At 50.7% G+C, this 57,671-nt stretch carries 55 protein-coding genes, 1 pseudogene and 1 riboswitch (2 of these 57 cut by a window edge); of the genes and pseudogenes, 15 read left to right on the top strand and 41 right to left on the bottom strand.

Translation table 11 applies throughout. From position 1 onward, the window contains the following. From pknB to skT53_RS00500, 13 genes are all read right to left on the bottom strand, one after another. On the bottom strand, positions 1-998 hold the 5' portion of the coding sequence (gene pknB / locus skT53_RS00560; RefSeq protein ID WP_200759287.1) for a Stk1 family PASTA domain-containing Ser/Thr kinase. Its footprint begins 967 nt before the window's first position; the window shows 998 of its 1,965 coding nt (coding positions 1-998); the start codon lies at positions 996-998; its stop codon lies beyond the left edge, outside the window. Continuing rightward, positions 995-1,777, bottom strand: a complete 783-nt coding sequence (locus skT53_RS00555; protein ID WP_226375297.1) for a Stp1/IreP family PP2C-type Ser/Thr phosphatase — start codon at positions 1,775-1,777, stop codon at positions 995-997. Before skT53_RS00555 ends, pknB begins: the two co-directional genes overlap by 4 nt. A 2-nt stretch (positions 1,778-1,779) precedes the next feature. Beyond that, positions 1,780-2,853: a dual-specificity RNA methyltransferase RlmN gene (gene rlmN / locus skT53_RS00550; RefSeq protein WP_226375296.1), complete on the bottom strand. Its 1,074-nt coding sequence runs from the start codon at positions 2,851-2,853 to the stop codon at positions 1,780-1,782. 12 nt (positions 2,854-2,865) lie between these two features. Beyond that, positions 2,866-4,236, bottom strand: coding sequence for a 16S rRNA (cytosine(967)-C(5))-methyltransferase RsmB (gene rsmB / locus skT53_RS00545; RefSeq protein WP_226375295.1), 1,371 nt, complete (start codon positions 4,234-4,236; stop codon positions 2,866-2,868). Next, complete coding sequence (gene fmt, locus skT53_RS00540; RefSeq protein WP_200759286.1) at positions 4,217-5,164, bottom strand: methionyl-tRNA formyltransferase; 948 nt, start codon at positions 5,162-5,164, stop codon at positions 4,217-4,219. Before fmt ends, rsmB begins: the two co-directional genes overlap by 20 nt. 17 nt (positions 5,165-5,181) lie before the next feature. Continuing rightward, on the bottom strand, positions 5,182-5,646 hold the full coding sequence (gene def, locus skT53_RS00535; protein ID WP_200759285.1) for a peptide deformylase: 465 nt from the start codon (positions 5,644-5,646) through the stop codon (positions 5,182-5,184). 50 nt (positions 5,647-5,696) lie between these two features. Further along, positions 5,697-8,177, bottom strand: a complete 2,481-nt coding sequence (priA, locus tag skT53_RS00530; protein WP_200759284.1) for a primosomal protein N' — start codon at positions 8,175-8,177, stop codon at positions 5,697-5,699. Beyond that, positions 8,174-9,373, bottom strand: coding sequence for a bifunctional phosphopantothenoylcysteine decarboxylase/phosphopantothenate--cysteine ligase CoaBC (gene coaBC, locus skT53_RS00525; protein WP_200759283.1), 1,200 nt, complete (start codon positions 9,371-9,373; stop codon positions 8,174-8,176). Before coaBC ends, priA begins: the two co-directional genes overlap by 4 nt. Before the next feature lie 246 nt (positions 9,374-9,619). Further along, positions 9,620-9,826 (bottom strand): DNA-directed RNA polymerase subunit omega, encoded by a 207-nt coding sequence (gene rpoZ / locus skT53_RS00520; protein ID WP_200759282.1) that lies wholly within the window; start codon positions 9,824-9,826, stop codon positions 9,620-9,622. Continuing rightward, positions 9,807-10,442 carry a guanylate kinase gene (gmk, locus tag skT53_RS00515; protein ID WP_200759281.1) on the bottom strand — a complete coding sequence of 212 codons (636 nt, stop codon included), beginning with the start codon at positions 10,440-10,442 and terminating at the stop codon, positions 9,807-9,809. Before gmk ends, rpoZ begins: the two co-directional genes overlap by 20 nt. 10 nt (positions 10,443-10,452) lie before the next feature. After that, complete coding sequence (gene remA / locus skT53_RS00510; protein ID WP_200759280.1) at positions 10,453-10,719, bottom strand: extracellular matrix/biofilm regulator RemA; 267 nt, start codon at positions 10,717-10,719, stop codon at positions 10,453-10,455. A 31-nt stretch (positions 10,720-10,750) separates the two neighbouring features. After that, entirely contained in the window at positions 10,751-11,632 is an 882-nt protein-coding gene (locus tag skT53_RS00505) for a YicC/YloC family endoribonuclease (protein ID WP_200759279.1), read from the bottom strand. A gap of 401 nt (positions 11,633-12,033) precedes the next feature. After that, entirely contained in the window at positions 12,034-12,702 is a 669-nt protein-coding gene (locus skT53_RS00500; protein ID WP_200759278.1) for an alpha/beta fold hydrolase, read from the bottom strand. An 86-nt stretch (positions 12,703-12,788) separates the two neighbouring features. On the opposite strand from skT53_RS00500, the gene skT53_RS00495 reads away from it, so the two are divergent. Then, positions 12,789-12,962 carry a hypothetical protein gene (locus tag skT53_RS00495; protein ID WP_200759277.1) on the top strand — a complete coding sequence of 58 codons (174 nt, stop codon included), beginning with the start codon at positions 12,789-12,791 and terminating at the stop codon, positions 12,960-12,962. A gap of 1,375 nt (positions 12,963-14,337) precedes the next feature. Here skT53_RS00495 and skT53_RS00490 read toward each other — a convergent pair. Next, a complete protein-coding gene (locus skT53_RS00490; protein WP_200759276.1) occupies positions 14,338-17,067 on the bottom strand; it encodes a calcium-translocating P-type ATPase, SERCA-type in 2,730 nt (909 codons plus the stop codon). Between the two features lie 157 nt (positions 17,068-17,224). On the opposite strand from skT53_RS00490, the gene ppnP reads away from it, so the two are divergent. The 4 genes and pseudogenes from ppnP to skT53_RS00465 all read left to right on the top strand — a co-directional run. Then, positions 17,225-17,542: a pyrimidine/purine nucleoside phosphorylase gene (gene ppnP, locus skT53_RS00485; protein ID WP_200759275.1), complete on the top strand. Its 318-nt coding sequence runs from the start codon at positions 17,225-17,227 to the stop codon at positions 17,540-17,542. Positions 17,543-18,006: 464 nt separating this feature from the next. Next, positions 18,007-18,636, top strand: a complete 630-nt coding sequence (locus tag skT53_RS00475; protein ID WP_200758894.1) for an IS607 family transposase — start codon at positions 18,007-18,009, stop codon at positions 18,634-18,636. Next, positions 18,620-19,786 carry an RNA-guided endonuclease InsQ/TnpB family protein gene (locus skT53_RS00470; protein ID WP_200759273.1) on the top strand — a complete coding sequence of 389 codons (1,167 nt, stop codon included), beginning with the start codon at positions 18,620-18,622 and terminating at the stop codon, positions 19,784-19,786. The genes skT53_RS00475 and skT53_RS00470 overlap by 17 nt, the downstream gene beginning before the upstream one ends. Before the next feature lie 9 nt (positions 19,787-19,795). Further along, positions 19,796-20,273 (top strand): annotated as a pseudogene (locus skT53_RS00465) (spore germination protein); the annotation flags it as partial. Between the two features lie 51 nt (positions 20,274-20,324). Here skT53_RS00465 and skT53_RS00460 read toward each other — a convergent pair. From skT53_RS00460 to skT53_RS00450, 3 genes are all read right to left on the bottom strand, one after another. Further along, the gene (locus skT53_RS00460; RefSeq protein WP_200759272.1) at positions 20,325-20,552 is read right to left on the bottom strand and encodes a hypothetical protein; all 228 of its coding nucleotides are present in this window, start codon (positions 20,550-20,552) and stop codon (positions 20,325-20,327) included. Positions 20,553-20,585: 33 nt separating this feature from the next. Further along, positions 20,586-20,870, bottom strand: coding sequence for a hypothetical protein (locus skT53_RS00455; RefSeq protein ID WP_200759271.1), 285 nt, complete (start codon positions 20,868-20,870; stop codon positions 20,586-20,588). Positions 20,871-20,981: 111 nt separating this feature from the next. Further along, entirely contained in the window at positions 20,982-22,247 is a 1,266-nt protein-coding gene (locus skT53_RS00450) for an MFS transporter (RefSeq protein ID WP_200759270.1), read from the bottom strand. A 694-nt stretch (positions 22,248-22,941) separates the two neighbouring features. Between skT53_RS00450 and skT53_RS00445 the strand changes: the two genes are divergently transcribed. Further along, the gene (locus skT53_RS00445) at positions 22,942-24,714 is read left to right on the top strand and encodes an Rqc2 family fibronectin-binding protein (protein ID WP_200759269.1); all 1,773 of its coding nucleotides are present in this window, start codon (positions 22,942-22,944) and stop codon (positions 24,712-24,714) included. Positions 24,715-24,764: 50 nt separating this feature from the next. On the opposite strand, the gene skT53_RS00440 is transcribed toward skT53_RS00445, so the two are convergent. After that, positions 24,765-24,998: a hypothetical protein gene (locus tag skT53_RS00440; protein ID WP_200759268.1), complete on the bottom strand. Its 234-nt coding sequence runs from the start codon at positions 24,996-24,998 to the stop codon at positions 24,765-24,767. 153 nt (positions 24,999-25,151) lie between these two features. On the opposite strand from skT53_RS00440, the gene skT53_RS00435 reads away from it, so the two are divergent. From skT53_RS00435 to skT53_RS00420, 4 genes are all read left to right on the top strand, one after another. After that, positions 25,152-26,180 (top strand): ABC transporter ATP-binding protein, encoded by a 1,029-nt coding sequence (locus tag skT53_RS00435; RefSeq protein WP_200759267.1) that lies wholly within the window; start codon positions 25,152-25,154, stop codon positions 26,178-26,180. Continuing rightward, positions 26,158-26,958, top strand: coding sequence for an ABC transporter permease (locus skT53_RS00430; protein ID WP_200759266.1), 801 nt, complete (start codon positions 26,158-26,160; stop codon positions 26,956-26,958). Before skT53_RS00435 ends, skT53_RS00430 begins: the two co-directional genes overlap by 23 nt. A gap of 2 nt (positions 26,959-26,960) precedes the next feature. After that, positions 26,961-27,764, top strand: a complete 804-nt coding sequence (locus skT53_RS00425) for an ABC transporter permease (protein ID WP_200759265.1) — start codon at positions 26,961-26,963, stop codon at positions 27,762-27,764. A 458-nt stretch (positions 27,765-28,222) separates the two neighbouring features. Then, positions 28,223-29,935, top strand: a complete 1,713-nt coding sequence (locus skT53_RS00420; RefSeq protein ID WP_200759264.1) for a methyl-accepting chemotaxis protein — start codon at positions 28,223-28,225, stop codon at positions 29,933-29,935. Between the two features lie 128 nt (positions 29,936-30,063). On the opposite strand, the gene skT53_RS00415 is transcribed toward skT53_RS00420, so the two are convergent. The 7 genes from skT53_RS00415 to pdhA all read right to left on the bottom strand — a co-directional run bounded on the left by skT53_RS00415 (position 30,064) and on the right by pdhA (position 36,113). Continuing rightward, positions 30,064-30,309 carry a hypothetical protein gene (locus tag skT53_RS00415; RefSeq protein WP_200759263.1) on the bottom strand — a complete coding sequence of 82 codons (246 nt, stop codon included), beginning with the start codon at positions 30,307-30,309 and terminating at the stop codon, positions 30,064-30,066. Beyond that, complete coding sequence (locus skT53_RS00410) at positions 30,287-30,487, bottom strand: hypothetical protein (protein WP_200761061.1); 201 nt, start codon at positions 30,485-30,487, stop codon at positions 30,287-30,289. The genes skT53_RS00415 and skT53_RS00410 overlap by 23 nt, the downstream gene beginning before the upstream one ends. Before the next feature lie 234 nt (positions 30,488-30,721). Then, positions 30,722-30,976 carry a hypothetical protein gene (locus skT53_RS00405; protein ID WP_226375294.1) on the bottom strand — a complete coding sequence of 85 codons (255 nt, stop codon included), beginning with the start codon at positions 30,974-30,976 and terminating at the stop codon, positions 30,722-30,724. 211 nt (positions 30,977-31,187) lie between these two features. Further along, on the bottom strand, positions 31,188-32,600 hold the full coding sequence (gene lpdA / locus skT53_RS00400; protein WP_200759262.1) for a dihydrolipoyl dehydrogenase: 1,413 nt from the start codon (positions 32,598-32,600) through the stop codon (positions 31,188-31,190). Positions 32,601-32,602: 2 nt separating this feature from the next. Continuing rightward, positions 32,603-34,015, bottom strand: a complete 1,413-nt coding sequence (locus skT53_RS00395) for a dihydrolipoamide acetyltransferase family protein (protein WP_200759261.1) — start codon at positions 34,013-34,015, stop codon at positions 32,603-32,605. A 25-nt stretch (positions 34,016-34,040) separates the two neighbouring features. Continuing rightward, positions 34,041-35,021, bottom strand: coding sequence for an alpha-ketoacid dehydrogenase subunit beta (locus skT53_RS00390; RefSeq protein ID WP_200759260.1), 981 nt, complete (start codon positions 35,019-35,021; stop codon positions 34,041-34,043). 3 nt (positions 35,022-35,024) lie between these two features. Further along, complete coding sequence (pdhA, locus tag skT53_RS00385) at positions 35,025-36,113, bottom strand: pyruvate dehydrogenase (acetyl-transferring) E1 component subunit alpha (RefSeq protein WP_200759259.1); 1,089 nt, start codon at positions 36,111-36,113, stop codon at positions 35,025-35,027. A gap of 165 nt (positions 36,114-36,278) precedes the next feature. Here pdhA and skT53_RS00380 point away from each other — a divergent pair, with 165 nt between their 5' ends. The 3 genes from skT53_RS00380 (at position 36,279) to skT53_RS00370 (ending at position 38,298) form a co-directional block, all read left to right on the top strand. Then, entirely contained in the window at positions 36,279-37,025 is a 747-nt protein-coding gene (locus skT53_RS00380) for an alpha/beta hydrolase (protein ID WP_200759258.1), read from the top strand. Between the two features lie 221 nt (positions 37,026-37,246). Continuing rightward, positions 37,247-37,954 carry an AzlC family ABC transporter permease gene (locus skT53_RS00375; RefSeq protein WP_200759257.1) on the top strand — a complete coding sequence of 236 codons (708 nt, stop codon included), beginning with the start codon at positions 37,247-37,249 and terminating at the stop codon, positions 37,952-37,954. 41 nt (positions 37,955-37,995) lie between these two features. Further along, positions 37,996-38,298, top strand: a complete 303-nt coding sequence (locus skT53_RS00370) for an AzlD domain-containing protein (protein ID WP_200759256.1) — start codon at positions 37,996-37,998, stop codon at positions 38,296-38,298. On the opposite strand, the gene skT53_RS00365 is transcribed toward skT53_RS00370, so the two are convergent. Both skT53_RS00365 and skT53_RS00360 read right to left on the bottom strand, forming a co-directional pair. Continuing rightward, a complete protein-coding gene (locus skT53_RS00365; protein WP_200759255.1) occupies positions 38,291-39,919 on the bottom strand; it encodes a hypothetical protein in 1,629 nt (542 codons plus the stop codon). The genes skT53_RS00370 and skT53_RS00365 overlap by 8 nt on opposite strands. A gap of 74 nt (positions 39,920-39,993) precedes the next feature. Further along, positions 39,994-41,571, bottom strand: a complete 1,578-nt coding sequence (locus skT53_RS00360; protein ID WP_200759254.1) for a DUF2254 family protein — start codon at positions 41,569-41,571, stop codon at positions 39,994-39,996. Positions 41,572-41,726: 155 nt separating this feature from the next. Between skT53_RS00360 and skT53_RS00355 the strand changes: the two genes are divergently transcribed. Beyond that, positions 41,727-43,694 (top strand): S8 family peptidase, encoded by a 1,968-nt coding sequence (locus skT53_RS00355; RefSeq protein WP_200759253.1) that lies wholly within the window; start codon positions 41,727-41,729, stop codon positions 43,692-43,694. Positions 43,695-43,838: 144 nt separating this feature from the next. Here skT53_RS00355 and skT53_RS00350 read toward each other — a convergent pair whose 3' ends face one another. Continuing rightward, complete coding sequence (locus skT53_RS00350; protein WP_200759252.1) at positions 43,839-44,126, bottom strand: hypothetical protein; 288 nt, start codon at positions 44,124-44,126, stop codon at positions 43,839-43,841. Positions 44,127-44,691: 565 nt separating this feature from the next. Between skT53_RS00350 and skT53_RS19055 the strand changes: the two genes are divergently transcribed. After that, on the top strand, positions 44,692-44,829 hold the full coding sequence (locus skT53_RS19055; protein WP_404828943.1) for an IS3 family transposase: 138 nt from the start codon (positions 44,692-44,694) through the stop codon (positions 44,827-44,829). A 75-nt stretch (positions 44,830-44,904) separates the two neighbouring features. Here skT53_RS19055 and skT53_RS18330 read toward each other — a convergent pair whose 3' ends face one another. The 13 genes from skT53_RS18330 to radC form a co-directional block, all read right to left on the bottom strand. Further along, complete coding sequence (locus tag skT53_RS18330) at positions 44,905-45,786, bottom strand: C40 family peptidase (RefSeq protein ID WP_226375293.1); 882 nt, start codon at positions 45,784-45,786, stop codon at positions 44,905-44,907. Continuing rightward, positions 45,787-45,913, bottom strand: a riboswitch (cyclic di-AMP (ydaO/yuaA leader). Between the two features lie 72 nt (positions 45,914-45,985). Then, positions 45,986-46,795 (bottom strand): alpha/beta hydrolase, encoded by an 810-nt coding sequence (locus skT53_RS00340; RefSeq protein ID WP_200759251.1) that lies wholly within the window; start codon positions 46,793-46,795, stop codon positions 45,986-45,988. Positions 46,796-47,300: 505 nt separating this feature from the next. Next, positions 47,301-47,987: a Crp/Fnr family transcriptional regulator gene (locus skT53_RS00335; RefSeq protein ID WP_200759250.1), complete on the bottom strand. Its 687-nt coding sequence runs from the start codon at positions 47,985-47,987 to the stop codon at positions 47,301-47,303. 244 nt (positions 47,988-48,231) lie between these two features. After that, the gene (locus skT53_RS00330; protein ID WP_200759249.1) at positions 48,232-49,089 is read right to left on the bottom strand and encodes a M50 family metallopeptidase; all 858 of its coding nucleotides are present in this window, start codon (positions 49,087-49,089) and stop codon (positions 48,232-48,234) included. Positions 49,090-49,109: 20 nt separating this feature from the next. Beyond that, positions 49,110-49,946, bottom strand: a complete 837-nt coding sequence (locus tag skT53_RS00325; RefSeq protein WP_200759248.1) for a M23 family metallopeptidase — start codon at positions 49,944-49,946, stop codon at positions 49,110-49,112. A 67-nt stretch (positions 49,947-50,013) separates the two neighbouring features. Beyond that, positions 50,014-51,162: a rod shape-determining protein RodA gene (gene rodA / locus skT53_RS00320; protein WP_200759247.1), complete on the bottom strand. Its 1,149-nt coding sequence runs from the start codon at positions 51,160-51,162 to the stop codon at positions 50,014-50,016. A gap of 85 nt (positions 51,163-51,247) precedes the next feature. Next, complete coding sequence (gene minD, locus skT53_RS00315) at positions 51,248-52,045, bottom strand: septum site-determining protein MinD (protein WP_200759246.1); 798 nt, start codon at positions 52,043-52,045, stop codon at positions 51,248-51,250. A 14-nt stretch (positions 52,046-52,059) separates the two neighbouring features. Further along, the gene (locus skT53_RS00310) at positions 52,060-52,734 is read right to left on the bottom strand and encodes a septum site-determining protein MinC (RefSeq protein ID WP_200759245.1); all 675 of its coding nucleotides are present in this window, start codon (positions 52,732-52,734) and stop codon (positions 52,060-52,062) included. 60 nt (positions 52,735-52,794) lie between these two features. Then, on the bottom strand, positions 52,795-54,648 hold the full coding sequence (gene mrdA / locus skT53_RS00305; RefSeq protein WP_200759244.1) for a penicillin-binding protein 2: 1,854 nt from the start codon (positions 54,646-54,648) through the stop codon (positions 52,795-52,797). A 21-nt stretch (positions 54,649-54,669) separates the two neighbouring features. Next, on the bottom strand, positions 54,670-55,179 hold the full coding sequence (gene mreD / locus skT53_RS00300) for a rod shape-determining protein MreD (protein WP_200759243.1): 510 nt from the start codon (positions 55,177-55,179) through the stop codon (positions 54,670-54,672). Positions 55,180-55,196: 17 nt separating this feature from the next. Continuing rightward, positions 55,197-56,051 carry a rod shape-determining protein MreC gene (mreC, locus tag skT53_RS00295; RefSeq protein WP_200759242.1) on the bottom strand — a complete coding sequence of 285 codons (855 nt, stop codon included), beginning with the start codon at positions 56,049-56,051 and terminating at the stop codon, positions 55,197-55,199. Positions 56,052-56,091: 40 nt separating this feature from the next. Continuing rightward, positions 56,092-57,126, bottom strand: a complete 1,035-nt coding sequence (locus skT53_RS00290; protein ID WP_200759241.1) for a rod shape-determining protein — start codon at positions 57,124-57,126, stop codon at positions 56,092-56,094. 49 nt (positions 57,127-57,175) lie between these two features. After that, a protein-coding gene (radC, locus tag skT53_RS00285; protein ID WP_264175986.1) for a RadC family protein crosses the window boundary here: on the bottom strand, positions 57,176-57,671 show its 3' portion. The gene runs 203 nt beyond the window's last position; only the last 496 of its 699 coding nucleotides appear in the window; the start codon falls outside the window, past its right edge — the gene reads right to left on this strand; the stop codon is at positions 57,176-57,178.

Raw genomic sequence — 57,671 nt, 5'->3', positions numbered from 1 at the left:
ATTCCCAGGACCCGCAGCCATTTTCGCCATCCGACCGGTTTTGCCTCCTCCTGCTTGGCAAACAGGTCCTCTTTGTTAGGCGGGCTGTTGGGCGAGCGTTCCTGTAAAGCAGCCGCCGGCAGTTGGATGGTGGGCTGCGTGTAAGCCGTAACGTCCGGCACAATAAACTTTCCAACGTTCGGTTGTTGCAGCGACTGCTCCAGATCGCGGTACATTTCTCTCGCGGATTGGTAACGGATATCCGGATCCTTGGCCAATGCTTTTAGTATAATATTTTCAACGCTTTGCGGAATTTTCGGATTGAGCTGCCGCGGTTCAATAAAATGTTCCTGCAGATGTTTCAGCGCGACCGATATGGGCGTTTCGCCGGAAAAAGGCAGTTCGCCCGTAACCATTTCATATAAAACTACACCCAGCGAATAGATGTCCGATTTTAGATCGATAATAGCGCCTCTCGCCTGTTCTGGCGAAAAATAATGGACCGATCCCAGTACAGAGCCGTTATGCGTAATTGTGTTGGACGTGATCGCCCGCGCAATTCCAAAATCTGTAACTTTCACATGTCCATCTTTGCCGATCATAATATTGTGCGGTTTGATGTCCCTGTGCACAATTTGATGGTCATGCGCATGCTGCAGGGCGGAACAGATCTGTTTGGCGATGTCGACCGCCTCTGCGATCGGCAGCGGCGCCCGTTCCTGAATAATTTCTTTCAATGTTTTCCCGTTGATGTACTCCATTACAATAAAATAGGTTTCCTCTTCGACCCCAACATCGTATATATTGACGACGTTCGGATGTGACAAACTGGCGGCCGATTGAGCCTCCCGGCGGAACCGTCTGACAAATTCCTCATCTGAGACAAACTGCGAGCGTAAAATTTTGACCGATACATAACGGTTCAGAATGGTATCCAAGGCCCGATACACAATGGCCGTTCCGCCTCCGCCAATCCGTTCCAGTATCTCATACCGTTTGGCCAATTTTTTCCCGATCATTTTGTTTCACCTCCTTCCGCGATTCCCGTATTTTGCAGAGCCACAACGGTAATATTATCACTACCGCCTTCCTCCAGAGCCCGCTCAATCAGCCGATCAATCCGTGCCTGCAAGCTTTTCCTCTGACTCAGTACACGGGCTATTTCCTGATCGCTGACATGGTTGGTCAAACCGTCTGTACAAAGCAGCAAAATATCTCCCGCCTGCCAAGCGGTCACGATCAGGTCTACTTGCACGTTCGGGTCGGTACCCAATGCGCGCGTCAAAATGTTTTTCCTTGGGTGGGTTTCCGCTTCCTCATCTGTCAGCTGTCCGCTTTTTTTCAATTCATTGACCAGTGAATGATCATCTGTCAGTTGGCGGATTTCTTTGCCGCTGATCAAATACCCGCGACTGTCTCCAATATTCCCCAGTGTAATCGAGCGTGGACTGACGATACCGGCCACGATGGTTGTCCCCATTCCGGTATAGCCGCTGCTGCTGTTCCCTCTTTTGTAAATTTCCTCATTTGCCCGCAGAATGGATTCCACTACATAATCGTTCAATTCCGGTTCGACTTCTGCTTCCGATTTGCCGTCCAAATAGGCCACCAGCTGTTTGCCTGCCACCTCAACCGCAATAGAGGAAGCCACTTCACCCGCTGAGTGGCCCCCCATTCCGTCTGCTATGACAACTACCCGATAAGGTCGAAGATCGGTGAACAGCGCGAATTCATCCTCGTTTATCTGTCGAACCAATCCGATATGGCTTTTTGCCGCATACTCCATCTCTTTCTTCACCCCTAGGTTCTCCCCTGCTCCGCCCGCAGTTGGCCGCATGCAGCCGAAATGTCATGACCCATCTCACGTCTGACCGTCGCATTGACACCCAGTCGTTTCAACTCGGCTTGAAAAGCCCGAATCTGCTCTTTCGAAGTTCGCTGGTAATTTCGTTCCGGCACATAGTTGACCGGAATCAAGTTTACATGGCAAGGCAAATCCTGCAGCAATTCGGCCAAAGCCTTGGCATGCCGCAAATCATCATTGACGCCGCCGATCAATGCATATTCGAAAGACAGCCGTCTGCCTGTCTGCTGCCAGTAATATCGGCACGCTTCCATTAATTTTTCCAGGTTCCAGGCCCGGTTGACTGGCATCATCGAAGTCCGCAGCTCGTCAAAAGGGGAATGGAGGGAAATAGCCAGCGTGATTTGCCGTTTTTCATCCGCCAAACGCCGTATGGCGGGCACCAGTCCGCTTGTGGAAACGGTGATGTGTCGGCTGCCAATATTGACTGATTCGGGCGATGTGATAATATCGATAAATTTCATTGCCGCATCGTAATTTTCCATCGGTTCGCCGGAGCCCATCAAGACAACGGAGGAAACCCGCTCCCCCTCCTGATCCAGCATCCGTTGATAAAAAAGCAGCTGTTCCACAATTTCCCCTGCCGAAAGATTGCGTACCAGTCCGCCCAATGTGGAGGCACAGAATGTGCAGCCCATGCGGCACCCTACCTGCGTAGACACGCAGACAGAGTTGCCATAGTCATGGCGCATCAATACCGTTTCCACCGTGCTTCCGTCATGCAGTTCAAGCAGAATTTTGACCGTTCCGTCTTTTGAGGTTTGCCTCATCAATTCATGCGCGCTCGCCAGCACCGCCCGTTGTTTCAGCTGTTCACGGAATGCAGCCGGCAGATTGCTCATTTCGTCAATCGAAGCGACCCTTTTTTTGTACAACCAATCAAAAATCTGTTTGGCGCGAAACTTCGGCTGCGAAAGTTCGACCACAAACTGCTCCATCTCGTCCAACGTCATGCCATACAGTTCTGTTTTTGTTTCGGTTACCGTAATGAGTGATTCGATGATCGACACCCCCTTTGCTTCCTACATTTTTCTCATTCTGCATATGAAAAATCCGTCTGTACCGAAATGGTGCGGCAGCAGTTGCAACCACCCGTCCGGCTGACCGGCTTTTTGTACAACCGCTTCCGGCAGATATCGATCGAGCGGTTCAATTGAAAAATCGGATCGTTCTTCTAAAAGAGTTCGTACGATCTGCTGATTTTCCTTCCGTTCAATCGTACATGTTGAATAAACCAACACGCCCCCCGGTTTCACCGCATCCGCCGCATGGCGCAGAAGTGACAACTGCGTGGTATGTATCGCATCTACGTCCGACATGGTTTTCCGCCATTTAATGTCCGGCTTGCGCCGAATCACGCCAAAGCCGGAACAAGGGGCGTCCAACAGGACCGCATCAAACTGCTGCGCCCATTTGGCTGACAACTCTGCCGCATCGCCGACTTCCGTCCGGATCGACCGCAAGCCGAGCCGTTCCGCCGCATGTTGGACCAGCTTTGTTTTATGCTCGTGAATGTCGACCGCAACCACTTCTCCGTCATCATTCATGCATTCTGCCAGGTGGGTGGTTTTCCCGCCCGGCGCCGAACAGGCGTCCAGGATCCGCATACCCGGCTGCGGATTGACGCTAAGCGCGACGAGCATCGAGCTTTCATCCTGCACGGTGCATAGCCCCGCTTGAAACTCGGGCAGATGGGCGATGTCCACTCCTGTTTTCAGCACAATTCCATCGGGCGACACTTCCGAAAGCGCCGATTCAATCCCCCGCTTTTGCAGGGCGGTTTGCAGCGCTTCCCGATCGCCGCGCATGCGGTTGGCACGCAGCGACAAGTGAGGTCGGCCGTTGTTCGCTTCCAGAATCCGCGTGGTTTCCTCAAAGCCGTACTGTTCCACCCATTCGGCCAACAGCCATTCAGGGTGCGAGTACAAGAGGGAGAGGTGACGAGTCGGTTCTTTCTCGGCAGAAGGAAATTTTGCTGCGCCTGCCCGCAGAAGATTGCGCAGTACGGCATTCACGAATCCGGCCAGCCGCGAATTGCGTCGCTTGGCGATTTCGACCGCCTCATGAATGACGGCAAAATCGGGCACCCGATCCAGGTAGTCGATCTGATACACGCTCATTCGCAACAGGTTGCGCACCCAGCCGTCCAATTTTGCCAACGGTTGCTTCAAAAAAAAATGCAGTCGGTAATCGAGCGTATTTAAGCGCTGAATCGTGCCATATACGATTTCCGTCACCAGCGAGGCGTCTTTCGGATCCAGACGATGGTTCGCCAGTGCCGATTGCAGCGCCAGATTGCTGTATGCCGCCTGCTCCTCCACCGAAAGAAGAACGTCAAGCGCCAAATCTCTGGCTGTTTTGTTTTGCCTGCGGTTATTCGTTCGCGTCGCCAAATTGATAACCTGCCTCTATCGTTTGTCCTCGCAGCAATTCCTCTGCTTTCATTTTTCGTTTTCCTTCCGGCTGCAATTCACGAATAGCGACAATTCCTTTGCCCGTCTGCACCTCGATCGAATCTTTCGATGTCCGCAGCACCGTTCCCGGCTGTTTGCCGGATACGGTCGTTTCGTCCACCAGATCCACCCACCAGATTTTGACGATTTTCCCGTTGGATGTCGTAAAGGAAACCGGCCATGGATTCAGTCCGCGCACCTGGTTGTAGATGGCACGGGCCGATTTTGTCCAATCGATCCGTTCGTCGTCGCGTGAAATGTTGGGAGAATATGTGACAAGCGATTCATCCTGCTCCGTTTCGGTGATCGAACCGTCCGCGATTTTAGGAATTGTTTCGAGCAGCAGCTTTGCGCCTGCGCATGCCAGTTTGTCATGCAGGCTGCCGACCGTGTCCCGTTCATCAATCGGTATTGCGACTTGCGATAACATCGCCCCCGCGTCAAGCGCCTGCACCATTCGCATAATCGTAACACCTGACTGTTTGTCGCCATTTATAATCGCCCGATGTATGGGAGCGCCGCCGCGATGTTTCGGCAACAGGGAGGCATGTACATTGATGCTGCCGAATTTTGGCATGTCCAGCAGCCGCTGTGGCAATAATTGGCCGTAAGCGGCTGTGACCAACAAATCAGGCTGCAGTTCTTCCAATTGGGCCAGCGCCTCTTCCTGGCGGACTTTTTCCGGTTGGAAAACGGGTAATTCGTATTTCTGTGCAATCTCCTTAACGGGCGGCGGCATCAACTGCCTGCCTCTTCCTTTCGGACGATCCGGCTGCGTCACCACACCGACCACCTGATACCCGTTTGTCACAAGCGCTTCCAGGCTGGCAACGGCAAAATCGGGTGTTCCCATAAACAATATGCGCATCGGGTCCGTCCCTCCGATCATTTTTTGCTTTTTAAACGATTTAACGGATTGACATAATCAATGAATAGAATACCGTCCAAATGGTCAATCTCATGCTGAATGCAGCGGGCTAACAGCTCCTGCCCTTCGATCGTGATTTCTTCCCCGTGACGGTTCAACCCTTTCGCTACTACCCGGTTTGCTCTTGTCACTTCGGCAGTCAAACCGGGGATCGAGAGACACCCTTCCGGCCCTGTCTGTTCGCCCTCTTTCAGTACAATAACCGGATTGATCAGTTCAATCAGTCCTTCGCCTACGTCCATTACGATTACCCGCTTGGAAATTCCGACCTGCGGCGCAGCCAGTCCGACCCCTTCCGCATCGTACATCGTCTCCGCCATATCATCAAGCAATTTTAAAATGTTTTTTGTAATCTCCCGCACAGGCTTAGCCACTTCGCGCAAAACCGGATCGCCTTCCTGACGGATTATGCGAATCGCCATTCCAATACCCTCCCTGCTTTTTTAAAAATATAAAGTATCTCTCGCACCTGTCATAAAATGATCTGTGCGTTTACATCCACCGTAAGAAGTCCGGCTTCCTCCTTCATCCGTTTTGCATAAACCGGATAGATGGCGGAAAGCACCGGCTGCACTTTTGAATAATCGCTGCATTTGAGCGTCAAATGATATCGGTATTTCCCTTGCAATTTGGATAACGGTGCCGGACAGGCAGGCAACACATCCGCATGCGGCGACCGCAGCGAACCGCAAAGCTCCTTTTCCAGATTGCGGATCCATCGCTCCGCCGTTTCTTTTTTCTCATGCTGCGCCGTAAACACGATCTGTTTGCAAAGCGGGGGATTTCCCAACATCTGGCGGATTTTGATCTCCTGGCGGTAGAAATCCTCGTAATCTTGCTTCGCCGCACTTTGAATCGCATAATGTTCCGGCTGGTAGGTCTGAATCAGCACTCTGCCTTCTGTATCATGGCGTCCGGCCCGCCCCGCCACCTGCGTGAGCAGTTGAAACGTCCGTTCCGCCGAGCGAAAATCGGGCAGATGCAGCGAGGTGTCCGCACTCACCGCCCCCACCAGGGAAACCCTCGGAAAATCGAGTCCTTTCGCAATCATCTGCGTGCCCAACAGGATATCTGCCTGACCCTCCCGAAACTTTTGCAAAAGCTGCTCATGGCTGCCCTTTTTACCTGTGGTATCCACATCCATTCGAATCACACGCGCGTTTGGAAACAGCTTATTCAGTTCCTGTTCGACTCGTTGCGTACCGGTGCCAAAGTTTCGAATATGCGGACTGGAACAGGAGGGACACAACGTAACGCTCGATTCGGAATGGCCGCAGTAATGACAACGCAGCATTTCGAACTGGCCCGATTCGTGATAGGTCAACGATATGTCGCAATTCGGACAGCGGGCCACATAGCCGCAACTGCGGCAGAGGATAAACGTCGAATGCCCCCGCCGGTTGAGAAACAGAATGGTTTGTTCTTTCTTCTGCAACCGGTCATAAATCAAACGCTGCAACTCGCGTGAAAACATGGAGCGGTTGGCCGCCTTCAATTCCTCGCGCATATCGATAATTTGCACCTGCGGCAGCGCATTCTTGTTAAACCGGCTGGCAAGGACGATATGGCGTGCTTCTCCCCTATCAGCCGCATAGCGGGATTCCAGCGACGGTGTGGCAGAACCAAGCAAAAGCGTGGCACTGTGATGGAGCGCCCGCTGCCACGCCACTTCACGCGCGTGGTATTTCGGCTGGTCCTCCTGTTTGTATGACAATTCATGCTCTTCGTCAATCACAATCAAACCGATTTGTTCGAACGGGGCAAAGACGGCAGATCTGGCGCCTACTGCAATCGACACTTCGCCGCGCCGAATCCGTTTCCATTCATCATACCGCTCCCCTTGCGACAAACCGCTGTGCAGCACCGCCACCGCGTCCCCAAAACGAAGTTTGAACCGTTCTACCATCTGCGGTGTCAGAGCGATTTCAGGAACCAGCACAATGGCCTGCTTTCCCTGCTTGGTGCAAGCGGCGATCGACTGTAGGTAGATTTCAGTCTTGCCGCTTCCTGTAACTCCCTGCAACAGGATTTGGCAGGCCTTTCCCGATCGCATCGATTCGACGATGGAATCGAATGCGTTCGTCTGTTCCTCCGTCAAAACAAGCGGTTTTTCCAGTTCGCTGGAAAAACGGTCGGCATACGGGTCTCTCCGCTCTTCCACCTGCTCCAGACGGATCCATCCTTTGTTCGAAAGAGCGCGAATCACTGCATAAGTGGTTTGCGTCGCCCGCAGCACATCCCGGACGGCGGTGGGCCCATTCTGCCGGATCCACTGCAATACTTCCTTTTGTTTGAATGCGCGGGCCGGAATTTGTTCGATTGCCTGTACAAAATCGTTTTCGGACAGCGGACAGTCTGCCACTGTCACATAACGGGTTTGCACCGCTTGTGTGATTTCGTGTGATTCAATCACTCTGCCATCCTGAATCAAGCGTTGGACAACTGTTTTTAGATCCGGCCGCTCTTTCAGAAGCTGTTCCTTATATACAGGCGAATTTCCCGAAAGCAGCCGCAGCAATTCCTGCTTCTTTTCGAAAAATCGACTTTTCTCGTTCCCTCCGCTCTGTGCCGCCTCCGGCCCCCGCTTATCTGCCAGGCGCAGCCGAACGGCTGTTTTCGCCCGCATGCCTGCCGGTAAAAGCGCTTGAACTGCGGCCGCCTTGCCAGAAAGATACTGGTGAGACATCCACTCGGACAACTGCACCAGTTCTTCTGTCAGAGGCGGCTGTTCATCGAGCACATCAAGGATCTCCTTCAGTTTCTCCGCTTCCACATCCGCTTCGTCGGACAATCCGACCACATATCCTTCCACCCGGCGGTTTCCAAATGGAACGATCAAACGGGTACCAACCCCCACCCGAGCTGCCAACTCTGGTGGAATCCGGTAATCAAACGGGCGGTCAACATCTCTCGCATGGACATCGACAACCACTTCCGCAAACTTTGGATTCATAGACGTTCCCGCCGAATCGATAAAATTTCATCCAAAACGGCGTTGGCCACGCTCTGTTTGCTCATTATGGGAAGTTGGCGGACAGGACGGTCGCGGCGAACCAGCGACACAATGTTGGTGTCGACCGAAAATCCGGCGCCTTCCTGCGTCACATCGTTCGCCACAATCAGATCGGCGTTCTTTTTATGAAGTTTTTCCAAAGCGTTCGCTTCCGTATGATTCGTCTCCGCAGCAAAACCGACGATCACCTGGCGCTCCGTTTTTCGCCTGCCGATTTCCGCCAGTATGTCCGGATTGCGCACCAGTTCAATATGCATCTTATCTTCCGTTTTCTTGATCTTTTCATCTGCTTGTACAACAGGCCGGTAATCGGCGACAGCGGCTGCTTTAATCACAACCTCAATGCCCGGCAGCTCGGCAAGCACCGCTTCATACATATCGATTGCCGACTCCACCCGGATCAGCCTTACTTTCGGTGGCGGGGTTAATCCGACGGCCGCCGACACAAGCGTCACTTCCGCCCCTCGGCGGACTGCCTCTGCCGCCAGCTGATAGCCCATTTTTCCGCTCGAATCGTTGGTCAAATAGCGAACGGGGTCGATTCGTTCCCTTGTCCCACCGGCTGTCACAAGGATACGGATTCCTTTCATATCCTGCTGCTGCCAGAAGGCGCGAATGATTTCTACCAGTTCCTCCGGTTCCGGCAGCCGCCCTTTCCCGGTATAGCCGCAAGCAAGCAGCCCCTCGCCCGGTTCGGCCAACAGGTAGCCCCGCTCCCTCAGTTTTGTCAAATTTTCCTGTACGATCGGGTTGTTGTACATGTTCACATTCATCGCGGGAGCGAACAAAACGGGTGCCCGAGTTGCCAGAAGAGTGGTAGACAGCATGTCGTCCGCCAACCCATGCGCCGCTTTTCCGATAATGTTCGCTGTAGCAGGTGCCACAACGACCAGATCGGCCTTGTCTGCCAGCGCAATATGGCTGATTTCGGCCGGATTGGGTTCTGTGAATATATCCGTAATGACCGGTGTTTTGACAAGGCTCTGAAAGGTCAGCGGCGTAATGAATTTGGTTGCCGATTCGGTCAGGATCACATGGACATCCGCCCCCTCCTTGACCAGAGCGGAACACAGACTGGCCGCCTTAAAAGCGGCTATACCGCCGGATACTCCAACTAGAATCGTTTTCCCCTTCATCCATCTCCACTCCTTAGCGTGACTTGGCACCTATGGTGCCAAAGCACGACTTGTGCCCTTTGGGTGCTTAGCGTGACTTGGCACCTATGGTGCCAAAGCACGACTTGTGCCCTTTGGGTGCTTAGCGAGACCTGGCGGCTATACCGCCAAGGCGAGACCCTAAAATAAAAAAGGCTTCTATTCGAAGCACCTCTGGTAGAAGCATCGTCCATTGAGGAAGACAACAACCCATACAGGTTGTTTCCGTTACTTCATCCCGTCTTTCGTACGAACAAACCGGACTTTTTCCTGGTAAATTTCATTCAAGGCAATTGTCACTTCTTTATTTGTCGGCACATGCACCAAGGGCTCAGCGCCAGTCAGCAGTCGGCGCGCCCGTTTGGCTGCCGCCACTACCAAGAAATACTTGCTGTCCGCTTTGTCCATCAGTTCGTCAATTGAAGGATACAGCATCTGTTTGTCCCTCCTGAATCAAATTGTTGTAATATTCCCGGTTCCTTTTTACGGAACATAACTCCGCGATCACAATCGATCGTACGCGGTCCACCGCGTCGTCGACCTGGTCGTTTACCACCACATAATCATAATCATTGATATGTTTCATTTCGTCCGCAGCCGATCCGAAGCGGACTTTAAACGATTCTTCCGTTTCCGTGCCCCGTCCGAGAATGCGTTGCTTCAGTTCCTGCAATGATGGCGGGATCAGGAAAATAAACACCCCGTTCGGATATTTTTTCTTGACCTGCAAGGCACCCTGAATATCAATTTCCAGCAGGACGTTATAACCTGCCGCCAACTGTTCTTCCACATAACGAAGCGGAGTTCCGTAATAATTGCCGTAAACCTCAGCCCACTCCAGGAGTTCATCCTGTTGAATCATCTCTTCAAATTGCTCTCTCGATTTAAAAAAATAATTGACGCCCTCCTGCTCTCCCTCCCGCGGTTGCCGGGTCGTGCAGGAAACAGAATATCCAAGGCTTGACATGGTAGGCAAAAGCGCTTTGCACACCGTCCCTTTCCCCGCCCCGGACGGACCGGACAATACAACAAGCAGCCCTTTCTGTATCATAGAGCTCCCTCTATTCTTCATCGTCTTGCTGACTGTCTTTGGCCACCAGCCGGTGGGCTACCGTCTCCGGCTGTACAGCTGACAAAATCACATGATCGCTGTCCGTAATAATCACGGCTCGCGTCCGTCTGCCGTATGTAGCGTCAATCAGCATACCTCGTTCACGCGCTTCCTGGATAATTCGTTTGATAGGCGCCGACTCTGGGGAAACGATCGATATAATGCGATTTGCCGACACGATATTGCCAAATCCGATATTAATCAGCTTAATGCTCAAAGGAACTCCTCCCACATGGTAAATTCACGGTTTATTCCACATTTTGCACCTGTTCCCGAATCTGTTCCAGAATGCTTTTGGCTTCCACTACATATTGAGAAATCTGCAGATCATTTGCTTTGGAACCGACCGTATTGATCTCCCGGTTCATTTCCTGAACCAGAAAATCGAGTTTGCGTCCGACCGGTTCATCCGATTGAAGCGCCATCTGGAACTGCCCAATGTGACTTTTTAGACGGACCAGTTCTTCCTCAATGCTGACACGCTCTGCAAATAGGGTCACTTCTGTAGCCAATCGCGATTCGTCCAACCCCACCTGTCCGGAAATCCATTCCTGCAGTCTTTTCTCCAGGCGATCCCGATAATCCGCCACGACAAGCGGGCTTCTTTCCGTCAACCTCTTGACCAGCTCAGCCAGTTTGTCAAGCCGTTGCAAAAAATCGGCCGACAGCTGCTCCCCCTCCCGTTGCCTCATAGCGGTCAGGTTGCGAACCGCTTCCGCCACAGCGGCAACCAACACCTGCTGTGCAAGCTGTTCGTTGGCTTCGCGTTCTTTCATTTCGACTACACCGTCAAACTGAAGCAGCTGCGAAATCGACAAATCCGACTCAATCGACAGTTCCGCCGCCAATCTATCGGCAGCCGACTTGATTTCCCGTGCCAATGGCAAGTTGACCGAAACCTCCGGCACCCCCCCGGACAATCGTTCAAACGTTATGTACGTCTCAACCCGACCGCGGCGGATTTGTTCGGAAATTAACTTTTTGACCGATTCTTCAAAAAGAGAAAGATCTCTCGGCATGCGAATATTGATTTCTGCATACCGGTGGTTGACCGCTTTTATTTCAGCTGTTATCCGATACTCTTGCTGTATCGATTCGCCGCGACCATAGCCGGTCATGCTTTTAATCAATGAATACCCCTTCTTTCCGTGCTTACTATTTTACTCCAAATCGATGCTTTTAGACAAGTTTTTCTCCAATTTTCTTGAATTATCTCAATAAACGGGGCAATCTCTTTTTCAAATAAAAAGAACCCTCTCAAAGAGAGGATTCCAGCCTGTAGACAAAGTTCCGCAAGGAGCAGGCCTACAGGCTTTTTTATTGAATTTATTAGCAACGAGATATTACCCCCGTCGCCGGGATCGGTTCTTGCCGTTCAATTGAAAGTATCCACTAGCTGTTGTGGGCTCTTTTTTTTGCAAACCGCCAATTCCCTTTGGACTGGCGGTTTCCATCTATATACGTTCGTTTAACCAATTCAAGATCTGTTCATAAACAAGCCCCTTATTGTTTTCTTGCAGGAGTTGATGCTTCACACCAGGAATCGGAAGATATTTTTTATCTTCTGATGACCGTTAACAATCAGTTCAGTGTACCAGCAAACGGAATATTCATGTGTGGATAACGGATCCGGTTTTGGGGATAGATTACCGTTAAAGATGGATTTAAAACGGGGAATCGTTGCAACAATAGGACTCCACTTGTATAAGTCGAAGGTGTTACCCAAGACAGGAAATGAGCTGCATGATTGAGTGAATTTGGAATACGTAAACGCAACTTTAAAGCCGGTGCTGACAAAATCGCTCCCTGTATACAGTGTTGGCGTTCTTGGCCATAACGTATAACGATTGTCCCCCCAAGACTGTGCCCCAGCAAAAAAAACCGGATCTGCAGGATGGTTCCTTCTTATGTGTTCGATAAACTGATCCAGATCATTTAGATATTCCAAAAACGAACGCACATATCCGCGCTTTCCCGAAGACTTACCAAATCCTCGAAGGTCGAGTGCGTAGAAAGCGATCCCATGCTGTAAGCAATACATCCCCGAGTCAAAAAACTGCCCGGAATGCTGACCTGCTCCGTGAACCATTATCAGAATGAGCCGTGGTCTTAATGGGATGCATGAACGATAAAAAAGCTCTGTACCAGGATCAGGACGACATTGTTTGCCGACATCCCAAAGAAAACGTTCCTCGATCATAACAACGTCCGGCTCCTTCCCAAGGTGATGGATAAAACTCACCTTGTAAGTATGAGCAGCCGCAGGAGCTCTTAGTACCGATAAACATGCTAAAATTTTATCTTCATGGACTGTCTGTTTACCAGGAACGGCGTCTCCGCCTTCTGCTGGATACATTGGTAAACGCGAAAATCATTCCGGAAATCTTAATGGCGTTTACGTTTCTTTTGCTAACAGATTATGTCGTGGGCGACCAAGCAGCCACGGCCAGTGTTCGCTGATAACAAATGTAGAACTCTGTCGAAAATTGTAAGTTTCCACAATTTTCTGTGGAAAAGTTTGTATAATTGTGGAGAAGTGGAGGCATACAAAAGGTCCCGGCACGAAGCATTGTCAAAAACTCCCTGTACATAAATTTGTATTGAGCTTGTTCAGCATAGGTAACGTATTCACACTGGGATAATGGGATAGGCCGCTTAAACCACCCGACGGTGGTTTTTTATGCAAAAAAATCTGTCCATCATTCTTCCCCCCGCTCCTACACAGTCTTGTAGGGTCTGCCGCACAATTCTTGTTTCCTCGAGCTATTTACGGCCCGTTGGACGTATCGCATGCAATCTGGTATGTATCCCGTTTCTTCGGCACGGGGATCGCCGCCGCGATCCGACTATTACTCCTTGCGGTCAGGAACGTACTGGCGAGAAGAGGCGGCACCTTTCTCTTAACATAGTCGGTATGCTCTATATAATGTCCATAGGAATGTTCAACACCAGTACATACGCACATTTTTATGGTGACAAGCGCCCTCCTACGGATGTAAGCATAGTTTGCAATGTGCCTGTTAATCAGGTGATTATCCAGAAAGGGTGATTCACGAATGACAGAAGAAGAACGTTTAACCGGAAAGACGGATGGCAGTGAAAAGAGCGACCGACAACAGGTTTATCCGATGGGAGCTCTACCTATGCCAGCAGGAGTTGCTCCTCGACCATTTCCGTACGCCCCCTATCCATATGTTCACCATTATCCGTATCACCCTTATATGCACTATCCATACCATCATCCATATCTGCCATATCCACACCCCTATTGGCACTAGAACCAAAAATCAGCTAGATTTTACCGGGAAACCTTTGAGCCATTTTTATATTACAACACCTGCTTCGATTCATTGTTTCTACCACCAGAATGCAAGTGGCCATAAAGTTGCAAGGGCAAAAAACGGGAAAAACCAAAAGGGCTACCAAAATACTTCTTGCGCATGTAATTCGCATTGAGGCAGTTGCCGTAATAACTCAACATTAGAGTGGCTTGTATCTGTGTTTAGGGGTGCTTGCTAATCGTGCGCCGTTCATTGGGGACAAATAAATCCCATCGGAAGTGACGAAATGTAAAATTCCACTATGAATAGCGCCGTCTTTAAGACGTATGGCAACAGGCCGGTTAATAAATTGCCTGCAATACTCAGGCGTGACCAAACAGTTTACCTCCTTTCGTTCATTGTTTGTCAGGTGCATGAAGTGTTACGATTTACGTTACGCGGGACAAATCCCTCTATGAAACGGCTCCTGTCTCGTAAGTGAGAAAAACATAAACGCCAGAAGTGGAATGTACGCAAAAACGCCCCCTGTAGCTATCTGCAGGGGGTGCATGCGTCTATCGATTGAATGAAACCCTCGACCGTTTTGTCAATCGGTTGGCCGTGCGTCTGGCCGCCAGCGAGAAAGTCGGAATACCAGCCGCTACGAGTACGATAATCCAATCTATTACATGTAAGGGAACCGTTTTAAAAATCGGCTGCAGCGGTTCAATATAAATGACCGCGAGCAAAAGCATTGTAGATAGCCCCACGGCTCCAATCAACCAGGGATTTTCCATGATATTGCGGGAGAAAATGCCTCCCTCTACGCTCCGGCAGTCAAACACCTGAATGAGCTGTGCCATCACCAGCGTGGCAAACGCCATTGTTTGCGCCCTCACCAACTGATCCGGCTGGCTGGCGTACGTAAACCAGAAAACAGCCAACGTCACGATCCCGATCAGTGTTCCGCGAGTCAAAATTTTCCAACCCAATCCGCTTGCAAATATGCTTTCCTTAATGTTTCGCGGACGCTTATCCATGATGTTCTTCTCAGCCGGATCGATGCCGAGCGCAATGGCAGGCAAGCCGTCTGTCACCAGATTCACCCACAAAATCTGGATCGGCAGCAGCGGCAGCGGCAGCCCTGCCAACATCGCAAAAAACATCACCAAAATTTCGCCCACATTGGAGGCCAACAGGTAGCGGATAAATTTGCGAATATTATCGTATATGCTGCGTCCTTCTTCAATGGCCGCCACAATCGTGGCAAAATTATCGTCTGACAAGATCAACGCAGACGCCTCTTTTGCCACATCCGTTCCGGTGCGCCCCATGGAGATGCCGATATCGGCCGCCTTGATGGCGGGAGCATCGTTCACACCGTCCCCCGTCATGGCCACCACGTGTCCGTTTTTCTGCAGGGCTTTGACAATTCGCAGTTTATGTTCCGGCGAAACGCGCGCATACACGTAAATGTCCTGAACTCTCTCTGATAATTCACGATCTGTCATCGCTTCCAGTTGGGCGCCGTTCACCACCAACCCATTTGGCGGCAAAATTCCGATCTGTCTGGCGATCGCCTCTGCCGTAACCTGATGATCGCCTGTAATCATAACCGTTCTGATGCCAGCCCGTTTACACGTTGCTATCGCCTCATACACTTCCGGGCGCGGCGGGTCAATCATTCCCGCAAGCCCAACAAACACAAGCCGTCTTTCCGGATCAGGCAACTGCATTTCCGTTAAATCGTTTACTTGTCGAAACGCAATTCCCAAATTGCGCAAAGCGCCTGCCGCCATCGTCAGGTTTGCCTGCGTGACCGCTTTTTTCAGCGAACTGGTTAACGGAATCACCTTGCTATCCACCAAAATATGGGAGCAGCGGTCAAGCAGTACATCCGGCGCCCCCTTCACAAGCAGATGGTATTCACCTGTCCGATTTTGCGTCAAAATCGACATCATCTTCCGGTTCGAATCAAACGGAAGTTCATCGATCCGGACTTCCGTTTCCGCCAACGTACCCGGTGAAATATTTGCTTTCGCGGCCATTACGAGCAATGCGCCTTCTGTCGGATCTCCCGCCACCTGCCAGCGGCTGTCCTGTTTGCCGGACGGTTTCTCCAGCGACAGTTCGGCATTGTTGCAAAGGACTGCGATTTCCAAGAAACGACGGAGGTCAAGCCGTTTGAGCGGGTCGGTTTTTTTGCCGGATAACTGAAATCCCCCGGTCGGATCCCAGCCGTTTCCCGTTACATCATAAAACTGCCCACTCACCCAGACCTGCTGCACGGTCATCATGTTTTGCGTCAAGGTGCCCGTTTTATCGGAACAAATGACAGAGGCGCACCCCAACGTTTCGACAGACGGCAATTTGCGGACAATCGCCTTCCGTTTGATCATCCTTTGCACGCCAAGCGCGAGCGCAATGGTGACAATCGCCGGCAGTCCTTCCGGAATCGCCGCAACCGCCAGGGAAACGCCCGCCAAAAACATTTCATAGATGCCGTTTCCGTGCAGAATACCTGTTATCACCACGACCGCTGTAATCAACAGCGCGACGTAGACCAGCACTTTGCCGAGTTGTTCCAGCCGACGCTGCAGTGGTGTCTCCGTATCTTCGGCAGAATGGATCAGATCGGCGATCATGCCCATTTCCGTATCCATGCCTGTTGCGGTTACAACCCCGACTGCTTTGCCTCTCGTCGCCATCGTGCCCATGTACGACATGTTGCGGCGATCGCCTAATCCGGCGAGCGGATCATCGATCGGATCAATCGTTTTGACAGTGGGAACCGATTCGCCTGTTAAAGAAGATTCTTCCACCTCAAATGACTGACAGCGAAGCAGCCGTACGTCAGCCGGAACACGGTCTCCCCCTTCCAAAAAAACAATGTCGCCCGGCACCAACTCAACTGCCGGCAATGTCACTTTTTTCCCGTCCCGAACGGTATGGGCGGAGGGAGCTGCCAACTGCTTCAGCGAGGCCAGTGATTTTTCTGCCCGCACTTCTTGAAAGAAACCAAGAATTCCATTTACGATGATAATCGCAATGATAGTGATTGCGTCCGTATATTCACCGAGCAATCCGGAAATCAGTGTTGCTGCCATCAAAACCAGTACCATAAAATCCCGGAACTGGTTTAAAAAGAGGGTCAGCAAGGATACCTTTTCCCCCTCAGACAAACGGTTTTCCCCATACCGAAGTCGTCGTTGCTCCGCTTCTTCTGTAGTCAGGCCATTCACGGATGTGTCCAGCAACTGCAAACATTCCGCCGTGCCAAGTGAATGCCAGTTGGTCTTTTGCACCGAGTGCCACCCCTTCTCTATCGTTTGTCCCTAGTCATGTCTATGCTTGACCGATTGTGAAAATAACCTGTCCGTAAGCCTTGCAGGCTTGGACATTTTTTCCGTGTTGTAGTAGCATGGGAAAGAATCATGGAAACTGTTTTAGGGAGCGGAGAAAATGTCACAATTTACGAACGTGTCGGTAGTCAAACAGGCAAACATTTATTTTGATGGAAAAGTGACCAGCCGGACGGTGCTTTTTGCGGATGGCACCAAGAAAACGCTCGGCATCATGCTGCCGGGTGAATATGAGTTCGGTACGGCCGAGAAAGAAATTATGGAAGTATTGGCGGGAAAAGTGGATATTTTGTTGCCGGGAGAGTCGGAGTGGAGATCGTTTGACGGGTCCGGTTCGTTTGAAGTACCGGCCAATTCGAAGTTCAAACTGAATGTGCACAGCGTGTTTGATTACTGTTGCTCCTACGTGGCAGAATAATAGATTTGCAACAGATCAAAAAAATATTTAACATTTTCTTAAGGAGAAGTCGATGATTCGGACTTCTCTTTTCTTAGGTAAAGTTATATCGGGGTTTCTAATTTGAATCAAAATATCAGTTCTCCGTTCCATCTATGCAGATTGGTCCGATGTGGTTTTTCGTCCCTTTTTAATTGGAGCGACAATAGATGCCACTCTCATTTATATCGAAGGTCTGTCCAACAGCGAGGAAATGGATTCCTGTGTGCTTTCACCGCTTATGCAGGAGACAGCAGGGAAATACAATACCTTAATGAGTTGCTGAAAACGAATCTATCCGTTTCGAAAGGGAAAGACATCAAAACATTAGCCGATTGTGTGGAACAGATCTCCAGCGGGAACCCGGTAATGCTCATTGCAGGGAAAAAGCAAGGGTTTGAACTGTAAACATTGATTCTGCCTAAAACTGACTGTATACTATCAATATGGACAGATTAGTAACGATAGGCGAAGCTTCAAAGGTGTTGGGAGTATCGATTACAACACTCCGGCGATGGGAAAAAGAAGGCCGTTTGCAACCGGATGAAATTACCCCCGGCGGCCATCGGCGATACGATCTTGTGAAACTGCGGCCTGAATTGTTCCGGCTTCAGCGCAGCGACAGAACAACCGTGGCCTATGCCAGAGTATCAAGCCACGATCAGAAAGAGGATTTGGAGCGACAGAAACAAGTCCTTGAAATGTACTGCGCTTCGCAAGGGTGGACGTTTGAAGTGGTTTCTGACCTTGGATCGGGAATGAACTACCACAAAAAAGGTTTGAAACGCCTCTTACACGCCATCTTGCAGGACGAAGTAGGCAGACTGGTCATCACACACAAAGATCGCCTCCTTCGTTTTGGTGCGGAGCTGGTCTTCGCCATTTGTGAGGCGAAAGAGGTGGAAGTGGTGATTCTCAACCAGGGCGAAGACACTACGTTTGAAGAAGATCTTGCCAAGGATGTTTTGGAGATTATCACGGTGTTTTCTGCACGGCTCTACGGTTCGCGTTCACGCAAGAACCAGAAGCTCATAGAAGGGATGAAGCGGGTGGTTGAGGATGCTGAGAAGCCATAAGATTGCGCTTCAACCGAATAACAAGCAGTCCACCTACTTTGCAAAAGCGTGTGGTGTGGCTCGCTTTGCCTTCAATTGGGGCTTGGCAGAATGGAAGCGACAGTATGAAGCAGGTGAAAAGCCGACAGAAGCGTCACTTCGCCGTCAACTGAACTCGATTAAAAGAGATCAGTTTCCGTGGATGCTCGAAGTGACGAAAAACGCCCCGCAAATGGCAATCATCCATTTGGGGCAGGCGTTCAGGAACTTTTTTTCTGGTCGCGCGAAGTATCCCACATTCAAAAAGAAAGGCGTCCATGACAGTTTCACACTGACCAACGATCAGTTTGCGGTCAGTGGCAAGCGAATCCGCATCCCGAATCTTGGTTGGGTACGGATGCGGGAAGCGTTGAGGTTTTCCGGCAAAATCATGTCCGCCACCATTTCGCGTAAGGCGGGCAAGTGGTTTGTCAGTATTACGGTAGACACCGAAGACGTACCGCCGATGAGCGAAAGCCAAGCCATCGTCGGTGTGGATTTGGGAATCAATCGTCTTGCCACCTTGTCGGACGGGACGATGGTGACAGGCGCGAAGCCGCATAAGACTCTTTTGAAACGGTTGCGCCGTCTGTCCCGCTCTCTATCGCGTAAGCAAAAAGGTTCAAAGAACAGAGCGAAGGCGAAACAGAAATTAGCGAAGCTCCACGTGCGGATCGCCAACATTCGCCATGATGAGTTGCACAAGCTGACGACCAACCTGGCGAGCCAATATGGCGTGATCGTGATCGAGGACCTAAACGTCAAAGGTATGATGACGAATCATCGCTTGGCGCGAGCGGTTGGCGACATGGGTTTTCATGAATTTCGCAGGCAGTTGGAGTATAAGACGGCGATGCGAGGCGGACGGGTGATTGTCGCAGACAGGTGGTTTGCATCGAGCAAGGCATGCTCAGATTGTGGCACAAAGGAAGAGGACATGCCACTGTCGATACGCGAGTGGACATGCCCTGAGTGCGGAATCCATCATGATCGAGACTTGAATGCTGCAAGGAATCTGATGAAATTGGCCGTGAGTTCCACGGCGACAGCCTGTGGAGAGAGCGTAAGACCTGCTAACACAGGGGCAGCCTCAACGAAGCAGGAATTCAACGTCAAAGCTACCTATGTGTAGATTTGAGTAAGTTTGGAGGAACGGCGAGTCGTTATTCTGGTAGACGGCACTCCTTTTGTTTTGGTTGCTCCGACGACGCTTTATTCTTTGCTTCAATCCAGTGAAGATTACTATCAACGATTCTGGATTGGCACCGCTATCCGTTGGTTACGGTATATATTCCTTTTGATCTCTCTTCTGTTTCCTTCGCTCTATGTAGCGGTTCTCACCTATCATCAGGAGATGGTGCCCAAAGCGCTGCTGATCAGTATGGCGTCTTCACGGGAACAGGTTCCCTTTCCGGCACTCGTACGAGGCGTTGTTTATGGAGATCACCTTTGAAGCGCTTCGTGAAGCGGGGATTCGACTTCCCAAACAGGTGGGCTCTGCCGTCAGCATTGTCGGCGCCCTATTCATAGGTCAAGCTGTGGTTCAAGCTGGGATCGTGTCTGCCCCTATGGTGATGGTGGTTGCCATTACAGGAATCGCCTCTTGCACGATCCCCCGCTCGTTTTCACGGTGATATTGTTTTTTCGAGCCGTTATAGATGATGACGGCGTCAAATTCCACACCTTTCGCCGTCCCGGATTACAAACTGCCGTTTTAGCAACATCGTACCCGTTATTTCACCGTCCGGAGTCTGATACGCCGCCAGACCCGGTGAATAGTCGTAGTACAGACTCGACACCGGGGCCCGCCAGTCGTATACCAGAAACGTATCGCCGTCTTCATCCAGGTAAGAGCCAATGCCCAGGTAGATCGACTCGGATTCTTTCCCATCCTCCACAAAATCGATTCGGCCGAAGTACGGTGACCGGACTTATCGGCTGAGCTTGTTGAGTTCCGCAGCAGATTGGCGGTGTCGGCGTTCCCGCTCGGAGCGTACCTCTACCTGCTGCTTCATACTGAAATACGTCTCCGTGACTTCATCCGGGTTGCTCAAATTGACGGTGACATCGTCCCAAAAATGTCTGCGGATATTCACCACGTCCACTTTGACCGTACCGACTTCCTCTTCAAGCCGTTCGATACGTTTGCCGATTTTTTCGGTAACCATGTCCACGCGCTGCTGTTCTTCACGCCAATCGTTTTCCGTAATGCTCACAGAATCGACCCCTTCACCGGAATACTAAAATGGATAGATACCGCGTTTATTTTAAAAATATCTGCTTTGGAACCGTCATTTATCTACTTTGGAATTGACTTTTTTGCTTTTTTAGGAAACCATCTCCTGCGTTTCTTCCCTCTGTTCCTGCTGGATCGCTGGCAGCTTCAGCAGTGGCAGTATAACGAAAATCCCGGCCGCTAACAGGATGGCAGCCGCTTCGAAAATCGCCAGAAGTGAGAACGATTCTTTTAACCATCCGGCAATACTCATGGTTATGACCAGCGCCCCCGTAAAGATCGGGTTTAAAATACCGTTGACACGGCCGACAAATGCAGCCTCCGTATTTTGCAAAATCATCGTGCTGATCCCGATATGGATGCACGGCATAAAAATCCCGCATATGAATTGAGCTATGAGCGTTACCCATAACTGCGCGGACAACCCCATCACCAGAAAACCGCAGGCGCTGACGGTCAGCCCCAATACGAGAAGCTTCTGTGGAGCTGCCTTTTTAGCCACCCCTAACGCCAGCCCTCCGCCCAGGATCATCCCGATTCCACTTGCCGCCATCAACCACTGCAGCAGTTCCTTCGGCAAACCAAGCCGTTCGGTGATCAGGAACACAAGCAGAGGTTGCGTAAGTCCAAACGCCAATCCCGCCGCGGCAAAACTGCCTCCAAGCAAGGTCAGGGATCGGTTGCCCAGCACATACTGGAATCCTGCCTTCATTTCTTGCCAAAGTGTTGTTTTCTCTTCCTGCTGCTCGATGTCATGGTCCGGCGGCAGCAGCAGAAGCACGGCGGCTGACAGCAAAAACGCGACACCCATCACGCCAACAGCCGCGTTGATACCGTAACGCTGATAGATAAACGTCCCGATGATAGGCCCCAAGATCATAAACGTGGCAAAAATCGTCTGATACATCGACATTCCTAGCTGGATGAGTTGTTCCGATACATGCAGCTTGAACAATTTCATGCCAGATGGCTGCGAAAACTGTGACAGGACGGATGAAACAAGCGTCGCAAAGAAGATCGCTTTCCAACTGCCAAACACGAGGGTCAACAGCACGACGAAAATCGAAACAGAACTGAGCAAATCACACCAAACCATCGTTCGCTTCGGACGCCAACGGTCGGCGAACGTGCCCCCGATAAACGAAAACAAAAAGACCGGCGCGAATTCAGCCACGGAAATCAGCGAAACGGCCACCGGGTCCCCATTCGTCCGTTCCATGACATACAACAGGATAGCGTAATTGCGCACCCAGATACCGATCTGCAGAAAAAGCACCGACAGCAGGATGGTACGGATTACCCGATTGCGGAACAACGCGCCTATCGAAACTTTTGAAGTCGAGTCAACCGTCATCATATCTCTCCCTTTTCGAACTGGCTGCCATCATAAAGAAAACTTGGCATTCGCCAAGCCTTTGGCGCAGGCGGAAGCCTAAGTTGTCTTGCGCATGGATGCGTTGATGCCGACGTTGCGACGACCATGGACGGTCTAGTGTCGACGATGTAACATGGGCGTTGCATTTTCGTCGACCGACAAGGAGGTCGCGCGCTTTTAGTCGGCCTTCCTCTATGTCGATAGGATAAAATTTATAAATTCCTACCGACTAAAAAAACCTCCTTGCCCAGTTTTCTGGATAGGAGGCAGTTCAATGACAAAAAGACATACAATCTCCGGTTCAAGTTCAAACCAAGAATCTTCTTGTCCATGTAAAAGCCTGTACTAATCCTATCCAGAAACATACTTCGTACCTATACGAAAGTTTTCTTAGGAATAGGATTAGTTGCTCATCGGTCTAAAGGTCACCCTTCCAAATCATATTGACTCCATGCTACCTGATTGCGTAAATAAAATCAATCGAATTAGACGAATAATCCGCTTCTATGTTACATGGAAACTCTTCCCTGTTCCGTGGGTGACGAGTGTAAGGGTGCCGTTTTTGCGTGATAGACCGTTCCGGGGCCAGTTTCGTTTGACGAACTTCCGCTTGCTTCGTATACTTTGGAGTGACCTGATGAATGAACGGGATCTTCATAGGTAAGGAGGTGGCATCATGGCGCTAGACGGAATCGTATTGCGATCCATTGTCCACGAATTACAAGAAACGATTACCGGCGGACGTGTGGAAAAAATATACCAACCGCTTCCCCGCGACCTGCTTATGACAATCCGCAACCAGGGGCGCAATTATCGGCTGCTGCTGTCCGCCAACCCGACTTTCCCGCGTGTCTATCTGACCGAGCGATACAAAGGACAAAACCCACCGGAGCCTCCCATGTTTTGCATGCTGCTCCGCAAATATTTTGAAGGCGGGCGGATTACAAAGATCGAACAGGTCGGCAATGAGCGGATTTTCCGAATGAATGTGGAAAACCGTGACGAATTGGGCGATCTTGCCGAAAAACAACTGATTGTCGAAATTATGGGCCGACATTCGAACATCATTTTGGCCGATCCGGAAACAGAACGGATTCTGGATGGAATTGTGCATGTCAATTACGGCGTCAGCAGACATCGTGAGGTACTGCCAGGGCGTACCTATGTGGCGCCGCCGGAACAGGAAAAAATCTCGCCGTTTATGGAAACGGAAGCCGAATTTTATGCGAAACGTCAACAGGATGCAAGTCCGTTTGACAAATTTTTGGTCAACCGGTACAGCGGCATCTCGCCATTGATCGGTCGCGAACTGGCGCACCGCTTGTCACTTCGGTTGCCCTCTTTTGGCGCTGAATCGGGCGAATCCGACTCGACAAACACGTACGAGATGGAATGGAACATTTTTCAGGAATTCCGCGCGCCGCTTGTCCGCCATCAGTACAACCCGACGCTTGTCATAGACGAACAGGGCAAACCGCGCGCTTTTTCTGCGGTGGAGTTGTCCCATCTGGCCGGGACGGTGCAGCGATGGGAAAGCATCTCCGCGTGCATGGAACAATTTTTTGAAGAAAAATCGTGGCGTGACACCCTGCGGCAGAAGGTGGGGGATATTGAACGGGTGCTGGTCGCCGAACTGGAAAAAGACCGCAACAAGCTGATCAAATTCCAGGAAGCGATTCAGGAATCGACCGAAGCCGACCGTTTCCGCGTATGGGGCGAACTGTTGACCGCTTCTCTCTACCAGTTGCAAAAAGGGGATACGGTGGCCAAAGTCACCAATTTTTATGAAGAAAAAATGCCGATCATCGAGATTCCGCTTGATCCGCAGCTCTCCCCGCAGGAGAATGCGCAGGCCTATTTTAAAAAATACAACAAAGTGAAAAAATCGGTCCCGATCCTGGAGGAACAAATCCTGCAGACGAAGGAGGAAATTGCCTATCTGGAAAGCGTTCTTCACCTCTTGTCGGCAGCTGACCTGCAGGATTTGGAGGAAATTCGAGAGGAACTTGAACAAGAGGGGATTCTGAAACCATCCAAACGGCCAGACGGCGGCCGCAAGAAAAAACAGTCGGTCGCCCAGCCGGAACGATTCTGGTCCAGTGACGGCATAGAGATTTTCGTCGGCAAAAACAACCGACAAAACGACTACCTGACCATGAAAATGGCGCACAACTCAGACACCTGGCTGCATACGAAAGACATTCCCGGCTCGCATGTTGTCATCCGCAGCCACCAGGTGCCTGATTCTACCCTGCTGGAAGCGGCGATGCTTGCCGCCTACTATTCAAAAGCGCGCGAATCAAGCCTGGTGCCGGTCGACTACACATTGATCAAACACGTCTGGAAGCCAAACGGAGCAAAACCGGGCATGGTGCTTTACGAAGGGCAGCAAACCCTTTATGTAACACCGGATCAGTCGGTTATAGAAAAATTGCGCACCACCCATTGACGATCTTTGCAAAAAAGCCCGGCTCTTGAATCGAGCCGGACTCCCGCATGTCAGTGTTTGCGGCGGGCGATAATCTTAAATTCATTGTGCGGCCCGCTTTTTGTATAATGCTTGAACCCTCGCTGATCCAGAAGATCCAACAACGTGTCCGTTTGAATCGTGTTTTCGGCGCGGGTGAGAACGGTTAACGTCTCATCCCCCTCGATTTCGGGCAACACGTTTTCCACACGCTGTAAATCGTCCTGGTTGACCGGTCCTCCGACGTGCACATACAAGTCTCCCATTGTACGGCCCCCTTCAGCAAGGATTCCCATGCGGGTCATTCCGATTTTTCCCTGCCGGGCCTGTTTTCATTCTGGAAAAGATTCTAGTCTACGCGTACAACCATTCGTATGATAGAATCAAACTCATAACAGTCAACAAAAGGTGATGGTGAAGTGGAGATTATACAGGTGCACGAATTGCGAAAAGAATTCCGGCGGCTGATTCCCAAAAAGGGACCGTTCGCATCGATCCGCAATTTATGGAATAACGATTACACGGTGCACACCGCCGTTAACAATATCAGTTTCCACATTGACAAAGGTGAATTGGTGGGTTACATCGGTCCAAACGGAGCCGGCAAATCAACTTCTATCAAAATGCTGACCGGCATCCTCGTCCCCACGTCCGGATTGATTGAGGTGGCCGGTCTGGTGCCGCATCAGCAGCGGAAAGAGCATGCGGCCAATATCGGCGTGGTGTTTGGCCAAAAGACTCAACTTTGGTGGGACATCCCGCCGATCGAAAGCTACCGTGTTCTGAAAACGATCTATAAAATTCCGGACGCCGTCTATCGAAAAAATCTGGACCGGTTTCGGGAACTGTTAGACTTGCATGAATTTGAAAATACACCTGTCCGTCAACTGTCGCTCGGCCAGCGGATGCGTGCGGATCTGGCGGCCGCCCTGCTGCACGATCCAGAAATTCTGTTTCTTGATGAGCCGACTATCGGGGTCGATGTGCTGGCGAAAGAAAAGCTGCGCACGTTTATCCGGGAAATCAACCAGGACCGAAAAGTCACAGTGCTGTTGACCACCCACGACATGACCGACATTGAAAAACTGTGCAATCGAATGATGATTATCGATGACGGCGCGATTCTTTATGACGGTACGATCGAATCGCTGAAAAACAACTTTGGAGGCGAACGCGTCCTCGTTATTGAACTTGAGGAAACGCTGAACCCACAGCAGCTTCATCTGCCTTTCGCCCGTCTCATCCGGCAGGAAGGCACCCGAATCTGGCTGTCGTTTGACAAGGAACAGATTAGTGCATCCCGTCTCATTACCGAATTAGCCGACTTGCACCGAATTCGTGATTTGTCGGTCGAAGAACCGGAGATTGAATCGATCGTCCGACAAATCTACCAATCCGGTCTGGAGCGTAAGAAGGAGGGTACGCATGCCGCTGTTTTGGATATTTAGCAGACAAAGCTTTCTCAACCTATCTGTCTACCGATTGAACTTTTGGTCGGAGATGTTCGCCCTGTTCGTCCAAATATTCGTCGCTACCACTCTTTGGAACGTGCTGTACGCACAAGCGCCGCATATTTTCGGTTCGATTACTTTGCGGGACATGGTGACGTATGCGGTAATCGGCATGATTTTGGATAAAATTTTATCCACCGATACGGGTCCGCACCACTATTTGTCGGAGCAGATTAAATCCGGCATGGTAACGAACGATCTGCTGCGCCCGATTGATTTTCCGCATCATATGATACTGCGGTTTTCAGGTGAAACCATGGCCCGCACAGCCTTTTACGTAGTGCCGCCTGCCATCGTGGCCTATCTTCTGTTTGACTTGACCGGACCGAAGAGTGTCGCGCAGTTCGGCTGGTTTTTGCTCAGTCTGGTTTTTTCCTGGCTGATTCTCTTTTTCTGCAATTTCCTGTTCGGTTTTATTTCTTTCAAAACGCTGGATCTGACCGGATTCTTCTTTACCTATTGGGCGATGCTGCGTTTCTTGTCGGGCATGTTGATTCCGATTTGGCTGTATCCGGACTGGATGCAGTCGTTTATCAATTGGCTGCCGTTCCAGTTGATTTTCTACACACCGCTCTCCATTTACATTAACCGGTTTAGCGGCGATGCGATCTGGCATGCGGTTTTGCAGCAAGCCGTATGGGTCGTTGTACTGTATGCAATTGTCAGGCTGCTGTGGCGCCGTATCCACCGCCAGTTGGTCGTACAAGGAGGGTAAGTATGCATTCGCTGCAAGTATATGTCACAATGGTGCGCGCCGCGATCCTGTCCCGGTTGCAGTACAGGGCCGATTTTTTGATGGGAATTCTCGGCGTGTTTGTTCTCAACGCCGCCTCACTCGGAACCACATGGGTGCTGCTGCAACGGTTTAACAACCTGCACGGATGGACGTTTTGGGAAATTGTGTTTCTTTACAACTTGTGGCTGCTCGGTCACTCGTTCCGGGCGATTCTGTTCCGGCAGATCAACATGCTGGATGACTACATCGTGCAGGGGACATTTGATGGATTTCTGACAAGGCCCGCCTCCCCGTTCATTCAGTTTATCGGGCGGGAAGTCCACTATCTTGGCATCGGCGACCTGATTTTGTCTTCCACGATGTTGGGGATTGCCTATCATTACCTTGGGCTTTCCTGGTCTCCGGCCTTGTGGGCCTGGTTTATTTTAATCGTTCCGGCCTCAACGACGGTCGAGGTGTCGATCATCTTGATTATGTCTACCATCTCATTTAAAACAGGCCGCTCGCGGGCAATTGTAAACGCGGCCACACAGTTCAGCTTTGGTTTGGTCCAGCAGTATCCGCTCGACATGTTTAACCGCGGCGTTCGGGCGATTGTTACATTTGTGTTGCCGTTTGCTTTTATGAACTATTATCCGTCCCTTTTGCTTTTGGGAAAATGGGAAAAGCTCGGCGGCTACTCCTGGCTGGCATACGCTTCCCCGGCGGTCGCCTTGATTCTTTGTATAATTGCATTCTTCGCTTGGCGTTGGGGGATTCGCCATTATCAGAGCACAGGGTCGTAAACCACGGAAACCTGCCATCCTCACAAAAGCACCGCGCTTAGAGACAGGGTTGCATCGTGAGGGCGGATGCGTCTGCTTGCCCTGATCTGAAGCGGACGTGCGGGTATCGCTTGCCCGGATTCAGATGCGTTTGCTTCCGGAAGAAGAAACCGACTTCACCTTGAGACAGGAGAGACACGACGTATGTGATACTCCGTCGATAAGTCGGTTGCGACTTCCCGACAGGAAAGCCGCCTTTCGCATCTGTCCGCGAGATGCGGTGTCTGCACGTCCGCTTCTTTCAGGAACACGCTGAAAGAGCCCTTCCAAGGGCTCTTTTCACATTTTAGCCATAAACCGGACACAAATAAGGGGAAAATTTCCCTCAGCATCAGGGAATTCCCTGATATAGCATTTTTAAATTAATTTATAAAATAAATTTTAAAAAGAAATTGTTCAAACGATTGGAGGTCTTGTACATGAATCGTACAAAGAGATCGATTGGATTATCGGCAAAAATTACGCTTCTATCCATTTTTTTGGTATTATTTAGCGTCTTATCCATTTTAGCGGTTGGGTACTACGTAAATTTCGGTCAGATGAAAAAAGCGACCGGCGAGGAACTCTACGGTTGCGCCAGCATCACGAGCGGGTTGTTCAGCCCGGCGGAAGTGGAAAGCTTATTGCAGGGAGGTCCTGTCACCCCTGCCATTCAGTCCAAGATCGATTGGATTATTGACCACAAGCCAATTTTCAAAAACGCTTCGATCATGACACTCGACGGCAAATTGCTGGCCCCCGACAAACATTTGATACAGGAAGGATTTAAAGCAGGGGACCGGTTCCCTGTCGACCCTCAGACAATCGACATGATGAAAACGATGAAACACCCGGGGTATTCGGATATTTATCAGTTTGGGAGCGCTGCGAGGCAAACCGGTTATTCACCGATTTATAAGAATCACGACCCTGGTCAGGAAGTCATTGCCATGATGGCCATCGATTTTGACGCTTCTGTCATCTCCTCCCGTACATGGGAAAATTTACGTTCGACACTGCAGTTCGGCGGCATATTCCCGATTTTGGCTGGTATAATCGGATTTTTTATGTCCCGTCGGATGGTAAAGCCGATCCTTTCTGTGACAGAACGAGCGAAACAGATTGCGTCCGGAAATTTGACAGCCACCGATCTGCCCGTTTCCACTCGGGATGAGATAGGCAGGCTGACGGAAGACATCAATACAATGGCAGGCAATCTGCGTGATCTGATTCGGCAGGTTTCATCCAATGCCGACCGTGTAACCAAGACGGCGCAACAGTTAACCCAGAGCACTGACCAGAGCAGTAAAGCGAACGAACAGATCACCATCTCGATGCAGGAAGTGGCGATAGGTACGGATGAACAATTGTCAGCCGTGCAGCAGGCATCTCGTGCCGTAACGGAAATATCAGGCGGCATTCAACAAATTGCGGCAAGCGTGGAAGCAGTGAGCGCCGCTTCCGTGCAAACTTCCCAGTCGGCTGAGAACGGCAACCAGTCGATCAATAAAATGATCGGCCAGATGAATCAAATTGACGAGAAAGTACTTGCCTCTTCCGAGGTCATCCAGAAATTGCATCAAAAATCGGCTGAAATTGGGCAAATTGTCGGATTGATTACCTCGATTGCCGAACAAACCAATTTGCTGGCGCTTAATGCAGCGATTGAAGCGGCCAGAGCCGGTGAGCAGGGACGCGGATTTGCCGTCGTGGCCGATGAAGTGCGGAAACTGGCAGAAGAATCTGCATCGGCAGCAGGTGAAATCCGGTTGATTATCAGTCAGATTCGAACTGAGATCGAGAACGCGGTGGCCGCCATGCAGGATGGCACGGTTGCCGTAAAAGACGGGATTTTGCTGGCAAACGAAACGTCATCTTCCTTTGCTGAAATATTACAGGCGATTGCAAACGTTTCCGGCCAGATTCACGAAATCTCCAGTACAGTGCAACAGATTAACGCCGGTACCCAAACGATGGTGGACACGATGGAGGGCATCAGCCGAGTCTCCGAACAATCCGCTTCCAATACGCAAAATGTGGCGGCCGCTGCCGAGCAGCAACACGCTTCCATGCAGGAGATTGCTTCCGCCGCAACTGTTCTTGCCAAAATGGCAGGCGAACTGCAGTCCACCGTCCATCGATTTGCTCTATAGGTGGATTTTACCCGTGTGTATTGCCAATTCGCCGATTCGGACTTATAATCCAAACGGACGCCCCCGTTAGGGGGGGCGTCCACTTTTGTTAAACTGATTATTCTACTGAACTTGTTATTCCACCCATTTCAGAGAACCTGTCGGCATCCGTCCCGCGGATTGACACCCAGCATTTTTTCAAACAGGCGGGCTGTGTCGTACGCATAAAAGCAAAAGTTTGTGTACTCAAAACCGGGCATTTTTTCGTAAATCGCAATGATTTCATTCGCATACAATTCCACGTTCCGACTCGCTTCGCTCACCATTTGGATGGCGTCTTCCAGGCGGACCTTGATCCGAATGGTTTTTTCATCAATGACAGCTATCTCTGGCATATCGCCACCCCGTCACACCCGGCCGATTTTGATCTGAAACCGGGTCGGACCCTGTTCCAGATACTCCCAGGTAAACAAGCCCGCCCGGGCGGAGATTGTCAAACGTATCAAAATTCACTTTGTGCTTCAGGTGCGGTGAGTACTCAGGCGCCACCACGGTTGCAGCAAATTGGCTCATGTCAAATCCCTCCAAATGACAGTTAATGGATCCTGTCTTAACTGTACGATGTGGGTAGCGGGACTGCCGTGACGGAAATCATCAAATGAATGTGATTTTGGGCACACGAATAGAGAGCAAAAAACCTGCCGTCTCATGCCGAGACGACAGGTCGGTATTGCACTGCGTATCAGTCTGTTTTCCAAGTCTTCCGCCCCACTGTTCGCAGGCGTGTCTTCTCCCCAGGTAACGTCCCTACTGTTCATATCCAGTTCGAGGTATTTCGTTCACCTCATTGGCCGAATCTTCTATCGTGGCGTCAATCGTACCCTCCCGGTAGGAATCCATCACTTGTACGTGGGTCGTTTGCAAAGCGCCTTCCGGATTTTCGTCGTCTTTCGTAAGACGGTTCACATCTTTTGAAACTTCCTGCCCCACCACTTGGGCGGTGTTCAACAACGCCTGATCGTTTGCGTCACTTGCCTGATTTACTTTGTTGTCAGGGCTCATCTCTACATCCTCCGATCTACTGTTTTCACTTTAAGGTGCCCAGCCTGTCAGCTCCCATTCACTCCTTTGCAAAACAAATATCCACGAAAAGAAAAAACACACTCCAAATGAGCCCTGAATCATGTGAGAAGATTCTATTCGTGTGAATCCACTTGAATACGAAAAACCGCCTGCCGCTAACAGCAGACGGTTCGTACATTTATTCGTTTGATCACTTCGTCAGTGTGTGCACACCCTGTCCCAACGCGTTCTCAGTCGCTTCCATCACCATTTCGCCCAGCGTCGGGTGAGCATGGATGGTCAATGCGATATCTTCCAGTGACGCTCCCATTTCGATTGCCAACCCCATCTCTGCAATCAAATCGGGTGCCCCCGGACCGACAATCTGGCAGCCAAGCACAATGCCGCTTTCTTTGTCGGCAACCACTTTGACAAACCCTTCGTTCGCATTCAAAGAAAGCGCCCGGCCGTTTGCCGCATAGTTGAATTTGCCCGTTGCCACGGTATGGCCCTGTTCTTTCGCTTCCGTTTCACTGAGTCCTACGCTGGCAATTTCCGGATCTGAGAACACGACCGACGGAATGCATTTATAATCGACCGCGCTGTTGTGCCCGGCAATTACTTCTGCCGCCACTTTCCCCTCATAAGAAGCCTTGTGAGCCAATGCAGGTCCGGCTGTTACATCGCCGATTGCATAGACGTTTTCCACATTCGTTTTGCACTGGTGGTCCACTTCGATCAAACCGCGCTCATTTTTCTTAATGCCGACCTGATCCAGTCCCAGTTCATCCGTGTTCGGCACGCGCCCAACCGTCACCAGCAAATAGTCGGCTGTAATCTCTTTCTGTTCGCCGTTGATCTCGTATTTGAGCGTTACGCCCGTGTCGGTTTGCTCGGCAGACACCGCTTTTGCTTTCGTATGTACGGTGACACCGTCTTTTTTCAGCCTGCGCTGCACCCAGCGTACAATCTCGTTTTCAAACAGTGGCAAAATCTGCTCGGTTCCCTCAATCACCGTTACCTGACAGCCGAATTTGGCATACATCTGTCCCAGTTCGATCCCGATATAACCGCCTCCGATGACCACCATACTTTTCGGTATTTCCGGCAGGGACAGCGCCTCCGTCGAGGAAATGATGCGCTTGCCAAACGGAAATGCTCTCAATTCAATCGGACGGGAACCGGTCGCAATAATACAATGGTTGAATTTGTAGCGGTTGAACTCGTTTCCCTGGTATACGCGAACTTCGTTTGGGGTGACAAACAACGCTTCCCCCTGCACGAGTTCAACGCCGTTTCCTTTCAGAAGCGAACCGACGCCGCCTGTCAGCTTCCCAACCACGGTCTGTTTCCAGGCCTGAACTTTTGAAAAATCGACTTTTACGCCATCCGCAGTTAACCCCATGTCATCCGAATGGTTCATTTCTTCATACCGATGCGCGGCGGAAATTAACGCTTTGCTCGGGATGCAGCCGCGATTCAGGCACACGCCGCCCACTTCGGCCTTCTCAACCACCATCACTTTTTTGCCCAGTTGAGCAGCCCGGATCGCCGCCACATAACCTCCCGGCCCCGCTCCCAGAACCAGAACGTCGACCTCGGTGGTAAATTCTCCGACAACCATAGTTACACCTCCATCAGTAACATGTTCGGTTCTTCCAGCAATTGTTTCAGATGGTTCATAAACATTTGCGCGGTTGCTCCGTCAATCAACCGATGGTCAAAGCTCAGCGACAATGCCATAACGGGTGCGATGGCAACAGCGCCATCCATGACGACCGGCTTCTCAGAAATGCGTCCGGTGCCGAGAATCGCAACTTCCGGATAATTAATCACCGGCGTAAAGAACATACCGCCTGCCGAGCCGATGTTGGTAATGGAGAATGTGCTTCCTTTCATCTCGTTTGGCGCCAGCTTGCCTTCTCTGGCACGTCCGGCCAGATCCCGGATTTCGTCCGCAATCGTCCACATGCTTTTACGGTCGGCGTCAAACACGACAGGAACCATCAAACCGTTGTCCGTATCGGTGGCAATACCGATGTTATAGTTATATTTATACACGATTTCGCTTTTTTCGTCATCAAGCGATGCGTTGAGCGTCGGGAACTTTCGCAGCGCGCTGACAACCGCTTTGACGACAAACGGCAGATAGGTAAGTTTGCTGCCTTTCTGTTCTGCCGTCGGCTTCAGTTGACTGCGAATTTGCACCAGCTTGCTGACATTCGCCTCATCCATAATGGTGACATGCGGCGCTGTATAAACCGATTTCGCCATCGCCGATGCGATGACCTTGCGAACACCTTTTAAAGGCACACGTTCTTCTGCCAGCTGTGAGACCGGACGTTTTGCCGCCGCAGGCGCTCCCTGCGCCACCGCTGTGTCGGTCCCTTGAGCCGCCGCTGCAGGCGTCTCCAGATTGCCCGCATTTTGAAGCTCAGCCTGCGCAATATCGGCATGATCAGGAGCCGCTGCTGCACCCGATTTTGCATTCCATACATCTTCCCGGGTAATCCGTCCTTTTGGTCCCGTGCCTCTTACCGTATTGATATCAATTCCCTGTTCACGGGCAAACTTGCGGACACTTGGCATCGCCAACACATTCGGATTGGCTGGGGGCAGCGCGTTGCCTGGGGCGGCTGCCGGTTGAGACGGCGCTGCGGCTGTCGTCTGGGCAGCAGGTGGTTGTTGCGCTGCCGCCGCAGCAGACTCCGGTCCTCTGTTGGCCGGATGTTCGTTGGCAGCGTCCGCCGCGCCTGCTTCCTGTGCAGGTGCATGTTCCGCCTGAGGAGGCGCCTCACCTTCAATTTCAAAAGTGACCAGGGTTGTTCCGACCGTTGCCACCGTTCCTTCCGCCACTTTGACTTCCAGCACTTTTCCTTTTACCGGACTGGGAATTTCAACAACCGCCTTGTCGTTTTGCACTTCCAAAATCGCCTGGTCTTCTTCTACCATGTCACCCGGCTTAATATGCCACTTGACGATTTCTCCCTCGTGAATACCTTCTCCAATATCCGGCAGTTTGAATTCAAATTGTCTCACGCTTGTTCCCTCCTTTTCGTCCGAATCAGAAATCGAGCACTTCGTTAATCGCTTTTAAAACGCGTGCCGGATCCGGCAGCCATTCATCTTCAGCCATTGCGAACGGATAGGGAGTTTCTGGCGATGTGACGCGCAATACCGGTGCTTCCAGGTGCAGCACACCCCGCTCCATGATCTGTGCCATCACTTCCGATGCTACGCCGGAGTTGCGAGGCGCTTCCTGCACGACAACCGCCCGCTTCGTTTTTTGAATCGATTGCAAAATCGTATCAATATCAATCGGCGAAACGGTGCGTAAATCAATCACTTCCACGTTTGCGCCGCGCGCTTTTTTCGCTTCTTCCGCCGCTTTGAGAGATGTCTGAACCATCGCGCCGTACGTAACAATGGTCAGATCCGTTCCGTCCTGCACCACGTTCGCTTTGCCGATCGGAACGGTATATTCCCCTTCCGGCACTTCCCCACGGAATGAACGGTACAGCTTCATATGTTCCAGGAAAATAACCGGATCATTGTCCCGAATCGCTGAGATCAAGAGGCCCTTTGCGTCGTACGGATTGGAAGGTATGACCACCTTCACGCCGGGTGTTTGCGCCATCAGGCCTTCCAGGCTGTCCGCATGCAGTTCCGGCGTTTTCACGCCGCCTCCAAACGGAGAACGGATCACGATCGGACAGTTGTAATGCCCGCCGGAACGGAAACGCATACGAGCTGCCTGAGCCGCAATCTCATCAAACACTTCAAAAACAAATCCGAAAAACTGGATTTCCGCAACCGGCCGGAACCCCTGCAGGCTCAGACCTACCGCCAAACCGCCGATACCCGATTCGGCAAGCGGTGTATCAAACACGCGGTTTTCCCCAAACTCCTTTTGCAAACCGTCGGTGGCGCGGAACACCCCGCCGTTTTTACCGACGTCTTCCCCGAACACCAACACGTTGTCGTCCCGTTTCAATTCTACCCGCATGGCGTCCGTTATGGCTTGTATCATCGTCATTTGTGCCATGGATTATTTCCCCTCCTTGGCCGCAAACCATTGCTTCTGTTCTTCCATGTGCGGCGGTGTCTTTTCAAAAACGGAATCGATCAAATCGCCAACTTCCATTTTGGGCATTTCGTCCGCTTTTTTGATTGCATCGGCAACTGCTTGTTTCGCTTCTTCAATTACAGCCTCTTCATCCTGCTGACTCCAGATTTTCTTCGTTTCCAAATATTTTCGGAAACGAATCAGCGGGTCCTTCTGTTCCCATTCGCTGCCTTCTCCTGCCGTGCGGTAACGGGTTGGATCGTCGCCTGCCATTGTGTGCGGACCATAGCGGTATGTGAGCGCTTCAATCAATGTCGGCCCTTCTCCGTTGCGAGCCCGTTCCGCTGCATCATGCACCGCTTTGTAAACGGCCAACACGTCCATGCCGTCCACCTGCAGGCTGGTGATGCCCGCTGCCACCCCTTTTTGCGCGAGTGTGGCCGCTTTCGTCTGCTTTTCCCGCGGCACGGAAATGGCATACCCGTTATTCTGCACCACAAAAATGGCCGGAACGTTGAACGCACCCGCAAAGTTCAACCCTTCATAAAAATCGCCCTGTGACGTTCCTCCGTCTCCCGTATAGGTGATCGCCACCTGCTTCTTGCCGCGCAGTTTGATACCCAGCGCCACGCCTGCGGTCTGCACGATCTGTGCGCCGATAATGATTTGCGGCATTAAAATCGGCAAATCATCCGCGTACCGATTGCCAAGCTGATGGCCGCGCGAATAAAGAAATGCCTGATAAAGCGGCAATCCGTGCCAAACGATCTGCGGAATGTCACGGTAACCCGGCAGGATAAAGTCGTCTTTTTGCAGCGCAAACTGACTGCCAATCATCGTTCCTTCCTGTCCGGCAACCGGCGCGTAAAAACCCAACCGTCCCTGGCGGTTCAGACTGATTGCCCGCTGGTCCCAGATACGTGTAAACACCATACGGCGCATCAATTCACGCAGTTGATCATCGCTTAAGTCCGGCATAAGCTGTTTGCTATTGACTTTTCCATCCGGTGAGATAATCTGTAGCGGGGTGAATTTTTCCGATGTGGATACCTCAACGATCCCGGTATTCATAAACCATCACCTCTTGATTTTCTATAGTGGATTATTGAAAATCGGATATATGCGGATTGATCGTTCAAAATTGCTACAAATAGCTTGCCGTACATATATCCAATTATTCGACATAAGGTAATTTTCTTGCATACGGTCATTTTCTTGCGAAAGGGGCGCCGCCAAATGAGCGACGAAGCAATCTACAAACGAAAAGTCATCAGCGATTCGATTGAAAGCCAGGAACTGAACCGGACAATCGATCTGCGCATCTATCTGCCGCCAGGGTTTAATGAGCTGGCCAGCTACCCGATTCTTTACACACAGGATGGACAAGACTTCTTCATGTACGGCCGGATTGCCACTTTGGCGCAGCAGTTGATTTTGGAAGAAGGAGTCAGTCCCTTCCTGATCGTCGGTGTGTATGTGGACCGTTCCCAGCGTACGGAAGAATACCGTACCAACGGTTCCAGAAACGCCGCTTACCGTCGGTTCTTTCTCGACGAACTGATCCCTGCCATAGAATCCCGTTATCCAGTGCCCGCTTTTGGCTTACAGCGTATTTTGGCCGGCGATTCCCTAGGCGGTACAGTTTCACTCGACATCGCGCTCGATCAACCGGATTGGTTCCAAGGTGTGATCAGTTTGTCAGGCGCCTTTTTCCCGGAAACACAAACCCGCATCCGAGAGACCAGCCCGTTCCCTCCCATTCGCCTTTACATGCTGGTGGGAGAACAGGAAACGGCTGTTGAAACAGCGACCGGTTATTACAACTTCCTGCAGCTGAATCGTCAAACTCGCGATTTACTGACTGAGCAGCAGGTTCCTGTCGTTTATTTGGAAAAACCGGGTGACCATAACTGGGGGTTTTGGCAAAAAGAGCTGCCTGATGCTCTCCGTTACTTTTTCCGGCCTTCCAACTTCATCCTGTAGTACAGCATACCACAAACATTGATACATTTCTACAAAAACATTGAATTTACTAGCAAACAGAACATTTCTGATATATAATACAGATTGATTTCAGGGCCGACACTAATACAGAACCTCGCCTCCATTTCCGGACTGGCAATCAGGCCAAACCTGTCAGGCTGCGAGGTTATTTTTATCAAACTGTTACATCATTTTGAACAAATCAGATTGAGGCGAATCCAATGAATCTACAAAACAATCGATTTTTGCAAGGAACTGCCGCTTCCGTTCCAATTGCGATAGGCTATTTGCCAATTGCGGTTACATTTGGCGTCCTGTCCACACAATCTGGCATATCCGTTTTTCAGGCCGTCTTGATGTCGTTATTGGTTTATGCGGGTGCCAGCCAATTCATGGCGGTCAGTATGTGGCTGACAGGCGCCGGTCTGTTTGAAATTGTAGCGGCCACATTCGTTTTAAATTTCCGTCAACTGATTATGAGCATGACCTTGATGAATTTCTTGCGCCACCTTCCCGTCCGCCAAAAATCACCTTTGTCGCTTTTTATTACGGATGAAACATTCGCTGTCACATCTATGAATCTGTCGCACAACCAGTCACTTTCCGAATCGCCGCAGGCATCCTATCCGTACCTGGCCGGACTGTTCGGAACCACCTACGCTTCATGGGTCATCGGTACACTGATTGGAGCTGGACTGGCCAACGTGATTCCTCCTTCCGTCAGCGCCGGTATGTCGATCGCCTTATACGCCATGTTTATCGGCCTGCTGCTGCCTGCTGTTCGAGAGTCACACAAGGTTCTCTTACTCGCTGTCGTCAGCATGCTGATCAGTTGGCTGTTCAGCTTTTTTATGGACACCGGTTGGCGGATCGTATTCGCCACGCTGATCGCCAGTTTTATCGGCGTTTTTCTGCCCACAAAACGCTGATCGACGTTTCTTCGATTCTCTAAGGAATGGGAGTGTGTGATATGGAATTCGTATGGATCGTGGTGGGGATGTCTGTCGTAACCATGCTGCCTCGCCTTTTGCCCGCTTTGTTGATGGATCGCCTCCACTTTCCCGCGTGGGTGAACCGTTGGTTACAGGGCACTCCTTATGCGGCGCTCGGCGCATTGATTTTTCCGGGTGTTTTATCGGTAGATCCGAAGCATCCCTTACTGGGCTTGGCTGGCGGAGGGATCGCCGCCGTACTCGCTTATTTTCGGCTGCCGGTCCTGCTTGTCATTTGCGCCGCTATATTGACTGTCATGGTCGGCAAATCGTTCAATTGATAAAAAAACCAAACCAGACACTGCTGACAATCATGTCAAACAGCATAAAGAAAACCGCATAACGGACAATAGAGGAAAAATCAGCCCCGGTGCCGCCCGCTTTATACGCTGCCCAACTGCCGGCCAATGCCGTGCCAAATGCGGACAGATATTTTCCCCACAGCGTGGCGGCCCATTCGGGCATTAACAAAACCGACTGCGGACCGTAAAATTGGCCGATAAAGAGCAGTTTATTCGCCATGTACAACGCGATGCAAACGGACAGCAGAAAGCCCCATCTCGCGTTTTTCAAGCGGCGGCGAAAAACGGACAAACAGCCCAGATAGAGAAGAGGCGCTGCCGCCCATTTGATCACAGCCGCCAAGGCAAATACCACGCCTCCCAGCCGTTTCCCCGCTGCGCTTACAGCAGCCGGCCAATTTTTTGACGTCAATTGATCGATCCTCTGTTTTTCGACCGGATTGTCGGTACAGAAGAGCAATTCCGCTTTTTTCGCCGTTGACCGTCTCAACCAGACAAGCGTTTTATGATTCGAATCCGGTTCTGTCAACAAAAGCGGATGTCCGACGGACAGTTGATGGCCCACCGCAATTTCCGATCGAACGGGCTCGCCTTGTTTGAAATCAACCCGCCATATGTTTCCGTTTAACGCTACCCATTCGCTAAAATCGGCCGACGGTTGGCTCCTATGATCTCCTCCCGACACAGTGCCCGATTCGGTCAGCACTTTGATTTCTTTCCAATGAACCGCCTGTAGTTGTTTAAAAGAAAACGTCAGTAAAAACAGTCGATCTCCCGTTTGCGTTGCCGTTTCGTCTCTATAAACAGGACCGGCTGTATGACCAGAACCGGCTGTATGAACAGGACCAGCCGTATAAAACAGGTACGCATCCGTATCCGTCAAACGAAAATCAATCGATCGAAAATCGGTCCCGTGAGGCAGTTGGAACGACCCGATCTTGGTCTGCCCCTCCAACTTAACGGCGACCGCATTGAACGTTGTCCACCACAATGCACGATCGACAGAACCGGATTCCGCAATCGATGCGATTGACAATCGTCCGTTTTCTTCCAGCCTGGTGTGAAGCCAGACTACATCCTGCAGAGCAATTTGACGCAAGCGATAGATTTGATTGTTTTGCCAAACCGCAATCCCGATCTGCCGATCATCACTCACCGTAATATACTGAGCTCCGTCCGCCCCAACGATCACGTCAAATGCAAATGCTTTCCCTAAATCGTGGACGGGACCCCACTCCTCATGCTCCCGCTGACTGCGAAACAACGAATCCTCTGCGATCCAGTAAACGGCATCGCCTACGACCTTCAGTTGCTTGGCGGCGGCAAGCGACGGACTGGGCAGCGACCATTTTTGGACCGGCTGCAGCCTGCCCTCTATCAGTTTCATCCGCACCATGGCATGGTCTGTCAAATAGACGAATTCATCGTCCGAAAGTTGTTGCGGCACAACCGAAAGGGCGCTGTCAAGCGATGCCGCCCGACTGAACGGGCCAGCCGCAAGCTTTTCATGCTGCATATTGGACCAAACCAATCCCGTTTGGAATAAGACGATCAGACAAATTGAGGCAACCATCATCAGGATCCATTTTCTTTTCTGCACAGCCGCATCCTCCCTCGACACATTGTATGTCCGTGCGAGAAGGGACATGCTGCAAAGGCGCTGAATCAGCCTCATTAACTGCGCAAAAATTCGTTTGGCTCCATCCCGTCAAACAGATCCACCCACCGGGAAGGCTGTTCAAGTACGACCGGGGCAACCTCCTTGGGTCCTTCCGGATACTGTTTCGCGTACAGGTAATACCCTTTCCACAGCAGAAACACTTCCTGCAAATAACGCTGCGGTTCCTGAAAGTCATAGAGCTTCCGGATTTGCAACCGGTTGTCCAGTATTTGCGCAAGCAGGTCCGGATCCGGTTCGAAATATTTGCCAACCGCCCGCACCAGTACCGTCACGATCGATTGCTGCCGCAGATATAAGGCAATCGAGGCCAACAGCAAGAAAAGATACAAGTACGGACGCACCGTTTGCAGATCTGAGCGATGCGTCTCGATCTCCTCCCGCATCCAGGTGGTGACGGTCACCGTATCCTTCAGATCCCCATGCGTAAACAACAGTTTAATGAGACCGACATATTCATTAAACAACTCATAGATCAACGGGTGCGGAAAAACGGGGCCGTCTTTCTCGATAATCGTCGCCAACAATCGTCCAAATGCGTTCGACACGATATGCTGGGCTACAAAAGAATGGCCGTGCAGTTCACTGGCTGTCACCTGCCTGCCGATTTGCCGCAGTCGGCGAAACGCAGTGATGACGAACGTATGCACCGATTCTTTGTCAGACCCCTGTCGGACAACCGCGCAGCTGATTTCATAAATGTGTTGGATCACGATTCCAACCAGGTGAAGCTGCTGCTGTCCAGCCAGGCTGTTTAACACAATCTGGCGATATCCTTCGACAATCACGGCGGCCGCTTTTAAGGAGCCGCTTTCCACGTACTTCATCCCCATTTCCAGCATTTCATGCAAAATGGCTCCCGAAACGGCTGTTTCCCGCTGATTTACAGAAATGCTGGCAAGCCCCTGCAACTGCTCAACGATCCGTTGATGGTACCACAATACTTTGTCCTGCTCGGCTGTAGGCAAACGGGTATTATGCAGCATGTCGGCAATATTTTTGACACAGCGAATGGCGGTCATGGTGTCCATATCATTCACGGACCGTTTCCCAATATCGGCAATCTGCTCGATTTTGACCAATGCCTCCCGGTAGTCGCCACGGTTATACGCCTGCAGATACTCCTTTTCGATGGTGCTGATAATCGTTTCCGGTTTCATCAGTTTCATCACCGCATACAGGTATACCAACAGCCAAATAAACCCGATAATCAACAAAATCAAATCAGAACTGATTCGCCGGTCCAATTCGACACTGACCAGCCCCGTTCCCAATTCTTCAATCTGGGAGAGCATATAGATCGAATGGAAAATCGTTAACAAATAAAGTGAAAACAGAGAAACATTATAGGGAAACCGCACATAAAAATCGAGAATCCGATGACTGTATTTACTCGCCGTCATTTGAACAGCGACCATTACAATCGATATGGAAAGCGTAAAAATCGTAGCCAGTATTTGCGCAATCGTATTTAGGTAGTTACGCGCTGTATCTGCATCCCCGCTGAACAAAGCAGGCGTATAAAGCAAAATCAGCATGATCAGCAGCCAGGACCCAAAAAGATGCAGTAACATGTAATCTTCCTTTCCTGCCTACCAGATTACAGGTAGTATGCCCGGTCACAGATGAAAAATTTTGCAGTGTTTCTTTTGACCAGGCGTGGCAAACTATTCGCAAAACAGGCGGAACGTGCATCACCCGCTCAGCACCTAAGACGAGGAGGATTCGCATGAAACGATATGTTTGGGGAAGTCTGACCGCCGCCCTGCTGGTCGCCATGACAGCCATTTTGGGGCCGCGTCCCTTTCATTTGTCTTTGCAAAACCCGCCGCGAATTGCCGAACTCCACAGGGGAAATGGTCCCCATTTGCTAAACTCCGCGAATCGAACCGATATGCGGGCACATGTTACAGGCACGCAAACCAGGGCGGATATCGCCGCGCAAGACATGGCGGTAACCACCGCTTTATGCATACGGGACTGCCGTACGGTGCTACAGCATCTCGCCAATCTTTTAGATCACACAACTGACGCCGCTCTGCGGCAAAAACTGATAACAGACGCGCTGCAGGAGCATCGCCAATTCCGGTCAATCGTCCTGCGCCTGCCTGACGGAAAAAACGTTTCCACAGGCGTTTCCGGCCAGTCGCAACGGCTGCAGGAAAGCGTACAGGGCGTGCAGAAGACCGGCCAATTTTACGCAACCGATTTATATGAAGATAAGACAAAACAAAACAAGCTGTTTGTTTCCATGGCAGTTCCGATGATGCATCAATACCGGTCGACCGGTATTCTGGCTGCCGAAGTGGAAATGGGATTCTTGCGGGATGTAGCAGACCATGTGGATGGACGGATGGGGACGCAGACTCACCTGAATACAAAGGACGGAGAACAAGTTCTGTTCCACCCGGAGCAGCCGCCCGCCATAGGCGGCGCAAAGGTAGCCTCGAAAGATGTTGACGGCACACGTTGGAATACCGCGTCCCACATGATACAATCCGCTTCACAGGATGGGCAGCCGAAGCGGATCCATAATGAGGTGGTTGTTCAGTTTCATCAGGAACCGGATGCGGCAGCCCTGCAAAAAATTCTGTCGGACATCGACGGAAAACTGGTCAAGCGAAACCATATTCCATCTTTTGTGTTTCGCTCCCACTCGCAGTCAGCCGATCAGATGATCGCTTATTTCAAGAAAATGAACGTAAAAATGGTGGAACCGAACAAAAAAATGCGGAACAACGAAGTGCCAAACGATCCCCTTTATCCAAGGTACCAATGGAATTTCCCGAAAATCCAGATTGAACATGCCTGGAAATACACAACCGGCAATTCGCATACGATTATTGCTGTGGTGGACACCGGGGTGGATGCAGATCATCCGGAGTTTGAGGGGCAATTGGTAGCGGGTCACAACATGATTGATGACAGCGACAACACTGCAGACGACAACGGGCATGGCACGCATGTCGCCGGTGTGATCGTGGCGCGAACCAACAATGTGGAAGGTGTTGCCGGCATGAACTGGAATTCCAAAGTGATGCCTGTTAAAGCGTTGGATACAGACGGTTCCGGAACTGTCTATGACATTGCGGATGGAATTCGATGGGCGGCAGACCACGGGGCGGAAGTGATCAATCTGTCGCTCGGGGAATATGAAAATTCCAGCTATTTGGAGCAGGCGATTCAATATGCAACAAGCAAGGATGTATTGGTCGTAGCCGCGATGGGAAACGATGACACAGACAAACCCAGCTATCCGGCCGCTTATCCTAACGTACTGGCCGTGACGGCAGTAGATCAGGATGGCAAACGAGCCACTTTTTCAAACTATGGGGGGCACGCGGGTGTGTCCGCGCCAGGCGTTTCGATTGCAAGCACATTCCCCGATTCCCGTTACGCCGCCATGTCCGGCACATCGATGGCGTCTCCGCATGTGGCCGGTTTAGCCGGGTTAATCCGTTCCATCAACCCGAATCTGCATGCCAATGAAGTGCGAGATATCATTCAGCACACTGCCAGCGATCTGGGGGCGCCGGGACAAGATCCTTACTTCGGGAGCGGATTGATTAACGTATCAAAAGCGATTGAAGAATCACAAAGAAGAGCACAACGGCAAAATACAACCCCTGATCAGAACCCGCAACCGGATCGTCATCCCTGGTGGTGGCCGTTCCGCTCGTTATTCGGGCTTTCTTAAAAAAGGCTTCTACCGAAGCATATTCAAGAAGAAACAGCGTCTAATAGAGGAAGCCTTTTTCGACAGCCGAAAGTATAAAAATGGTGATGGAATATCACATTTTTATACTTTCTAAGCTGTTAAAAAAACTTGGCTCCGCCAAGCCTAAAAAAACAACTTGCCAATCTGGGCCTGTAACCAATACAGGCCTTTTAACAAATCATAAGGAAACAAAATAAAGGTGCAAAGAAAAGCCACCGGCAGCACCATTGTCAGCCGCCAGAATCGGTTTGTCAGCAGTATTTGAATCAGATCCGCTTGCACGGGTTGTTCACTTTGGCTGGCAAGCTCAGGCAAAAAATCGTTTATAATATCTCGATAAATGCGAAAGGTGGACAGCGCAAAATACTCAATTAAACCGCTTGCCACCGCAATCATCAGATAGGTCCACATAATGGCAGTCTCCTCTGGCTGTTTCTTTTCTGCCAATTTATGTGGAGGACGGAGCAGGCGTGAACGCACCCTGCAGGCAGTCGCCGAACCCTTTGTGGTGATGCACTGCTTTGCAGGTGTTTTTTTATGTAAGATGGAATTATATCAATTATAAGAATATTTTGATCGTTTCTGCGAAATGTACCGCCGTACCAGGGAGAAACCTGAGTATACTGACTAATCTGAGAACGTACGGCATCTGCCAGGTCGATAGCTTCCCTTGATGAACCTATAAAAGTATTTGGTTTCCTTGGAGTCGACACTGGCAGCAGTTTCTTTTTACGATCGAGTAATAATTACTTATTATACTATTAGAGACACGAACTGGAAAAGCCGCATTCTTATAATAGATATTAAGGGTAGGGGTGGTTCCTCCATTCCAAATAAGGGTTTCAACACACTTCCAAGGTATTCAATCGAAACTCAAAAAGCTCGACCTATCGGGTAGCCATTCACGCAGAACAAATTTGTCTGGATAATGCCTGTATCGAGTCCTTCTTTTCCCACTTAAAGACAGAAAAAATCTATTTATCAAACCCTCGCATACTATCTGAAGCGAATCAAGTACATAGAAGATTATATTTTCTTCCAAAACCATAATCGTTTTCAGAAAAAGCTTAGCGACCGCTCCCCGGTTAAATACCGGGAAACGGTCGCTGCCTAAATCTTTCTATTTGTACTCTTCTCCACTGGGCGGGGTTATGACGATTTAATCAGGCTTTGCTAATTTTTCTGTAGTTTAACCGATGCGCTTTGCGCCCAAATATCGGGGGCCCCAATACGAATTGCTCAGGCTGTCGATTTTGACTCCGTAGGAATCGGTCGACGAAATGAACTGGTTGTCACCCACATAGATGCCTACATGTGACGGTCCCGAGGAATACGTGGCAAAGAATACAAGGTCTCCGGGCTGCAGATCAGTGACCGGTGTGCCTTCCGAATACATATCTCCAGTGGTGCGGCCCAGTTGAATACCTTTTGTATTCTTAAAAACATAATTCACAAAACCGGAACAGTCGAACCCGCTTGGACTGGTACCGCCCCAAGCATAAGGCGTGCCGATCAACGATTCAGCCGTATCAATCAACTGAGAAGATTTGGCAGCGTTTGACTGCTTCCAATTCGCCTCGTTTTTAGCAGCCACGTCTGCCAATATTTTGGCGGTTGTCGGGCCCACTTTGCCTGTTACTTCAATTCCGTTGTCCTTTTGGAATGCTTTCACGGCACCTTCAGTCAATTCACCATAATAACCAGTGTTTGAAGGATATGTGAAATATCCCAAAATCCGTAACTGCTGCTGAATCGCAGTCACTTTATCTCCTTGTGACCCAAACGCCAGAATATTCTCCGATGGCTCTGGAGTGGAAGCGGGAGCTGATTTTGTATCAGGCGATGCGGTTGAAGATTGTGACGACGTGGTTTGTGATAGCGTCTGTTTCGTTACATCCGGTAACGAAGATGCTGCGGATGGCGTCGATGAAGGTGATGGTTCTTTCACCGTTGACATTGTAGTCGATGCTGACGCCGCTGTGTCGGACGACACCGTTTGCGCGTTTGCGATGCCGAGGGATGCAGAAAAAACAGCCCCCGCAAAAACTAGAGATGCCAAATGCCTATTCAACGCGACTCCTCCTGTTGCCTCCGAGGTTAGTTGTCGGGTTCGGGTTGAGGTCCCCTACACGTGTGTGATTCACCCCAAAAAATAGTTCCCCCGTACTGACAGTTGTCAGATTCGGCAAATTTTTTCTTACTCTATTAAGTTATCAGCTATTTTGTCGAACTTCAATAGACTTTTGCCGTAATAACCTAGTTCTTTCGGCCTATTTTCTGGATTTGATCCAATTTGTGAGATCTCCCAATACCACCTCTTGCTCCGGTTCGTTTAGCAATTCGTGATAGAGTCCCGGATACAGTTTTAATGATCGGTCCACTACCGTAAGCCGTTCCGCGAATACGATGGCCGCTTCCGGATCCACGAGCCGATCCGCCCCCGCCTGCAGAATCAAGAGGGGGTGTTTCACAGATCCTGCCTGCAGCAGTGCATCTTTCATCGCTTTCTGTAGTTCGTGATACCAACGCACGGAAACGCGAAACTCCATATTCGGGTCCTGCCGGTATTGGCTGGCAACCGCCTCCGAGCGGCACACGTCGTTCGCTCGAATACGGTTTGGTATTCGCAATTTTGGTGCAATTCGCAACAGCAGTTTCGCCAACTTCTGCTGCCACTTCGGAACCCGCATTCGCAAACGCAGGCAAGGAGATGTCACAACAGCACCCCGAATCGGCAGTTGCTCGGCATTCGGATGCTGCAAAAGCCGGATGGTGACAAGCCCTCCCATCGAATGACCCAACAGAAAAATCGGCCGATCGCCAACTTCCCGACTCACTTCCAGCAGCCAGTTCTTTAGACAATCTACATACTGCTGAAACTGATCAATATGGCCGCGTCTGCCGCCCGACCTGCCAAGTCCGGGCAGATCCCCCGCAAAAACAGCGAACTGACGATTTCGCAAAAATTCAATCACATGCTGATATCGGCCGCTGTGCTCACCCGCTCCATGCACGATCAGAACCGCACCTTCCATCGGACCCTGCGGCAACCATTTTTGAAAAAAGAGTTCCTCCTGCACGCATACTTCCTCCACAGTGTGACTTAGGCACCTCGCACTTCAGCACGACATAGCACGACTTGGCATCTTTGATGCCTAAGCGTGACTTGTGCCCTTTGGGTACATAGCACGACTTGGCATCTTTGATGCCTAAGCGTGACTTGTGCCCTTTGGGTACATAGCACGACTTGGCATCTTTGATGCCTAAGCGTGACTTGTGCCCTTTGGGTACATAGCACGACTTGGCATCTTTGATGCCTAAGCGTGACTTGTGCCCTTTGGGTACATAGCACGACTTGGCATCTTTGATGTCAAAGCGTGACTTGCCCCCTTGCGGGGATCTGTACAACTAAGGCAACTAGTTGCCAAGTTGTACATCATGCCCTTTGGGTACTTGCCTTTGACAATATTCGATCTCCACTCACAAAACCCTGCTAAAAAACTGATGTTGGACCAATTAACGCAAAAAGACAAAAAAACAGCAACCGGACAATAAAATCCGGTTGCGCACTCTATTTGTCAGGTACTATTGCATTTCCGCCAATGCTTTTTGATCAAGCAGAATGATATTTCGTTTTACCACATCAATGTAGTTCGCAGCCTTGAACTCATTGAGAATTTTACTGGTGGTTTCGCGTGTCGATCCGATCAGGCTGGCCATGTCCTCATGCGTCAGACGGATGCCGATTTGCACCCCGCCCGGAACAATTTCACCATGCAGGTCAGCCAACTTAAGCAGCAAGCGGGCAAGTCTTGTTTGCACATCATAAAAGACGAGATTTTCCAGCTGTTCCTGTGCTTCTTCCAGCCGTTGCTCCACAATTCGGGCCAACCGCAAAGAGACGGTCGGATTGCTGGAAACGATTTTTTCAAATTCATGTTTGTTGATGGCGCAAATATAGGCGTCATCCAGCGCCTCTGCGTAATATTTACGCGGCTCGTCTCCAAACACCGCGCTTTCCCCAAAAATCGACCCCGCTTCCAATATGACAAGGGTAAACTGTTTTCCTGTATCCGATAAACGCGAAATTCGTACCCGGCCTTTCTTCAACAAATAGACCGCGTTGCTTGGTTCGTCAGGTGTAAAAATATAATTCCGTTTTTGGACCACCGTCGGTTGACTCCCCTTGCCAAGCTGGTCCAATTCTTGTTGCTCAACACCCTCGAATAATTGATAATCACTTAATTCACACACCGCACACAAACTGGACATCCTCTTCCCTCCTTAGCGAGACCCGATGGCTATGCCACCATAGCGACCCGGCGGCTACATAGAGTGACTTGGCGGCTACATAGAGTGACTTGGCACGTTCAGGCAAAGCAGAGACTTACCCTGCGGATCAGTGCTTCGCCATCTGGAAAGATCTGTTTCAGTTTACCGTACCATATTTTAAAGGAATCTGACAAGAGGCCTGAGATTGTCTTGTTCCCCCCACACACCCGAAAATCCGCCCAGATTAATCGCCTTCAAAAATTTGTCCGAGCGGCATCCGGATGGCCCCCGGTCGACGAGCCGCTTCCAGCAGATCTTCCTCCATCAAGATGCGCATATTTTGCGTGGCCTGGTCTTTCACGTATACAACATGATACGCATCAGGAGCAAATTGAGATAAAACCTTTAACAGTGGAGTGTTCGCCGTAGCGGCCAACGATCTTACAGGCAGCGGCCGTGCAAACCGCTGTCTGCGTTTTGCGTCAAGGAAACGGATCGTGTCATACTGGATCTGTTTACGCAATTGCCAAGCTGCCGTTAACAAAAACGCTCCCAAGGTGACCATCCCGACCTGAACAAACCCTGCCCACAGCGCTAGCAGCCCCAGGCTCATCAAACAAGCGGACAAAACAAACGCCATCGTAATCGCCACCACAGTCGCTTTTTGAAATCCGAGAGTACAGGAATAAGCCGCTCGTAAAATTCTGCCTCCATCCAGCGGCAAAGCAGGCAACAAATTAAAAAAAGCGAGCATGAGATTGATTTCCGCCAGATAGGAGGCGGTCGCATCATGGATCCAGTTCAATTGCTGGAGAAGAATTACGAGAAACAAGATCAGAAAATTCGTCAACGGACCCACAATTGCAATCACAGTTTCATGCTTCGGATGCCATCCGAGTGACCCGTGTTCCAGTCGCGCCACCCCGCCAAACGGAAGAATCTCAATTGTTTTTACACGGTACCCGTAAGAAACAGCCGCTGCCACATGCGCCAACTCATGCAGCAGCACACAGCCAAACAGCAGAACCATCTGCTGAAAATACGGCGTCCAGTAGGAAAGTGCCATCAGTCCAACAAAAAGGGGATGAACTTTCCACCGCATCCCCTTGTACGCTGCCATGTTCACTGTTTTTGCCCTGCCCGCAGCAGAATTTCCTGCGGATCGATCGGTTTGTCTTTTACAAAGTAGGCAAAGTACAGATTCGAGCTTGCGGTTTTTGCCGTTTTCCCGATTGTTTGACCCGTATAGACCCAATCCCCCGGCTTGACAGCGACCGATTCCAGATTGCCATAAAGCGTCTGGCCTATGCTGCCGCCATGGTCGATCACTACATAAATACCATATTTATCGTTTTTATCAAACGTTTTCACTTGCCCTTTGGTAACCGCTCTGACTTCTGCCGCAGGCCCTGACTGCAAAAGAATAGCCGGGTAATTGACAGCATCGAACGATTTTAACTCTTTGAATTCATTTAATGGTGTCACATACGAAACCGCTTCGATGCTGGTGGCACTGCCAGATGTTGCGGGAACAGCCAGACGGCTGTCCAGATGTGATGAAATCCAGTCGGTGAGCGCCGTATAGTTTGTCTGGTTGGTCATCACTGTACGAACGATTTGCTGCGCCCGCAGCGCCATCGGATGATTCGATTGAAACACGACGAATACGACCAACACCAGAACGGCGGCCAAAATTACCTGGATCATGATGCGTCCGCTTTCCCTTTCATCCGTCTCGTCACGATCATAACGATCTCGATCTCTCTGTCCGCGCGCATCATACCAAGGTCCTTCCCAGCGGGAAGGAGCCGTTCTTCCATACGATCCGATCCCTTTATCGAAACGAAACGGACGCTGCAGCTCCCTTCCCTCCTGATCGCGCAGCCCCTGATATATCGGGTGTGAAGGAGGCGGGAAGTTTGCTTCCTCCTCTTCATCCCATGATTGCGATTTTTTCACCGGTTTTCCCTCCTTGTCCAAACGTGCGTGGTATATCTTATTCGAGTCTGGACAAGGATATGACGCATTAAAATTTGATTTTCTTCCGATGATAACCGACATTCAAGACAAGCCCGATAGCCAGCATACTGGAAAGAATGGAACTGCCTCCGTACGACATAAGGGGTAAGGTGATCCCTGTAATCGGCATGATGGACATGGTCATCCCTACATTTTCAAATACCTGGGCCAGAAACATTGACAACACGCCCGCTACAATCAAAGCACCCATCGAGTCGCGCGCCTCCCGGCCGATTTTGATCATCCGCCAAAGCAGGGCAAAATAGGCCGCCAGCAGCAGACAAGCGCCTGCGAATCCCAATTCTTCCGCTACCACGGAAAAAATAAAATCGGTATGTCGTTCCGGAATCCAGGCCCCTTGTGTTTGGATCCCCTTAAATATGCCTTCCCCCCAGATTTGCCCAGCCCCAATCGCCAACATCGATTGGTGCAGTTGGTAGCCCGCTCCCATCCCCGTTTCCCTGATTTGCGGATGCAGAAACAATGTCAGCCGCTCCCATTGGTACGGATGCACCAGTTTGAAAAACAGCTCTTTCTTTACGACAAAAAGAGCGGCAAACGTGCCTGCCGCCAGACTACCGACCGCCAGCAGCGCTGCCGCCTGCTTCCGCCCGATGCCGCGCGCCCACAAGATTCCAAATGCGATCGCGCTCATCATCAGCGCCGTTCCCAGGTCGGGCTGTAAAATAACCAAAAAAACGGGCAATCCGGCGACCGACAACGCCTGCAGCAATTGCTTGTTGGATAGCGCCGATTCCGTATTTTCCAGAAGGCTTGCCATTGTCAAAATGAGAATAATCTTCATCAGTTCAGCCGGTTCCAGACGGAGCGGACCGATTTGAAACCAACTTTTTGCACCGTTCGTCACCGCGCCTGTCAAACTGACGAGCACCAATAAACCGATTCCCACGAAATAAAGCTGCTTCCAATGTTGTGTATACTCGGCGTAATCGATCCGCAGCGAGTAAAACAACACGCCAAATCCGATCAGGAACCAAACCGATTGGCGAGCGTAGAAATAAGAAGGATCTCCGGTCAGATTGACGTGCGAGGCACTGGCTACCATGACAACAGATCCGACCGACAATCCGGCCACAATCGCAACCATCAGCCAATCAATATCGACTATCCGTTTGTTGGCTACCCGTTCAATCACGATCTCACCCCACGACCGAAAAGGAGGAATTTGGCTGAAAGCCAAATTCCTCCGTTGTTTCCAGTATGCCCAGTGGAGAGGCCGTTTACTTGCCGAATCCGACCATTTTTTTCAGTTTGTCAAAAAATCCGGTTTCCTCCTGCAAATTCATCAAGGGCACCGAATCCCCCAAAATCCGTCGTGCCATATTGCGATAGGCGAGTGACGCTTTCGAGGAGGGATTCATCACGGTCGGTTCCCCATGGTTGGCCGCCGCGATGACATGTTCATCATCCGGCACGATTCCCAACAGATCAATCGCCAAAACGGACACGATTTCGTCAATGTCGAGCATATCGCCCTGCCGTACCAAATGCGGTCGGATCCGGTTAATGACCAGTTTCGGGCCGTGCAGTTTTGCCTTTTCGAGCAGCCCGATGACCCGATCTGCGTCCCGTACCGCCGCGTTCTCCGGGGTGGTGACAACGATCGCCTGATCCGCTCCCGCGATGGCGATCTGGAATCCTTGTTCGATGCCAGCCGGACAGTCGATCATCACGAAATCATAGCTTTCTTTCAATTCCTGCACGACTTTTCTGGCTGCTTCCGGATCGAGTGCCGTTTTGTCTTTCGTTTGCGAGGCAGGCAGCAAACTTAAATGATCAAACCGCTTGTCCTTCACAAGCGCCTGTTCGAGACGGCAGTTGCCTGTAACCACATCCATCATATCAAACACAATTCGATTCTCCAGCCCTAACACTACATCCAAATTGCGAAGCCCGATGTCTGTATCGACCAGGCAGACTTTTTTCCCAGACAGGGCGAGCGCTGTACCGATATTGGCGGTAGTCGTGGTTTTCCCCACGCCACCCTTGCCGGATGTCACAACAATTGCTTCCCCCATGCCAGAACCTCCTCTCACTTCTTTAACCGAATGCTGTATAAGTTGAACATTTTCTCAACGGCCATCTGTCCGTTTCGCAAATAAGCAAACTCCATTTCTGCCGCTTCGGAACGTATATCCGACGTATCTGGCGAACGCGAAATCACCGACCCGATACGCAGTTGAGTCGGCTGAAAATAGACCGCTCCGATCACGGCCTGCTCGTTTCCGCGGCAACCGGCATGGGCAATTCCACGCAGCGCGCCCATCACATAAATATCTCCGGTGGCCAACACCTGTCCGCCGGGGTTCACGTCGCCAATAATCGTGATGTCCCCGTCGAATTCAATAGATTGACCGGATCGGACCGTTCCTCTGTGCAAAAAAACATGAGGCGGCTTTGGGAATTCTTCTTCCAACACCGAATGAAAACCTTGAATGACCAGATTTCCATATATGCTCAACAATTGACGGATCTGTTCTTTCTGTACTTCATCAAAAACCCGTCTTCCCGTTTCAATCGTGACTCGTATAATCGGACCCGATAACAGCTGACTTTGTGCGCCGTGCAGTTTTTCCTGCAAGTCTTCAAGAATTTCTGCGAACGAACACTGATCGTCAAAAAGAAAAACCAATCCATCACGGATGCCTTTAATTGTTACCGCTTGTTTGACTGTACGAGGCATCTCGCAGCCGGGTTGATCCTGCATTTCAGGTCCTCCTGTCTAGATAGCAAATAACGCGACGTACAATCGTACTTATTCGCCAAATTAGCGGTTTTTTCCTTCCGAAAAAAACGCGTCAAAAATTTTTCTTGCAATCGGCACGCTCGAATCGGACCCATGACCGCCCTCCGGCACAATCACCGCGATCGCGATCTGCGGATTTTCGAAAGGGGCATAGCCGACGAACAACGCGTTGTCTTCCCCGCGTCCGGTTTCCGCCGTCCCTGTTTTGCCAGCCGCCGTATAAGGAGTTCCAAGGAATGTGGAATACGCCGTGCCGTAAGGTTTGTTTACCGCATCGCGCATTCCTTCCCGAATCGTTTGCAGCCAATCTGACCGAATCGACACTTCGTTTAGCACCTTTGGATCGTTTCGTTTGACCAGTTTCCCATCAACTGCCCGAATTTCTTTTACCACATGCGGCTCCATCCGTTTACCGCCTGTGGCCAGCGTACCCACATACTGGGCGAGCTGCATGGCGGTGTAGGCCTGATTTTGTCCAATTGCGGCAAACGGCAGGTCGGCCAACTGTCCTGTAGTCTGAAAACGGCCCTTTACTTCCTCGCCCAGATCCACTCCTGTCGGGACGCCCAGTCCGAATTTCCGGTGCGTATCACGAAAATATTGAATGGCCATCGGCAATTCGTTTTGCAGCCAGCGGGTCGCATCTTTCCCCGGGGAATAATTGCCCAACCAAAGACTGAGCTGGTACATGTACACATTGCAAGATACAGCAAGCGCCTTGCGTGCATCCACATCTCCATGCCCCGAGTGGTCCCAGCAATAAAAGTAGTGCGGATCACCGTTTGTTTCCCATCCGATCTGCAATCGTCCCTGATCGAACAAAGACTGATAAGATGAAACGATCCCTTTCTCCAACGCCATCAAAAGGGTCAGCGGTTTGACTGTGGAACCGGGCGGAATCGGCACCTGCAAAGCCCAATTTTGTTGGGCTGGCTGAAAGTTGCGATAGTCGGACGGCGAAATGCCGCCCACCCAGATGTTCGGATCAAATCCAGGATAGCTCGCAATCGCCAGCACATCGCCTGTTTGCGGTTGAATCGCAACAGCGGCCGCATGAGACACTTTTTTCTTCTTCGGGTCGGAGTTAATCCGTTGCACTTGCTCACGCAGGGCTTTTTCAACGGCACTTTGCAGTTTGAGATCGAGGCTGACAATTAAATTGTGACCGGGAATGGAAGCTGTTTCCCTGACAGAAAAGCCTCCGCCCGGATTGCCGTTTGACTCGATCAAAAGCGCCCCGTCTCTGCCTTTCAGGAAGCTTTCATACTGTTTCTCCAACCCATAAACGCCCACTTGGGCATCAAGCGAATACCCTTTCTGCCGGTATGCGTCCCATTCTTCCGGCGGGATGGAATTCAGATAACCCAATATGTGGGCAGCCACCCGCTTTTGCGGGTATTCCCGTTTCGATTCGACAATAATTCGAAGGCCAGGCAGTTTGTCCTGGTTTTCCAGCAGCCAACTGGTCTGTTTCGGATTCAAATCAAATGCCAGGCGTCTTGGAAGCGTAAAGGGGAGCTTCGGCTCTTCCCCCACATCCATCGTTTGCAGCACCTCATTCGGCTGTTTCCCTAAAATCGGAGCCAGGAGTCGAGCCGTTTCGGCTGCCCGATTGCGTCCTTCCACCGGCAGGTAAATGAGATTGAACACTCGCACGTTGCGCGCCAACAACGTTCCTGTTCTGTCCAAAATCTGCCCTCTTGGAGCGGTTAGCGGAAAGTGGTCAATCCGTTCCCGTTCGATTTTAGCCCGATACATGGTGCCGTGTGTCACCTGCATAGCAAAAAGTCGAAGCAGCAGGGCAACAAACGCCGCAACTACCACGACTTTCAGTAAAAACCAGCGAGTTTTCCGCATACCCGATCGATGTAGCAAAGGAACACCCTCCCTGTTCGGTCAGCGTTGTTCCTCCCCCAATCTCCAGTCTTCGTTTGCCGGCAGCCATCGTTCCGCAAACGGATACAGAAGCAACCCGTAAATTCCGTTAAAAATCATCAAACGCACCGCATGTGTTAAAACAACCAACAAATCGATCCGCAGCCGGCCGAAGATGGTGGCAATTCCGTAATTCAGGAATTCATACCCGACCGTCATGCCAAGCACCATAAATAACAGCATGATCAGGCTGCGATTCAGGAATACCCGGAACAGCGCGCCTGAAAAGTAGCCAACAAGCGCCAACGAAAACGTATGCATGCCGATCAGCGTACCATATACCACGTCCTGTACCAGGCCGACCATCAGACCCAATACCATCGCCAACCGTTGATTGCGAAAATAGGCGATAAACACGGTTAATACTACCGTCAAGGAAGGCTGCACCCAGTTGAACGGTTTCTGCACAAACAGAGTGGCTTGCAGAATCATTGCGAATAACAGGACAAGAAAAACGTATATCGGCCGCATCCCGTATCCCGACCTCCTTATTGCCCTTTTGCCGGAGTCGAGTCACGTTCCAGGTAAAACACGACCTCCAGTCGATCGAGATTGGCAGTCGGTTTTAAAATCGCCTTTCTGGTTAATCCGGTATCTTCTAACGCAACGGATGTAATCGTGCCAATCGGAATCCCCGGCGGGAAAATATCTGACAGATTGGATGTGACTACCGTTTGCCCTGCGGCAAGCCGTGCTTCGCGATCAATCAGTCCCATTTCAACCGCTCCCGGGCTGGAGCTGGATCCGTTCACAATGCCGACCGCTCTGGTTTCCTGTTCCATGGCGGAAATCCCCATCCGGTTCGTATCGGTAATCAGCAGCACTTTGCTGCTGAATTCGCCAACTTCCATTACCCTGCCGACCAGGCCGCCTTCTGGCGCAATCACCGCCATATCTTTTTTGACCCCATCCTTCTCCCCTTTGTCAATCACGATGGAAGAATTCCACTTGTCCGGAGAGCGTCCCGTCACGTTCGCCGGATACATTTTATAAGGACGGGATTTGTCCCCATCCCGGAAATTAAGCATCGTCTGCAGTTGTTTATTGCGCTGTTCCGCCTCTTTAAGCCGTGCATTGAGGGTTGCATAATCCCGCAGATTTTCCTTTAAAGCGGCATTTTCCTGATACAGAGAAAAGATCTGTTCCACATCATCAATAAATCCGGACAAGTGGCTGACAGGGCGATAGACCAGGCCTTGCATCCAGGAAGTGACATCAATCAGAATTTTTTCCGGCCAAGTAACATTCGCCCGTTCCCGCACCGTGAACGATACAAGAACTGTAAGCAATATTAAACTGATAAGCAGCGCCAGCAACCGTTTGTTACTGAAGAATCGGGCCACCCGTCACCCACATCCTTTTCTCTGTCTACGTATATCGTTATTAACGCGAAGAACGTTTTTTGGAAGTGAATCCGGTCCGATTTTTGAACAAATGAATCAAATCGAGCGCTTTTCCGGTTCCCAGGGCCACACAATCAAGCGGATTTTCCGCTACAATCACCGGCATGCCGGTCTCTCTCGCCAACAAACGGTCGAGATCCCGCAGCAGAGCGCCGCCTCCCGTCAGGACAATTCCACGGTCCATAATGTCGGCAGCCAGTTCGGGCGGTGATTTTTCCAGCGTGATTTTAACCGCTTCAATAATCGAATTGACCGTATCTTCCAGAGCTTTTGCAATCTCTTCGCCGGAAATGGTCAGTGTTTTTGGCAGGCCTGTTACAAGGTCGCGCCCCCGGATATCCAGTGTTTCCTGACGACCAGACGCCATGGCGGAACCGATCGAAATTTTCAACTCCTCCGCTGTACGTTCGCCAATCATTAAATTATACGTTTTCTTGATATATTGAATGATCGCTTCGTCCATTTCATCACCCGCCACCCGAATCGAGCGGCTGGTCACAATCCCGCCAAGCGAAATAATCGCCACTTCGGTAGTTCCGCCACCAATATCCACCACCATGGAGCCTGTAGGTTCTCCCACCGGAAGCCCGGCGCCAATTGCGGCTGCCATCGGTTCCTCGATCGTGTAGGCTTCGCGTGCCCCCGCCTGCAACGTGGCGTCTTCCACCGCACGCTTTTCCACTTCCGTGATGCCGGATGGAACACATACCATAACGCGCGGACGACCGGAAAACACCGATTTTTTCTTGAGCGCCTGCCGGATGAAATGGCGCAGCATGGTAGCTGTTGTGTCAAAATCGGCAATTACGCCATCTTTCATCGGTCTGACCGCCACAATGTTGCCTGGCGTTCGACCGATCATCATTTTTGCCTGTTCGCCAACCGCTTCAATACCTCCCGAGTCGGTGCGAATCGCAACCACTGACGGTTCGCGCAGGATAATTCCTTTCCCTTTCAAAAAAACGAGTGTATTCGCCGTTCCCAAATCAATTCCCATGTCACGATTGTTTAACATGTCATATACTCCCTTCAGGCACAGTCCGGTGTGATGGTCTTAGATAGAATTAAAACAAGCCTTGTTCCTTTAAACTGACAAAACGCTGTTCACCGATCACGATATGGTCCAACACTTCAATCCCAAGAATACGGCCAGCCTCCGCCAGACGTTTGGTGACAAGAATGTCTTCACGGCTTGGAGTCGGGTCGCCGCTGGGATGATTGTGGATGCAAATAATCGAAGCTGCGCTCTTCTTTAGAGCGGTTTTGAAGATTTCTCGGGGATGAACGATCGAAGAATCAAGCGATCCGATCGATACGGTTTCTTCTGCAATCACCTGGTTTTTGGTGTCCAAATGTACAGCAATGAAATGTTCTTTCTTCTCAAAGCGAAGCCGGTCCATAAACAGATCCACCACATCCTGCGGATTGCGAATGACGGTTGCCGGTTCCCTGACCAAACGGGCAATCCGTTTTCCAATTTCCACTGCCGCTTGCACCTGCAGAGCTTTGGCCGGTCCCATACCGGCAATTTCGGTCATTTCCCGGATGTCCGCCTCCATT

This window comes from Effusibacillus dendaii (genome assembly GCF_015097055.1).
GTDB lineage: Bacteria > Bacillota > Bacilli > Tumebacillales > Effusibacillaceae > Effusibacillus > Effusibacillus dendaii.
The sequence above is the reverse complement of the archived record's forward strand: the minus strand, read 5'-3'. Positions and strand labels throughout refer to the sequence as shown.

Bases quoted from the DNA above. Each gene is read 5' to 3' on its own strand.
- fmt (WP_200759286.1), bottom strand. From the start codon at position 5,164: ATGCGCATATTGTTTATGGGAACACCCGATTTTGCCGTTGCCAGCCTG.
- skT53_RS00475 (WP_200758894.1), top strand. From the start codon at position 18,007: ATGGACAGATTAGTAACGATAGGCGAAGCTTCAAAGGTGTTGGGAGTA.
- skT53_RS00405 (WP_226375294.1), bottom strand. From the start codon at position 30,976: ATGAGCCCTGACAACAAAGTAAATCAGGCAAGTGACGCAAACGATCAG.
- skT53_RS00440 (WP_200759268.1), bottom strand. From the start codon at position 24,998: ATGGGAGACTTGTATGTGCACGTCGGAGGACCGGTCAACCAGGACGAT.
- skT53_RS00410 (WP_200761061.1), bottom strand. From the start codon at position 30,487: ATGAGCCAATTTGCTGCAACCGTGGTGGCGCCTGAGTACTCACCGCAC.
- rpoZ (WP_200759282.1), bottom strand. From the start codon at position 9,826: ATGCTGTATCCTTCAATTGACGAACTGATGGACAAAGCGGACAGCAAG.
- skT53_RS00430 (WP_200759266.1), top strand. From the start codon at position 26,158: ATGCCGCTGTTTTGGATATTTAGCAGACAAAGCTTTCTCAACCTATCT.
- pdhA (WP_200759259.1), bottom strand. From the start codon at position 36,113: ATGAATACCGGGATCGTTGAGGTATCCACATCGGAAAAATTCACCCCG.
- skT53_RS00390 (WP_200759260.1), bottom strand. From the start codon at position 35,021: ATGGCACAAATGACGATGATACAAGCCATAACGGACGCCATGCGGGTA.
- minD (WP_200759246.1), bottom strand. From the start codon at position 52,045: ATGGGGGAAGCAATTGTTGTGACATCCGGCAAGGGTGGCGTGGGGAAA.
- skT53_RS00425 (WP_200759265.1), top strand. From the start codon at position 26,961: ATGCATTCGCTGCAAGTATATGTCACAATGGTGCGCGCCGCGATCCTG.
- skT53_RS00470 (WP_200759273.1), top strand. From the start codon at position 18,620: ATGCTGAGAAGCCATAAGATTGCGCTTCAACCGAATAACAAGCAGTCC.
- skT53_RS00380 (WP_200759258.1), top strand. From the start codon at position 36,279: ATGAGCGACGAAGCAATCTACAAACGAAAAGTCATCAGCGATTCGATT.
- skT53_RS00370 (WP_200759256.1), top strand. From the start codon at position 37,996: ATGGAATTCGTATGGATCGTGGTGGGGATGTCTGTCGTAACCATGCTG.
- mreD (WP_200759243.1), bottom strand. From the start codon at position 55,179: ATGCGGCCGATATACGTTTTTCTTGTCCTGTTATTCGCAATGATTCTG.
- skT53_RS00360 (WP_200759254.1), bottom strand. From the start codon at position 41,571: ATGTTACTGCATCTTTTTGGGTCCTGGCTGCTGATCATGCTGATTTTG.
- lpdA (WP_200759262.1), bottom strand. From the start codon at position 32,600: ATGGTTGTCGGAGAATTTACCACCGAGGTCGACGTTCTGGTTCTGGGA.
- ppnP (WP_200759275.1), top strand. From the start codon at position 17,225: ATGTCACAATTTACGAACGTGTCGGTAGTCAAACAGGCAAACATTTAT.
- skT53_RS00350 (WP_200759252.1), bottom strand. From the start codon at position 44,126: ATGTGGACCTATCTGATGATTGCGGTGGCAAGCGGTTTAATTGAGTAT.
- skT53_RS00355 (WP_200759253.1), top strand. From the start codon at position 41,727: ATGAAACGATATGTTTGGGGAAGTCTGACCGCCGCCCTGCTGGTCGCC.
- coaBC (WP_200759283.1), bottom strand. From the start codon at position 9,373: ATGAAGGGGAAAACGATTCTAGTTGGAGTATCCGGCGGTATAGCCGCT.
- skT53_RS00375 (WP_200759257.1), top strand. From the start codon at position 37,247: ATGAATCTACAAAACAATCGATTTTTGCAAGGAACTGCCGCTTCCGTT.
- priA (WP_200759284.1), bottom strand. From the start codon at position 8,177: ATGAATCCAAAGTTTGCGGAAGTGGTTGTCGATGTCCATGCGAGAGAT.
- skT53_RS00290 (WP_200759241.1), bottom strand. From the start codon at position 57,126: ATGTTAAACAATCGTGACATGGGAATTGATTTGGGAACGGCGAATACA.
- skT53_RS00500 (WP_200759278.1), bottom strand. From the start codon at position 12,702: ATGATCGAGGAACGTTTTCTTTGGGATGTCGGCAAACAATGTCGTCCT.
- gmk (WP_200759281.1), bottom strand. From the start codon at position 10,442: ATGATACAGAAAGGGCTGCTTGTTGTATTGTCCGGTCCGTCCGGGGCG.
- skT53_RS00420 (WP_200759264.1), top strand. From the start codon at position 28,223: ATGAATCGTACAAAGAGATCGATTGGATTATCGGCAAAAATTACGCTT.
- skT53_RS00450 (WP_200759270.1), bottom strand. From the start codon at position 22,247: ATGATGACGGTTGACTCGACTTCAAAAGTTTCGATAGGCGCGTTGTTC.
- skT53_RS00335 (WP_200759250.1), bottom strand. From the start codon at position 47,987: ATGTCCAGTTTGTGTGCGGTGTGTGAATTAAGTGATTATCAATTATTC.
- def (WP_200759285.1), bottom strand. From the start codon at position 5,646: ATGGCGATTCGCATAATCCGTCAGGAAGGCGATCCGGTTTTGCGCGAA.
- skT53_RS00445 (WP_200759269.1), top strand. From the start codon at position 22,942: ATGGCGCTAGACGGAATCGTATTGCGATCCATTGTCCACGAATTACAA.
- skT53_RS00310 (WP_200759245.1), bottom strand. From the start codon at position 52,734: ATGCAGGATCAACCCGGCTGCGAGATGCCTCGTACAGTCAAACAAGCG.
- skT53_RS00415 (WP_200759263.1), bottom strand. From the start codon at position 30,309: ATGCCAGAGATAGCTGTCATTGATGAAAAAACCATTCGGATCAAGGTC.
- skT53_RS00330 (WP_200759249.1), bottom strand. From the start codon at position 49,089: ATGCGGTGGAAAGTTCATCCCCTTTTTGTTGGACTGATGGCACTTTCC.
- skT53_RS00495 (WP_200759277.1), top strand. From the start codon at position 12,789: ATGCTAAAATTTTATCTTCATGGACTGTCTGTTTACCAGGAACGGCGT.